Source organism: Lacihabitans soyangensis (assembly GCF_024343775.1).
In the GTDB taxonomy this organism is placed as follows: Bacteria; Bacteroidota; Bacteroidia; order Cytophagales; family Spirosomataceae; genus Leadbetterella; species Leadbetterella soyangensis.
Genome location: NZ_RJUF01000001.1, coordinates 173,015 through 230,685 on the forward strand (window position 1 = coordinate 173,015; position 57,671 = coordinate 230,685).

Genomic DNA, 57,671 nt, shown 5'->3' on the forward strand with positions numbered 1-57,671 from the left:
GAGATTCTATGTTTTCTTGGCTCAAATCTGTTTCAGAAATCACCACGGCATTGCTCAAATCACCACCTTTAATAAGACCTTGTTTGGCCAAGTATTCCAGTTCGTGTACAAAAACGAAAGTTCTACAAGGAGCTATGTGTTCTTTGTAGAGGCTTATTTCGTGAAGTTGAGCATGTTGACTGTGTAATATTTGAGAATTAAAATCTACCATTACGGTCAGTCTATAATCATCAAGAGGTAGGGCCACTAATTCAATGCTTTTATCTTCGTTTTTGAAATGAACTGCCTCAGGAACAGAAAAGTAGTTTCTAAGAGCATTTTGTTCTAGGGGAATGGCTTTTTCTATCAATTCAAGAAAGGGAAACGCAGAGCCATCCAGTATCGGAAGTTCTGGGCCATCTATTTCTACTAAAACATTGTCAATCTGTAATCCCGCCAGTGCCGACATCAAATGTTCAATGGTTCCAACACGTCCGCCGTCTTTTTCTATAACCGTACTGCGGCTGGTATCTACCACGTAATCCACCAAGGCAGGTACTAATGGTTTGTTTTCGAGATCTATTCGTTGGAACACTATTCCATGGTTTATGGCGGCAGGTTTAAGGGTAACATTTACAAACTCACCTGTATGTAATCCTTGGCCAGTGATACTCACTGATTCGGTTATGGTGTGTTGTTTTAAATTCATATCGATTTTTATTTTTTCAAATTCTCGTTAAGTCTTCTCAAATTCACCAAAAGTTTGAGGTGATCCTTTATCGGCAATAGTGGCCTTCCTGAATACGCACCTTTGGGTTCAGTTATATTTTTTCCTACACCACTTTGGGCTCCTATTTGTGTTCCGTCGGCTATTTTTAGATGCCCCGCAAAGCCTACTTGGCCACCGATTACGCAGGATTTTCCGATTTTAGTAGAACCAGCCACCCCAGTTTGTGCGGCAATAACCGTATTTTCTCCCACTTCTACATTGTGGCCAATCTGTACCATATTGTCTATTTTAACCCCATTACAAACTTTGGTGGAACCCATCGTAGCTCTGTCTATGGTGGCGTTGGCCCCTATGCTTACATTGTTTTCAATTATTACATTGCCAAGTTGTGGAACGTCTTGATAAATCCCGTCAGCATCCGGAACAAATCCGAAACCGTCTGCTCCGATAACTGCCCCTGCATGTATTACACAATTGTCGCCTATTTCACAGTCTTGGTAGATTTTAACACCTGGGTGAATAATTGTATTTCTCCCAACGCTTACTTTTTTTCCAATATAAACTTGAGGAGATATTTGGGTATTTTCACCGATTTTGGCATTTTCAGCAACATAGCTGAACGGGCCAATATAGACATTCTTGCCGATTTCTGCGTTGGAGGCTATCGATGTCATGGCATCAATACCAGAGTTGCTGTTTTGTGTAAGTTTCTGATATTCAGCCATAAGTGTGCTTATGGCAAGGTAAGGGTCGTCTACGAGTATTAGATTGGTGCTGATGGGTTCTTTTGGCTCAAATGTCTTCGCTACTAGCACGGCACTTGAGGCGGTGCCGTATATAAAACTTTCGTATTTTGCGTTGGCCAAAAAAGAAATACAACCTGGCTTTCCTTCTTCTATTTTGGCAAAATTATGGATTATTGTATCTCCGTCTCCTTTTACTTCACCCCCTAAAAGATGAGCTATTTGTTTTATCGAAAACTCCATTAAAAATAAATGAGATGATGTACATGGCCATTAAATCGACGGTAAATATACGTCATTGGTATAACAAATATAATTTTTTTTGACAATATTACTCATAGCCTTGATGGTCGGTAAGTCTGAAGCCTCAGATACATCAAGAATATTCCCATTTTTCATTAGAATCTTTATATTGGCTTGTTGTGAGGCGTATCCACTATTGCTAATCTGACTTGCTTTGAAGAAGTATTTATGAAGCTCCTTAGGGATATTTTTCTCGACTAAATTGCCTAAAATTTTTGACTGAATATCTTCTGTTTTCAAGCCAACTTCTATTTTTATTTTAAATAGATTTCGTTCAATAATATTCCTGCTCAAGTTGGCCAAAACCCAGTCTGAGTGATTTTGCCACGATTTAAGAGCGTACCAAATATCAACGTCGTCAAGACTAACAAAATCTTGTAAATAACTCGGGTCATTTTTAAAATCCTCCTTCGATATATTCTTTTCGATGAAAACCCTAAGATGAGCTGGTATTTTTACTTCAATATTTTCACTCAGTAAGTCTTTTACTCTCTCAAATATTTTCAAAACCATGGTCTCGGAACAGATGGAGGTCTTGTGGAGGTATACTTGCCAATACATTAGTCTTCTGGCTACCAAAAAGTTTTCGACACTGAGTAAGCCTTTTTCTTCTACTACCAATTGATTATCAACGACATGGAGCATTTTTATAATTCGTTCCGCTCCAATGTTTCCTTCTGCTACTCCGGTATAAAAGCTATCACGATTGAGATAGTCCATCCTGTCCATATCCAACTGACTAGAAATGAGTTGATGAAAGAAACTGCGGTCATAAGTACCTTTGAACATTTCTATAGCTAAGGTTAGTTTTCCTTCAAACTGCTTGTTGAGGTCTTCCATCAGCAGCTCAGAAATAGCTTCATGGTTCACATTTTTGAGAATGGCGTACTCCAACACATGTGAAAATGGTCCATGGCCGATATCATGAAGCAAAATAGCCACCAAAGCTGCTTCACGTTCGACCTCCATTATCATTAGGCCTTTGGATTGTAGCGTATTCAAGGCCTCGTTCATCAGGTGCATGGCACCCAATGCATGTTGAAAACGAGAGTGAAACGCTCCAGGGTACACCAATTCGGCCATACCCAATTGCTTTATTCTTCTGAGGCGTTGAAAATAAGGATGTTGTACGATTTCAAATATGAAGTCAGACGGAATGGTGATAAAACCGTAGATGGGATCGTTGAATATTTTACGTTTGTTTGTCAAATTGGTTTTTGGAAGATTATAGAAAAGAATACTCTCTTAAACATCGTTTATGAGTTACAAAGTTCTTTAAAAAAAAGTATAAATTGGAGCTATTTGGAGTATAATCGTTCAAGAAAACGGTATTTATGCTAATTTGTGAATACTGAGGACGAGAAAGTTTAACAGTAAAACGTGCCGAACTCAGTTTAAAATTTATAATTGAAAGTACCTCGCTTAATTTTTTGGGCTTAGTCAAATTTAAGATTTAAATCTTTTTTTGGTAGAAATGTTTTCCTAAAGCAAAACTTCGTTTAAGTCTCTAATAATGAGGTGCTAAGGTAAAGGTCAAAGTTTGGTGTCCAATAAAAATCTTGTATGTATTTATTGGATAAACTATCATCCTTTATTTAACATTTAAAGGTTTTTATTTTTTTCTGAACCTTTCAATTATGGAATTAGTCCCTGGTAGAATTAATTAGCTTTGGAAAATTATTGAAGGTTCCAAAATATTACATTGCTCTGAAACAGAGTCCTTTTTCTGATAATAATTTCCGCAGTTTCGGAATCGTACTTTTACCTATTCCATGAAAACGCATTATTTCTATTTCGCTGTAACCTGCAACTTGTTCTAAAGTGCTTATGCCATTGTTTTCTAATGCTCGTCTGGCCGGAGCTACTAGAAAGGATAGGAAATTGTCCATCGGTTTTCGTACTTCCTCACATATGGGGCAAACAGGGCAATCTGAACTTTTATAAAATTTATGTCCAATATTACAAGTTCTCAAAATTCTCCTTGATCCCATTTTTGGTAGGTTTTACCTAGATTTTTTGCTTACAATTCAAGTCCAATACCAAATATACAAATCAAAAATTTCGGGATAATAATTACCTGTAAAAATTAACCTTGCTGATAATTTTGGTTAACAGCTATCTTTATAGTAATTGCCGAGTGTTGATGCCAGAAAATGAAAGGAAAGGAACTTTTCTACAATTGGTATGTGGAAAGAAGGTATTGTGAAACAAAAAAAGGAGCTACATTTATGTAACTCCTTGATTTTCAAGTGGGCCCACCTGGGATCGAACCAGGCACCTACTGATTATGAGTCATTGTCTTTTCTTGCACTTGCCTTCTTTTGTATGCTTTTTGTGCCCAAAATGACCATTTTGCTAATATTTATTGCTTATTTTTTCCTATTTTTGCTTATAATTCACTGATTTGTATGTATATTGTATGTATAATTTTTAACATACATACACATAATAACTAATTATTTATCAGCATGATAGGCGTAACAACATCCATAGTAATAGACAAAAGAGTTCAAAAAAAAGACGGCACATTTGCTGTAAAACTAAGAATTACCTTCAATAGAGAGCAAAAATACTTTCCCCTTAGTCATCATTTAACTGAAGAAGACTGGGACAAAACTCAGTCTCATAAGCCAAGAGCAGAATATAAAGAGCTGCAATTGTTTTTCAACAAAGTCGAGCAGAAAGCCCAGGATATAATTAAAGACCTAGATCCTTTTTCTTTTGCGGCTTTTGATAAAGCATTTAATAACAAGACAGACAAAGCCAAAGATGTATTCTCCTATATGGAATCTTACATGGAGCAGCTGGACAAAGAAGGTCGAAGCGGAACTGCAAGTAGCTATAAATGTGCTTACAATAGTTTCAAATCTTTTATCAATTCTAAGAAGAGAAAGTACTTGCCATTTGGCGAAATAACAACAGATTGGCTACAGTCTTATGAAAACTGGATGGTAGGTTCAGGCAAAAGTCTTACCTCTACTGGCATTTATTTAAGAAGCCTAAGAACAATAATTAACATGGCTATTGAAGATGGAATATTTTCACAAGAATTTTATCCTTTTGGCAAAAGAAAATACACAATTCCTGCAGGACGAAATGTCAAAAAGGCTTTAACAATCCAAGAAATAAAGGCAATTGTAAATTTCGAAACCAAAACTAGTGCAGAGCAAAAAGCCAAGGATATTTGGATGCTCAGTTACCTATGTAATGGTGCTAATATGAAAGATTTAGCATTATTGAGATGGAATGATTTAGATTCTAAGAGAATTGTTTTTGTTAGAGCTAAAACAGCTAGAACTACAAAAAGCGATACAAAACCTATTGTAGTCATGAGAATGCCAGAGATTGATGCAATTATTTCTAAATGGGGTTTTCCTTCAAATGACAAAAATGATTATATATTTGGTGTTATTTCTAGAAGCGATAATCCGAATACTCAACTAATGAAGATTAGACAATTTATAAAAAACACCAATACATATATGAAGCGTATAGGTGAAAAATTAAACTTAGAACTCAAACTTACTACTTACTCTGCAAGACATAGTTTTGCTACAGTTTTAAAACGTTCTGGTGCTCCTATAGAATTTATTTCCGAGAGCTTAGGTCACAAAGACCTCAAAACTACTGAAAGCTACCTCGACAGTTTTGAGGAAGATGTAAAAACCAATTTCCAAAAACAGCTTTTAAATTTTGATTAAAACATGCATCCATTTGAAAATCTGAAAGAACTCCTTTTTGGTAGCCAGCGACCTTGGCTACCAGAAAATACGAATGACGCTAAGTACCGGTCATTACTTTTAGAGTTGAAAGAATACGAACCAATTCAAAATCTAAATTTTGAATTAAAATTCTTACGTCACATTAACGACAAAACCCAATTCTATGTAAGATTGATTCAAAATCAAAAACTCCAAGTTCTTGACCAATTGATTCCTGAAATCATTAATGAACAAAATCCGCAAGTCTCTAAATTTCTTTTTAATTCCCTTTTAACAAAGCAGCTTCAAACTTTCATAAAAGATATTGGCAAGGTATTAAAGGAAAAGAATTTTGACATAGGTTACATAAATCCAAAGAAGAACACTTTCGACATTGATTCTCATCACAAGTCCAACGCCTTCATAATTCAGTATTTAAAATTCACAACCATACAAATTTATTTGGAGCTTCAAAGGCTTTTCCAGATTACTCCGAATGAGGAGCTAATAGAAGATGATTTCTATACAACGCTTTTATTTGAACCTATTCCCGATTCTTCCTTTTTATCCAAAATTATTAGACTCCAGGTAGAGCAGGATCATGAAGTCGATGCCATTGTAGTAAAACCTCCCGAGTTACCAATTAAACAAGAGCCTTCTTTGTTCAATCCGATCAAAAGAGATTTAGCAAATATCAGACTATCAAAGGTAAACTTCGGAATTATCAAAAATGAAGAACAATTCGCATTAATAGAAACTAACCTTTATGAGTATAGAATAATTGATATTGACTATAATTTCATAAAAAATAAGGCCTCATCAAATAGTGTTCTTTTGGCAGCAACTATTAAAGTTCTAATAGAGAAAAACTATTTTAGAAAAGGCTATGCTGGATTTAAAGGAACAGTTCGAGATAATGACATTCGCGAATTTCTAGAAAACAGGTACAACACAGATATTAAACAACAGTTCAGAAGATTCACCGAAGAGAATAAAGAACTTGCTTTGAGAAAACTCCCATGGCTCGACAGTTTGCCGTCACTTAGGTAATATGGTATTAAGTTCTGTTAATACCATTTTGCACTCCAAGATAATACCACTCATTTTTGTAAGTATCATATTATTAATCCTTTAATTTGGTATTATCTTTTTCATCACTTAATACATTTTTGTTTCCCCCAATTTTGAATCGTCTTTCAAGCGAAGGATGACATTTGGCCAAATGTCCATTTTGAAATTTTCTAACAAGAAAAATCATGGACGAATTATTATTACGTCTCGATCAAATCGAGCAACTCATTTTAGAACAAAGTATTAATTCTAAAGAAATCTTAAACTTCACTGAAGCCACTAAATATTTGGAGGTATCAGCATCGCATTTGTATAAACTAACAAGTGCCAATATTCTGCCATACTACAAACCAAACGGTAAGAAGCTCTATTTCAAAAGAGAAGAATTGAACGAATGGCTTTTGAGCAATCGAAGTGCATCTAAAGAAGAAATTGCCCAGAAAGCAAGGAACTTCAAATTCAAAAAAGGAGGTGTGTTGTCATGAATGAGGTAACGCTTTTATTTGAAAGTTTGATGCAGGAAATCCAAATTATCAAAACGTATGTGGCCAATGTCTCAGCTACTTCGGTTTTCCCAGAACGATTCGACAAAGTTTGGATAGATGGCCAAGATGTTATGTTATCATTGCATATAAGCAAGAGGACTTTACAGTATTTAAGGGATTCGGGTGTATTGCCTTACTCTCGTATTAATGGCAAATTCTACTACAAAATTGCTGACATTGAAAATTTGCTGGTTAAAAATTACACGGCTTCACCATTAAATTCAGACAAGCTATGCAAATAACGGAAAAGCAAATCCTCTCAAAAACAAACTATGGGCTAGATATTTACGCACATATTTTGAGAGATTTTTACTCAGATGAAACTGTAATTCACCTCAAAGGTAGAATTACAGAACCATCTAAAAACCCTTTTAGGGGTAATGCTCCAACATTAATATTCGAGGAAATTGACCAGCAATTTCTTTTTAGAGACAATGAAGAAATAGCCTTTACAGGTACACCATTCGATTTTGCAAAACTGCATTTTAAAAAAGATGGTCCCGAATTATTGAAAGTTTTATTGGAAGTATTACACTTAAAATTTGAGAGAAGGACAAATAAATTTCCAGTTTTTCTTGAGAAGAAAAAGGAAATAACACCACAGCCCTTGCCCATTTATATACCCAAGGTAAGCTTTTTTGATGCACCGGTATCAAATACTATTCCTTCAAAAGAACTCACCTTAAAAGGCGTCTATGAGCTTATTTTGGCCAATTCAGTGATCCAAACTGAACATTTAAGACAAATCTCTGATAAAAAATTAGCTAGGAAGTATAAGGCAGCGAACTTCAACTATGTGACCTTTTCGGGTACTTTTTCAAGTCGTAAAGACGATGCACTTTTAAAACATTCTGGTTATTTGGCTATTGATTTTGACCATATTCCAGACTTGGAATCACTAAAGACTCAATTATTAAATGATGCCTTCTTTGAGACCCAGATGCTTTTTAAGTCTCCCTCTGGTGATGGCTTGAAATGGATAATCTCAATTGATATTACCCAAAATACACATCAAGATTGGTTTATGGCTATCAAAAATTACCTTGAGCAAACCTACCAGCTAAAGGTTGACTCGGCAGGTATTGATGTTTCAAGAGCATGTTTTTTGCCAAACGACCCCCAAATTTTCATTAATTCAAAACATCTAATGCCATGAGCAAAAATATATTTAAAGTAGAAGATTGGCTTCAAAAGAAAGAGGTCGTAAAAACTGATAATTCTGTAGAAACCAAATCATTTGTAAAATCCGATAAGTATACCGATACAGACTTATTGATTCAAAAAATTGAGGACAGTCGCATTGATTTAACAGCCAATTACCAAGACTGGCGAAATATAGGTTTTGCTATTGCGGATGAATTTGGCGAGAATGGTCGTAATTTCTTCCACAGAATCAGTAGATTTTATGCTGATTATTCGACAGCCGATACAGACAAACAATTTGACGCTTGTCTAAAAGCCAACGGTTCAGGGATTAACCTAAGTACCCTTTTCTATTTGGCAAAAAATGCTGGAATCACAGTTTCGAAAAACCAAACAGAAGAAATTCCTGAAATTGAAGAATCATTTGAGAATAAAAAACTTCCGACTTTGCCAGATGCCATTTTCAATACCCTGCCAACTTTCTTACAAAGAATTACTAATGTCGCAGAAACCAACGAGGAGAGAGATTTACTTTTGCTAGGTTCTGTGGTTACGTTGAGTGCCACCATGCCTACAGTTTTCGGTATTTACCATAACAAGAAGGTTTTCGCCAATCTTTTTTTGTTTATTTCCGCCCAGGCTTCTGCAGGTAAAGGACGGCTAAACCATTGTCGTAAATTGGTAAAACCTATTCATGATGCCCTCAAAGAAGCCAATAAAAAAGCCAAACAACAATATCTAGCAGATTTGGCTTATTACAACGCTCAAAAGAAAAGTAATTCAGAAGTGGAAAAGCCTGATGAGCCACCACTTCAGCTTTTATTTATACCTGCCAATAGCAGTGCCTCGGGAGCATTTCAATTATTAAATGACAATGACGGCCGTGGCTTACTATTCGAAACAGAAGGCGATACACTGGCCAATACTTTTAAAAGTGATTTCGGTAATTACTCCGATGGTTTTCGCAAAGCATTTCACCATGAAACCATTTCGTACTATAGAAAAACAGATCGCGAACTGGTTGACCTCGAAACTCCATGCATTTCTACTGTACTTTCTGGTACTCCCAAGCAAGTGCTTAATCTGATTCCAAGTGCAGAAGACGGCTTGTTTAGTCGATTTATGTTTTACCACATGAACACCAACCCCGCTTGGGCAGATGTCTTTTCGGGTAATACTGAAACGGGCTTAGATGACATTTTCTATGAAATGGGCAAAGAATATTTACAATTTTACGATACCTTAAAGGCTTCACCAAATATTCAGTTTCATTTAACTAAAGAACAGAAAGTTCATTTTAATGATTTCTTTCAGAAATTCTTTAATCAGTATTTTAGCCTCAAAGGCGAAGAATACATTGGTACCATTAGGCGTCTGGGTTTAATTACCTTCAGATTGGCCATGATTTTTTCGGTATTGCGTATGATGGACCTAGGCGAGTTTAACACCAAACTAATTTGTGAAGACCAGGATTACAAATCTGCCATAGCTATAGCTGAGACACTTGTGGTTCACGCTTCGCATATTTTTAGTCAATTACCCGAAAATGATAAGCCAGCCCGAAAACCCAATAAAAAAGAAAGGTTCTTTGATGCACTACCTGTACAATTTAATAGAAAGACCTATATGGAAACTGCTTACAAGCTAGGGATTTTGGACAAAACAGCCCAATCATATATTACTAGTTTCAAAAAAGATGGTCTATTGCACCACGATGTCAAAGATATGTACCTCAAAAATACTTAGGAAGTATAGGATTTGTAGGAATGTGCCAATTTTGTTCTCCAGAATTTAATAGCAATCCTGCATTTCCTAAATCTCCTGTTAAGTACTTCAATCAGAACAAAATCACAGTAAAGCATATGAAACTTATTTTAAACCATTTTTGACAAGTTTAAACTAAATGAAATTTTCATTAATTTTTAAACATTTTCGCCATTTTTTGCACAAATTCTTAGAAATCAGTCGTTTCCTGCTTTCTTTTCTTTTCTTATGTTTCGCTTTTTATTATTTTTGTAATGCACACTTTGCCTTAATATATTAAAGCATCATGTGCTTTTCTATACTATTTACATAAAACAATATTGAGATGACAACTTTAGAATTTAACGTGCTTACGTTTAACCATCTGGCAGGTGAACTCACTATCCATTTTTCAAATCAAGAGTACCCAGGCACCCAACGCATTTTTAACAAATTAGTTCCAGCAGAAGTATTGACCCATTTTGGGGAACAGGAGCATTATTACATGGACTTTGAGAATCCATTTCCTAACAGCATAGAAGTGTCTAAATTTCTTTGCCCACAGTTCGAAACTGTCAACAATGGGGCTGAGGAAGAGGAAAAAGTTTACATTCCAGATGCTTGTTTTAGTGGCTCCATTGTTAGGAGATATTACAACTTTCAAATCTATAAATACTTTCAATCAAAAAACATGTTGGTTAAGCCATCATTTATTAGTGATATTGAGGTTTGGGTTTTTCATAAAAACGAAAGTGATAAATTACATTGGCAATTCAAAAAATTCTCTCTAAAAGTTCAACTTGCCAAACTCTCCAAATCGCCCGAGTTGATTATTACTTATGAGGGTATTTCCAAAGTATTAAAGGAAACTTATTATAATCTTATACCAAAAGTCTCCCCAGATAGCTTCAACTGGTTTATTTTTGAAAGAAACTTCTTTAAATATGAGGATTTGCCAGAAATGGCAAAGAGAGAATCAGAAAAAGTACAAGTGGTTTTAAGACGTGAAATAGCAGTTGATTTAAATTATCCAGCCATTGCACCCGATAGAAGTAACAGATATGCTAAATCTCGTCAAGAGATTTTGGAGTTTCGTGCTAAATATCTACATAATGGTGAGTTTATTACTATTATACCTTCACTTTCTAAAGATTTCTTAAAAGTTAAACCAGCAAGAGTAGATAAAGTTTCTAGTAGTTCTAATCAACTGGTATTCGGCAACAAGAATCAAGGCATTGTCCCGAAGTCTGCCATGAGCGTATTTGGCCCTTTGGAAATTCCCAATGACAAACACATCAGTTTTTTTTATATTTATCATAAAGAAGACGAATCAGTTTTTCAAAAATTTGCAAGTTTTATGGCAGGTTTAGAGCCAGGTTTCAAGGGCTTTCAGAAGTATTGCCATTTAGGGTATCATTCCGATCATGCATTAAATATTGTTTTTGAAAATAGCACTAATCCACTTCGAGAAATCGAGATGGCGTTGTCGGATCAAAATAGATTTTCCTCAAATGTTCGTTACATCGCCTTTTATATAAGTCCCATTTCTAAACATACCACAGATTTATCACAACGAGAGGTATATTACAAGGTTAAGCAGTCCCTTCTCAATCGAGGAATAACCTCCCAAGCACTTGATAGCAAAAAGGTTTTCTCCGATACTTATCATTACAGTATGCCTAATATTTCCATTGCAGTTTTAGCAAAGTTAAATGGCATTCCTTGGAGATTAGCTACAACTATAAAAAATGAATTAATCGTCGGCGTTGGTGCTTTTAGAAACTCAGCTACAGATACACAATTCATTGGCAGTGCCTTCAGTTTTACAAACACTGGTGAATTTAACCAAATGGAGTGCTTCATGAAAAGCCAAACGGATGAGTTGGCAGGTTCAATAATACTCGCAGTAAGAAAATTTGTAAGTTTAAATACTGAAATCAAGAGGCTTATTATTCATTTTTACAAGAATATGAGTCAAGAGGAATTGAAACCCATAGAGGATGGACTTCGTGAGTTGGATGTTCATGTACCTGTCTATATAGTTTCAATAAACAAAACTGAATCTCGTGACTTAGTGGCTTTCGATACCTCTTGGCCAGAATTAATGCCACAGAGCGGTACGTACATTAATCTTGGACGTAACAAATACCTACTTTTTAATAATACTCGTTATTTTGATACTCACAATCCTTCTGAAGGATTTCCGTTTCCCATAAAATTGGCCTTTTTCTGCACAGACCAAGAAAAACTAAAAGGTTCTGGTATTATACAAGAACTTTTAGACCAGGTTTACCAATTTAGCCGAATGTACTGGAAATCTATCAGCCAGCAGAATTTACCTGTAACCATCAAGTATCCTTCCATGGTGGCCGAGATGGTACCTCACTTTGATGGCTATGAAATACCGATGTATGGAAAAAGCAATTTGTGGTTTCTCTAAAATAAAAAAAGGTCTGGCTCAATACGACCAGACCTTTCCCGCTACTAAATCCACACAACTTTGATGTAGATATAGACAATATTATTTAATTATTTATTTTCTCTACTTTGTTTTTTATAACATAACACAATTGAATTTTCAAAATGTCGAAAAATGTCCTTCAGAAATTAACATATTGTTTATATTATTTTTTTTTGTAAATATTGATATTTTGGAAGAAATTTTCTTGAAATTGTATGCAATAAATAACTAATTCTAAACATTTAACAATCCCCCCTTTCTAAATGATAACATTATCAAAAATTAAACAAGCTTATTATAAGCTTAAAGCACACATTTATCATGACTCCTCCGAATTATTCCAAAGAAACAAACTTGCTTTATTTGAATGTGGTGTTAAAGAATTTGAAAAATTTACTACTCCTGAAGTATATTCTAAAGATATATTGAATAACCTAGATGATAAATTAAACCTTCTAGCAGAGTTAATCAACAATAACCATGTTCATCATGGTTTTGAAAAATATCTCGATGAAATAAAATTATTGTATTTACCCAAACGGTTTGACAAAGGCCGCTCCCCAGATACTTTCCTCTCAAATCAAAGAGTTTCTAGTAAATATAATCTAGAAAAGGTTACGGTTTTTGCGGATTTTCCTATTGAATTGCATTTAGTAGGTATTCTTTGGTTAATGGAGTTTGGATACAAACTTGACAAAAAACTTGATGAAGCTTGTGTTGGTAACCGCTTAATTTTGAACAAAGACAAAGAAGGGAAAATTGTTGAAGGGAGTGCCTTATTCAAACCTTACTTCGTTCAATACCAAAAATGGAGAGACAATGCTGTAAATTCTGCAAAAAAATTATTAGAAGAGGGTTCTGATATTGCATTTATTAACCTAGATGTAAAGGACTATTTTTATTCGGTTAGACTTGACTTTGAAGAAATCGAAAAGGTAATTTTTGAAAAAAACAGGGACCAAAAAACCAGTAATAACCTTCATGATATTTTCAAAAAAATCCACTCTATATACACCTCCAAAATTAAGGATTTGGATTACCCCCATAAGCCAGATATTGATCTAGATAAATCAATATTAAATATTAAAGAGGGACAAAATGTACTACCAATAGGATTTGCACCATCCTATGTATTGGCAAATTTTTATTTACATGATTTCGATAAACGTCTAAAAAGAACTATTCCAAATTCTTATTTTGGCAGATACGTTGACGACATTATTATTGTCTTGAAAGATCCTTGCATTAATCCAGATAACATTTGCAATGAAGTCGATTTTAGTTTTTCTAAATACTTGAAAATTGAAAAAAAGAATGAGGAATCAATTTCTTTCGCTATTTCAGAGGAACAATTTCAAAATGATTATCGTGTTTCAAAATCTTCTCGTTTTATTTTAAAACACCTATACCCAATAGTAAAACTAGTTGATTTGCCCAAAGAATTTAAAAAACAAAAAGATGATAAAGAAATAGAATGTTGCACTTCTTCAATCCCTAAATCAATTTTTAAAATAACATGTTTTGAAACTTTATTTATTCAACCTGAAAAGACGTTAGTCTATTATTTTGATAAAAATGAATCAATTGCGGTTATTGATAAATTAAAAAAAGAATTAAATGATAGAGCAAGTGAATTTAGAGACATTCCAGAGGATAAAGAAGTTGACTTAAATTTTGATGACCAAGCTTACCATTTAGTATTCGATGGTACAGAAGGTAAGATGAGAACACTAAAGGACTATCAAGAAAATAGATATGGACTAAGTATTTTTCTAGCTCAAAGAATCTTTTCAGCATTAAAAAAAGCATCCTCCATTGACGATGGCGAAAGAGAAAAGATTTTAAATTTATTTAAAGGACTGAACAATTTGGAATATTTTCATCTTTGGGAAAAAATATTTACCTACTTTTTGGTTTACAATGATCACAATGGTTTTTTAAAATTCTTTAAACATACTTTTGAGCAAATACTTATTCTAAAAAACTCAGATGGAAAATTAGGTTCATCTCAAATTGAGGTTAGTCGAGTGGCTATGTCTCTTTACGATTATTTCAAAGTATCTTACCAACTGGCTATTTCGTTGAATCCTAATTTTATACTCAACTCTAAAATTAAAACCGAATTAGAGTTATTCAACAACTATATGGAATTAAACCATTTGTGGGTTTTTCTAGATAGTCCAGAAAGCATTAAAAATAACTCGTTTAGATTTCGATGGAGCAATCTTCTAAGACATCAGTATGTAGCCCATCCTATCTTAAATTTTTCAGAATTGTTGGAGTCTTGGAGTGATTTCAATCTTATTGCCCGTGATTTCCCAAAAATAGAGGATTCAGAGAAATGCTCCTTAGTCGCTGAAAAGATGAACCTTTCACCAAGAAGGGTAAAATTTTGGGAATGTTGCATCGGGGCTGCAAATAATTTAATTCATATGGATCTAGATAAGTGGGAAATAGGTAGTAATGGTAGGCACGTAACAAATAGCACTTTCCAATTATATAGTCAGAATCAACTAAATCATGCCAAAGAATATTATAAGAAAATTAATAAAAATCACATACCATCATCATCTTCCATATACGAAAAGCTATTCGAAATTAAGTCTACATTAGAAAATGACGGAGATAAGAACTTCCCAATTGAGACAGAATTACATATATCACAAAAGGATAAATTTCAAAGGAAAGTTTCAATTGCATTGGCAAATACCAACGTTTCTGAGGCTAATATTGAATCTAGTATAAAAGGTGATCCAAATCTTTCGAATGTTAGATACCAATCTCTTGCTAAATTATTGAATCAAGCAAGACGTGAGAAAGTAGATATGTTTCTACTACCAGAATCCTATTTACCATATGCTTTAGTTTCTATTTTGGCAAAGTATTCTGAAAAGAATCAATTCGCCATAGTTTCAGGATTAGAGCATTGGAATATTAATGACATTTGTTTTAATTTTATAGTTTCTGTTATCCCAATAGAAATTGATGGTGTTAAAGATTCAATCGTTTTATACCGTTTGAAAAATCATTATGCTCATATTGAGGAGTTAATTATTAGAGGGTTTGGATATAAGGTGCCAAAACCACGTCATTCATATGATTTAATAAACTGGAAAAATCTTTATTTTACCTCTTATTACTGCTTTGAATTTGCAGATACCCATCACAGAAGTTTATTTAAATCCAAAGTTGATATGCTAATTGCTTCAGAGTGGAACAAAGACACTCCATATTTTTCAAATATTGTAGAATCATTATCTCGTGATATGCATTGTTATATTGCACAAGTAAATACTTCTCAATTCGGTGATTCAAGAGTCACAAAGCCGTCAGAGACGGCTACCAAAGATATTTTAAAATTAAAGGGAGGTAAAAATGATACAATAATTGTAGGAGAAATTGATATTACAAAACTTAGGGAGTTTCAACTTAAACATTTTGAAAGAACCCAATTTGACAATGATAAATCTTTTAAACCCCTACCTCCTGACTGGAACTTCGACGATGTTAAAACAAGAATTGAGAACGGATGGTTTGTGGAAGACTTATCTGTGCCTATATTCTAATCAAAGAAAACGTTTTTTTGAAAATCAAAAAGATAATGGGGCATGTAAAGTTTTCACAAAAACTTTGAAAAAAATTAAAGTAGTTGTTTACTTATTATTTATTAGTAGTTTCTCTAAAATAAAAAAAGGTCTGGCTCAAAACGACCAGACCTTTCCCGCTACTAAATCCACACAACTTTGATGTAAATTTATTGAAGATTTTGCTAAAACCAAATTTCGTTACGAACTTTTTCCTATTTTCGGGCAATTCAAAATTGGGTAAATATCTTTTTCACCAAGATCTAATTTAATTCAGATTCAATTTGCTTTTTACTATAATTACAAAAAAAACTTCTTAATACGCACATGTTAAATTAACTTAGCACCTAACCATTTAACTTACGATCCGTGATTTACCTCATTTTTGATACAAATATTTGGCTATACTTAGCTAATGGGTATGACTCAGAGAAGAAAGATTTCCCAAAAGGTATCTTTTCAAATCATCATTTTGAGTTACTTGAAACCCTAAAGGAGAATGTATTAAACAACAATTTTAAAATCCTTGTAAATGATATTATTTTAAAGGAGTGGCATCGAAATCAAAAATCGTCAGAATCCCTTCTGAAATTAGTTTGGAATCGTAAATCTGAAATTCAAAAATCAAAAAAACGCTCAACGCATTTATACCCAAAGAAGACAAAAAAGAATTCGAGGAACTAATTAAGAAAGCTACCAATAATGTTGAAACCTTAATCACAAGAAACAAAGACCATATAAAGCAAGTTGAAGATTTTCTAAAAAATGAATGTATCGTTATTCCAATTTCAGATGAAATCAAGGTTAAAGTGACTGATTTACGTTTGGCGAAATCTACAGCTCCGTTTACTACTAATAAAGATAATTTTTTAGATGCTCTAATATTATATAGTTCAGCTGAGTATTTAAAAGATAAATTGTCATTGGATTTTGCAAGAGCAATTTTTGTATCAAATAATTATCTGGAATTTGCTACAAAAGACAACGATAAAGAATTTCATCCTGATATACTAAACATAATCGGTGAAACTGATTTAACCTATAACCGACACTTAAAGAATGTTGTTAGTTTATCTGAGGACCTAATTGCCGAAATGGATTATTTTCTTAACTACAAAATAGAAAACTATGACTTTTACTGTCAATCCTGTGAAGAAAACCAATATTACAGCCCTGGTGGTAATTTTGACTCTCAAATTAGAGTCTCTGATGATAGAGATGAATTTGATGACCCCAATCAGCTTAAACTATTTGAGTTTGATGAGATAAATGTTAAAAATTTCCCACATCTTAAATTTGTAAACAAGGGGAAATGCTTTTTTTGTGGAGAAACACACATTTGTTGTCCTGAATGCTCAAACGTAATGATTGACCCTGACGATTCGAGGGAAGACATGAAAACCGTTGCCAATGAAAAAGGTTTTAATTTTGAATATTTGCACGATGCCGACCAAAAAATATCGTTTGCTTACGGTGCAATTGTCAATACGCATACGGTGATTTTGGTAAAAGAAAAAGGTGTTTACAAAATCGCCTACATCGGTGCAATTGATGATAATAGAGACGAAACCAAGATAACAACCAAATATGTTGAAACTGCCATCGCTTCGATTTTGGCAAAAGAAGAAATAAAAACCAAGACCAGTATTGCCAAAGGCTGTACGATTACTTATCGTAAATAAATAAAAATCTCATTATATACACTATAATGAGATTTTTTTAAATAGTTATTTAAGGATTTGCTTAAATAATTAATATATTTGTTACGTAATTCAAAACCATTAAATGGATAATCAAGAAATAAGTTGCATTAGAGCTTTTGCCGACCAAGTTCAGATTTACAACTGTAAGCAACAACTCAAAGTTGCCGAAAACTCATTTGCTAATCTTGCCCAAGTGCTAAATTTAGCAGGAAATGAAGTGCGTTTGAAAATTCTGTTTCTACTTAACCAAGAAAATGAACTTTGTCCTTGTGATATTTCTGATATTTTAGAAATGAGTGTACCTGCTGTTTCCCAGCATCTTCGTAAACTCAAAGATGCAAACCTTATTCAGTTTCGTAAAGTTGGGCAAACGATTTTTTATTCTCTAAAACCCAATCATTTAAAGGTAATAGAACCACTATTTCAGCATATTCAGCAAGCCGAATTAGCATTATGAAAACTACCACTTCGCTTCCAAATTTAAGTATTATTACAGCTTTGGCATCCTCATTGTGCTGTATTATGCCTGTTTTGGCTATTTTGGCTGGCACAACTGGCATTGCTTCCACTTTTTCGTGGCTCGACCCTGCAAGACCTTATTTTATTGGCTCAACAGCATTGATTTTAGGGTTGGCTTGGTATAAAAAACTAAAAACACAAAAACAAACAAGCGGCGAATCGCTCAATTGCAATTGTGAAACAGATAGTAAAGTATCATTTTTACAAACTAAAACATTTTTAACCATGATAACTATTTTGTCAATTTTACTCTTATCCTTTCCAAGTTACTCTCATTTATTTTTTCAAAAAACTGATAATAAAGTTACGATAAACCAAGCGGTGAAAAGCCAAAAAATTGAGTTTATAATTAGTGGTATGACCTGTACAGGATGCGAAGTTCATGTGAAATCTGAAGTCAGTAAATTAAAAGGGATTATAATAGTACAAGTCTCGTATGAAAAAGGGAATGCAATTGTGGAATTTGATAACAAAAAAACAAATATTAAAGAAATCACAAAAGCAATTAATTCAACAGGTTACAAAGTTGTGAATCATAAAAATATATTTTAATGGTAAATATTAGTTTAGAATCAGAAATAACTTGTCCTAATTGTGGACACAAAAAATTAGAAATAATGCCAACTGATGCTTGCCAATATTTTTATGATTGTGAAAAATGTAAGCAAGTTTTAAAGCCACTTAATGGAGATTGTTGTGTTTTTTGTAGCTATGGAACTGTACCATGTCCGCCAATTCAACAAGACGCTAAATCGTGCTGTGGGGTGTAAAAAATAGAATTTGATTCTCAAAAGTTAAATAGAATCCAATTCTATATATCAAAATATATTTCCTTTTTGACTCCCTGTTGCACTTGTTTTTTGCATACTTTTGCTGTATGAAAATCCTTTCATTCATATTATCCATGTACGTACTTATACTTTCGTGTCTGCCTTGCGGAGATGTGGAAGACTGTAAAGTAGTGGATAATGACAAAATAGCTTTTTCAGAAACCAATCATACTAACCACCAAGAAGATACTGAAACTTGTTCACCTTTCTGTATTTGTGCTTGTTGTGGTACAAATATTGTCTTAAATTTTTCATTTTCCCCTCTCATTTCAGAGATAGCACAATGTTTTTTATCTGAAAAAGGGAAAATCAATTTCTACAATACTTCTTTTATTTCTGATTTCTACGGAAACATCTGGCAACCGCCCAAAATCTAATTCTTGAAAATTATTGCCATTTCTACTTGCTGATATTTTACTCAGCAGGATTCTTTGCTTATGGCTATCTATGAATTTTTTCAAAATTAGATTTAAAATATGTTAGATAAAATCATCCATTTTTCTATCCATAATAAATTTATTGTGGGTCTATTTACTTTGGCTTTGGTATTAGTTGGTATTTATAATTTAAGCCGACTGCCCATTGATGCCCTGCCCGACATTACCAATAATCAGGTACAAGTTATTACTACCGCTCCTACTTTGGCAACTCAAGAAGTGGAACAGTTTATTACTTACCCCATCGAACAAACGATGAAAACGATTCCTAAAATCGTAGAAATGCGTTCTTTAAGTCGTTTCGGATTAAGTGTAATTACCCTTGTTTTTGAGGAAAACGTAGATATTTATTGGGCAAGACAACAAATGAGCGAAAAGCTAAAAGATGCTGAAAGGCTTATTCCCAAAGGAGCAGGAATCCCCGAATTAGCCCCCATCACTACTGGACTGGGAGAAATATATCAATATGTAATTTATGCAAAAAAAGGTTATGAAAGTCAATACGATGCTTCAAAACTACGAAGCATTCAAGATTGGATAGTCAAACCACAATTGCTTGGTACGGCAGGAATTGCCGAAGTTACAACCTTGGGAGGTAGCCTAAAACAATACGAAATTGCAGTGCAGCCCGACCGACTGAAAAGTATGAATACCACCATCACTGATATTTTTGAGGCTCTCGAAAAAAACAACGAAAATACAGGGGGTGCATACATCGACAAACAACCTTATGTTTACTTTATCAGAGCTTTGGGCATGGTAAAAACTATTGCTGACATTGAAAAAATAGTAGTTAAAACCAATAATGGAATACCCATTCTGATTCGTGATGTGGCAAAAGTGCAAGAAGGGTCAGCTTTGAGATATGGAGCTGTAACCAAAGACGGTAAGGGCGAAGTAGTTGGAGGAATGGTACTGATGCTCAAAGGCGAAAACTCATCAGCGGTAGTTAATCGAACAAAGGCGAAGGTTGAACAAATCAGAAAATCATTGCCCGAAGGTGTTTCTCTTGAACCATTCATAGACCGTACAAAATTGGTAAATAATGCCATTGGAACGGTAGAAACCAACCTTTTAGAAGGTGCTTTAATTGTCATTTTTGTATTGGTTTTGCTTTTGGGAAATTGGCGAGCTGGCTTGGTGGTGGCTTCTGTTATTCCATTGGCATTGCTTTTTGCCGTAATAATGATGAACTTATTTGGTGTAAGTGGCAATTTGATGAGTTTAGGTGCAATAGATTTCGGTTTGATTGTAGATGGTGCTGTAATCATTGTAGAAGCCGTCATTCACCGATTGCATCTAAACAAAGAAGGAAGGCTCACGGCTAAACAAATGGATGAAGAAGTTTTACAGGCATCAACAAAAATCAGAAGTAGTGCTGCTTTCGGTGAGATTATTATTTTGATTGTTTATCTACCCATTTTGGCATTGGTTGGCACAGAAGGCAAGATGTTTAAACCAATGGCTCAAACCGTTTCGTTTGCTATTTTGGGGGCATTCATTTTGTCTCTCACGTATGTTCCGATGGCTTCTGCTTTGTTTTTAAGCAAAAATATTAGTCATAAAAAGAATGTTTCAGATAAAATAATTGATTTTATATATCGCTTCTACCAACCTATTTTGGACAAAGCCTTGCAATTAAAAACCATCATATTAAGTGCTTCTATTGTTTTATTTATTATAGCCTTGTTTGTTTTCAGCAGAATGGGTGGCGAATTTATTCCCACTTTGGAAGAAGGAGATTACGCTATCAATTTCAGAAACGCAAATGGAAGTTCTTTAAGTAAAACCATCGAAACTTCTACAAAATTAGAGAAAATACTCAAAGCTAAGTTTCCCGAAGTAGTGGAAGTGGTTTCAAAAATTGGTTCTGCAGAGATTCCAACTGACCCCATGCCCATTGAAACGGCGGATATGATTGTAATTCTAAAACCGAAGAAAGAGTGGAAAAGCAGCAAAGATTTCTATGAATTGGCGAATATGATGAAAGAAGAAATGGAACAAATACCAGGGGTAGGTTTTGAGGTTTCTCAGCCGATTCAGATGCGTTTTAATGAATTAATGACGGGCGTTAGAAGCGATATTGCCATTAAGATTTTTGGAGAAGATTTAGAAAAATTGGCAGCAACAGCCAATAGCACGATTGGATTGATTGGAAATATCGAAGGAGTTGCCGACATCAAAGCCGAACAAGTAACAGGCATGCCACAAATTACAGTACGTTATAACCCCGACAAATTGGCATTATATGGCTTGAATGTAGGTGATTTGAATAAAGTTGTACGTACTGGTTTTGCAGGGCAAGCCACAGGCACAGTTTATGAAGGTGAAAAACGTTATGATTTGGTAGTGAGGCTCGACAAAGATTTTCGTCAGGATATTTCTAATGTGAAAAATATATTTGTAAGCCTACCCAATGGCAACCAAATTCCTTTGGAGCAAGTAGCCGACGTAAATTTTGAACAAGGGCCTGCACAAATAAGTCGTGAAGATGGCAGGCGTAGAATTGTGATAGGTCTGAATGTGCGTGGACGTGATGTGAAAAGCGTAGTAAACGACATACAAGCAAAATTGGATGCCAAACTCAAACTCCCCGAAGGCTACTATGTAACCTACGGTGGTCAATTTGAAAACTTGGTAGAAGCCAACAAACGCCTTGCAGTAGCTGTACCCGTAGCTTTGCTCTTGATTTTTGTATTGCTCTATTTCACTTTTAATTCCATAAAACAGTCTATATTGATTTTTACTGCCATTCCACTTTCTGCCATTGGAGGTGTTTTTGCCCTTTGGTTACGTGGAATGCCATTCAGTATTTCGGCAGGCATTGGTTTTATTGCTTTGTTTGGCGTGGCAGTTTTGAACGGAATTGTATTGATTGGATATTTCAATCAACTTAAAACCGAAGGTTATGATAATGTTTTAGAGAGAATCAAGGAAGGAACAAAAGTACGTTTACGACCTGTGGTAATGACTGCTGCCGTAGCCTCATTAGGTTTTTTACCTATGGCTTTGAGTAGCGGTGCTGGTGCAGAAGTACAAAAACCTTTGGCTACTGTTGTGATTGGTGGTTTAATTACGGCAACATTGCTCACCTTAATTGTATTACCAATTTTGTATTTGCTATTTGAAAAAGGGATAAAAAAGCCCAAAGTTCCCAAAATTGCGTCTATCATAATTTTGGGGTTCTTGTTTTCGGGTGGCTTTGCTCATGCTCAAACACCACTTAGTTTACAGCAAGCCATAGATTTAGGAACAAAAAATAATAGTTTAGTACAAGCCAATGAATTGGCAGTCAAGGTGCAAAATCAGCTAAAACCAACGGCAAAGGAGCTTCCCAAAACCAATGTAAGTGCCATGTTGGGGCAGTACAATACCCGAAGTTTTGACCAAAATTATAGCATTTCGCAAGGATTTAGCCCTTTTCAGTTTCAAGCAAAAAAAATACTTATCAATGAAAACATCAAAAGTAGTGAGCTGAAATTGATAATAACTAAACACGACATTGCTTTTCAGATTCGCCATTCTTGGAATACCATTTTGTATTTGATGGCAATTAATCAATTATTGGCTAAGCAAGATGATTATTTGCAACAATTTGTAAAAGCAGCAAATCTAAGACTCAAAACTGGTGAAAGTACATTGTTAGAAAAAACAACTGCCGAAACCAAGCAACAAGGGTTAGTTCAAGTCAGAAAGCAGAATGAAAGTTTGATTTTAAGTGAAAAAATTAGACTAAAAAACATTTTGAATATTAAAGACGACTTTACAATTGTCGAAACCGACTTTTTTCCGTCAAAGGCGATTATATCAGATACTAATTTTATCAATCAAAACCCTGTTTTAGCATTGGCAATACAACAAATTACGATAGCTTCGGCAAACAAAAATGTTGAAAAAGCTCTCGCAAAACCTGAGTTTTCGGCTGGATATTTTTTACAATCGCTCACAGGCATTCAAGAGATTGCTGATAAAACTGTTTTCTTCAACGGTGTTCCTCGTTTTCAAGGTGTGAGTTTGGGTATGAGTATTCCAATTTTCACTAAAGCCACTAAAGCTCGCATTCAAGCATCAGAAACCGAAATTCAAGTCCAACGAAAAAGTTCAGAATATCTCAAAAATCAACTGAATAGCCAACTTTTGCAGCAAATTCAAGAGCAAAAAAACAATCAATCTTTGATGGATTATTATGTACAATCTGCTTTGCCTAATGCTGAAATAATCACAAAAAATGCTACAAAAGCCTATCAAAGTGGAGAAGTAGGTTATGTAGAATATCTACAAAGTTTAGAAACTGTGTTAAACATTCAGCAAAACTATTTGCACGCAATCAATGCTTTCAACCAAAATACAATCAATATTCAATATTTGTTAAACAATTAATTTTAAGCAAATGAAAATCAATCATCAATATAAATTTTTATTAGTTATATTCAGTTTGTTTCTTTTCGTTTCTTGCAATAAAAAAGCCGCAGAAACAGTAACAGAAGAAGAACACCACGACGAAACTGGTGTAGTCGAATTGACACCCATGCAAGTAAAATCAGCTCAAATAGTTTTCGGAATTTTTGAAAAGAAAAACCTAAGTGAAGTTATCACAGCCAATGGATACACCAAACTTCCCCCTCAAAATCAAGCTGATGTTTCGGTTTTTTTGGGTGGAATTATCAAAACAATTGCTGTTATTGAGGGGCAATTTGTAAAAAAAGGGCAGACATTGGCAACATTTCAGAGCATGGAATTCAACAATATTCGTTTAGCAAAAGCCAAATTGACCGAAGAATTGCAGCAAGCCAAAGTAAGCAAAGATTTTTTAGAGTTGGAATTTGCTCGTCAGAAAGAATTGAGCGATGAAAATGTAACGGCAAAAAAAACCTTTCAAAAAATCAATACTGAGCTTGAAACAATCAAGAATAAAATCAAAAATACTGAAAATCAAATAATTATTTTAGACCAAAACCTTTCGCTGGGTGGTAATGACAATGCTTCAATACTTTCTATTGTAGCTCCTATTTCGGGCTATATAACAGAAGTGAAAGTGAAAATTGGGAGTAGTATTTCAGCTAATAATACATTATTCTCCATTGTAGATAATTCTAAAATGCACGTTGATTTGTTGGTTTATGAAAAAGACCTATTCCGTATAAAAGTAGGGCAAAGTGTTCGGTTTGTTTTGACTAATCAAGGAAACCAAGAAATTATCGGACGGATTTTTAGTGTTGGAAAGGCTTTTCAAAATGAATCAAAATCAGTGGCAGTTCATGCCGACATCAATAATTCTACGATTGGACTGATTCCAGGAATGTATGTCAATGCCTTAATTGATATTGGTAAAAATGATGTAGAAACTTTGCCAATAGATGCTATTGCCAAAGCTGAAGGTAAGGAGTTTATTTTTATTCAAGAAGAACATGATGAAGAGCCAAAGAGCAAAGGACAAGAGGTTGATACGGGTGTTCATTTCAAGCGAATTGAAGTGAAAACAGGAACAACTCAATTGGGGTTTGTGCAAGTAACGCCTTTGCAAGAAATACCTGCTGGAGCAAAAATAGTGGCAAAAGGTGCTTACTATTTGCAATCTACTATGTCGAATTCGGAAGGCGGTGATGAGCATAATCACTAATTTGTTTTTTTAATTTTAAAATTCAGAACAATGGAACATAAACACATTTATGACAAGGACGGCAAACAACTTTGTTGTACGCAAGAAGAAAAAATCAATATGGTAGCCAATAAACAATTAAAGAAAGAACACAAAGAGGTAGGTTGTTGTGCAATTGATGAACCAAAACACGATGAGCATACCGATGATGATGGACACGGCCATTCGGGAGGAAATGAAAGCACTTTCAAAATGTTTTTGCCAGCCATCATTAGCTTGGCTTTATTACTCATTGCCATTGCATTAGATAATTATTTCCCTCAATCGTGGTTTACAGGTTGGGTTCGGATTATTTGGTATGGTGTTGCTTACTTACCTGTTGGTTTTCCCGTGCTAAAAGAAGCAATAGAAAGCATTGGTAAAGGAGAAATCTTTTCTGAATTTTTGTTAATGAGCATTGCCACCATCGGAGCATTTGCCATTGGCGAATATCCCGAAGGTGTAGCAGTGATGTTATTTTATTCGGTAGGGGAGGTTTTTCAAGGATTGGCCGTAAAAAGAGCCAAGGCCAATATTAAAAGTTTGCTTGATCAAAGACCTGATGAGGTTACGATTTTGCAAAACAATGTAGCCACCACCATCAAAGCAGGCTTAGCAAAAATTGGAGATATCATTCAACTAAAGCCAGGTGAAAAATTAGGATTAGACGGTGAATTACTGTCAGAGACGGCATCCTTCAATACCGCAGCACTTACAGGCGAGAGCAAGCCTGACACCAAAGCCAAAGGCGAAACGGTGTTGGCTGGAATGATAAATCTCAATACTGTTTCTCAAGTAAAAGTTACGACTGACTATAAAGATAGCAAATTGAGCAAAATCTTGGAAATGGTGCAAAACGCCACAGCTCAAAAAGCACCAACAGAGCTTTTTATTAGGAAATTTGCAAAAATCTATACACCGATTGTGGTGTTGTTGGCTGTCTTAATTACAGTTTTGCCGTACTTTTTCGTAGAAAATTATCAGTTTAGCCAATGGCTTTACCGAGCTTTGGTTTTCTTAGTTATTTCATGCCCTTGTGCTTTGGTTATTTCAATTCCTTTGGGCTATTTTGGTGGAATTGGTGCAGCCAGCAAGAATGGTATTTTGTTCAAAGGAAGTAACTTTTTAGACATTATCGCCAATATTCAAAACGTGGTGATGGACAAAACAGGTACAATGACTGAAGGGGTGTTTAAAGTACAAGAAGTTATCATAAAGCAAGATTTTAATAAAGATGAAATCTTAAAAATGGTCAATGCCTTGGAAAGTCAAAGTACACATCCAGTGGCTACTGCCATTCATAATTTTGTTGGAGAGATTGACTTGACCATCGAACTGAAAAATGTAGAAGAAATTTCAGGACATGGACTTAAAGCAGAAGTCAATGGCAAAGAATTATTAGTAGGCAATTTCAAATTTATGGATAAATTTTCAATCGCTTATGATATTGACCCAACAACCATTGTTTATACCCTTATTGCCATTGCTTATGATAAAAAGTTTGTGGGCTACCTCACTATTGCCGATAGTATCAAAGAAGATGCCCAAGAAACAGTAAATAAGCTGAAAGCATTAGGAGTAAATACCACCATGCTCAGTGGCGACAAAAGTAATGTTGTGAAATTTGTTGCGGATAAATTGGGAATAATAAATTCGTTTGGAGATTTGTTGCCTGAAGACAAAGTGAACAAAGTAAAAGAACTCAAAGCCTTAAACCAAACGGTAGCTTTTGTGGGTGATGGTGTAAACGATGCTCCAGTGGTGGCTCTCAGTGATGTGGGCATTGCTATGGGTGGCTTAGGCAGCGATGCCACCATTGAAACGGCAGACGTAGTAATACAAGACGATATGCCTTCAAAAATACCTATGGCTATAAATATAGGAAAACAGACCAAGAAAATTGTTTGGCAAAACATAGTATTGGCTTTTGGTGTCAAAGCTATCGTATTGGCACTTGGGGCAGGCGGTTTAGCCACGATGTGGGAGGCCGTTTTTGCAGATGTGGGAGTTGCACTTTTAGCAATTTTGAATGCTATTAGGATTCAGAATATGAAGTTTTAGCAATTGAATTTGCCGATTTTTCAAATCGACCTAGTTCACGCTTTGGCATTAATCTAGGTCGATTTTTCTTTAGTTTTAGACAATTTTTCCATTAAATAAATATTTTCATAGAAAACTTTTTTATTTTTGCTCGTTGTTTTTATTCAAATGACTAATTTTTTCAAAATACTGTTCGCACTTGTAATCCTATGGACTTCGTTTAGTTCATTAGACGCTGTGGCTTGCGGTAAAATGAAAGATACTTCTGAAAAAAAGTCTTGTTGTAAATCTGGAAAGAAGGACTGTTGTAAAACAAAAAAAGTAGCTGAAAATCAAAAAAAACATGATGATTGTGGTGGAAAGTGTACCCATCCATCTTGCAAATGTGGGGTTTTGTTAACCCTTACAATAATACCATCGACTTTAGATATCCAATACGATTTCCAATTTTTGTACAAAGAAATTTCGATTTCTTTCCTTCACGTTTCAGATACAACCGCTGGTTTTTACAGCAATTGGCAACCTCCAAAAATAAGCTGATTCATTCTTCTCATGGGATAATTACGTCTTTTTGAGACTGTTAACCCTTTTTTTTTACATTATTTTAATTTTTTCAAATGAAATCAATACCAAAAATATTGATAACAATCTTTATATTGTTGTCAGTTGTAGCATGTAAAGCTCAAATAAAAAATGCATTATCAGAAACTGTTAAAATTTATGGAAATTGCGAAATGTGTGAGGCAACCATTGAAAAAGCTGGCAACGTAAAAAAAATCGCAGAAGTAGATTGGAACGAAGAAACCAAAATGGCTACGCTTACTTTTGATTCAAAAAAGACCAATCGAGATGAAATTTTAAAAAGGATTGCTTTAGCTGGCTATGACAGCGACAGCTATCTCGCTCCGCTTGATACTTATTCCCAGCTCCCTTCTTGTTGTCAATATGAAAGGAAAGTAAAGTTGACGGAAAACAAAGAATCTGTTGGAGCCACAGTTTCTAAAACTGACATGCATGACCACTCGGACATGCCGGCACAGAAGCAGGAAATACAAACTTTGAAAGCAGTTTTTGATAATTATTTTGCTTTAAAAGATGCTTTGATAAAAACAGATGGAGGGTTAGCATCAAACAAAGCTGGTGAACTTTTATCCGCAATCTCAGCTGTTAAAATGGAAAAACTTACCGCTGAAGAACATACTGTTTGGATGAAAGTGGTGAAGGATTTGGGTCTTGATGCAGAGCATATTGCCGATACAAAAGACCCAAGTCATCAGAGAGAGCATTTTATACCGCTTTCAAAAAACATGTATCAGCTCATAAAAGTATCAAAGCAAGCATCGCCTGTTTATTATCAATTCTGCCCCATGGCCAACGACGGAAAAGGAGCCAATTGGCTTAGCAAAGAAAATTCCGTGAAGAACCCATATTATGGTTCTATGATGTTAACCTGCGGTAGCACAATAGAAACCATAAAATGAAACATTCATGACTAGGACTTTAGACACACTGGGAAATGATTATTTCTTAGCGTCAAAGCGTCTTAGCAGTAAATTATAAACATATGAAACGAAAAGATTTTTTAAAAACCTTAGGATTTGGTTCAGCGAGTTTGCTCACATCTGCTGGCGTTTTGTCCTCGTGCATGAGCGGCATGAACCATGGCGATGCCGTTGTTCCTCAAGTAAATACCGGATTGTTTATTAATCCTTTAAAAATCCCCAAAACAGTTTCTGGAAATACATCTTTAGTAACTCAAAATACTTCAGAGGCTCTTTTGTCGGCATCAAAAGTAAATGTGCTAGGTTATGGAGAGGGCATTTTAGGACCCACCATTAGGGTAAAAAAAGGAGATAATGTAAATATCAATTTGCTCAATAAGTTATCAGATCATTCGAATATCCATTGGCATGGCCTTAAAATCCCTGCCGACATGGACGGGCATCCCGACCAAATGGTGATGTCAAATGAGTCCTTCAATTATAAATTTTCTGTCAACCAGCAGGCTGGACTCAATTGGTATCATCCACATGTGCACAAATCTACTGCGGTGCAAGTTACGCAAGGATTGGCGGGGCTTTTTATAGTGGAGTCGGACGAAGAAAAGTCATTAGCTTTGCCAAGTGGAGAATTTGAAGTACCACTGATAATTCAAGACAAAAGAATAGCAAGCGATGGTACAATAAAATATAGCCCGACCATGATGGAAATTATGTCGGGTTATTTGGGAGAAAATATACTGGTCAATGGCACACATAAACCATTTTTAGATGTTTCCACCCGTTTTTACAGATTCAGGATTTTAAATGGTTCCTCTGCAAGAATTTATAATTTAAGTCTAAGTAATTCGGCTGAATTTTATGTGATTGGTTCGGATGGCGGAATTTTGCCTCAGCCAGAAAAAGTAAAAAATGTCATTTTGGGTTCGGGCGAAAGGTTAGATATTCTGGTAGACTTTTCGACAATGAAAGTCGGAGAGGTGGTTTCCCTAAAAAGCGAGACATTTTTTACAATGGGAAACGCCCAAGGCAATCAACCTTTTGACATCTTGGCTTTTAATATTAAACGTCAAGAAAACAATACCTTCAAGCTGCCGAGTACTTTAATTCCAGTTCCGAAACTTCCTTCGACTAGCATTAAAAGGGTTTTTACGCTGAAAATGGATATGATGAGCAGTGATGGAATGCATAAAATTAACGGGAAGGTTTTCAAATCTGGAAGGATAGACGAGACAGTTACACTTGGGTCAACAGAGATATGGGAATTTGATAATTCTACTGGAGATGAGGCTCATCCCATGCATATTCATGGTGTAATGTTCCAAGTTGTTGCTCGAATGGGTGGAAGGAATGTCATTCTACCGCATGAAAAAGGATGGAAAGACACAGTTCTTGTAGCTCCCGGTGAGAAAGTCCAAGTCGCAATGACATTTGAAATTAGTGGAAAATTTGTTTTTCATTGCCATAATCTTGAACATGAAGATGATGGCATGATGTTAAATTTTGAAGTAAAATGAAAATTTTTATTAAAAATATGGTTTGCCCACGCTGCATTTTAGTAGTAAAAATGGAATTGGATAGACTATCTATCAATTACACTAATGTAGACTTTGGTGAAATAGATTTGGCTAATGAACTTAATGAGAAACAAATGAATGAATTAGAAAGTGTTTTGAATGAATTAGGTTTCGAAATATTGAATGATAAAAAAAACAAGATGGTGGAGAATGTGAAGATTTTAATTGTTAAACTCATTCATGAACAAGATAATAACCTTAGAATAAACCTGTCTGATTATTTGTCATCCAATTTAGGGGTGGAATACCATTCACTAACTTCATTATTTTCTGAAATAGAGGGTTATACAATTGAACAATTTTTTATTTCACAAAAAATAGAAAAAGTAAAGGAATTGTTGGTTTATAATGAATTGACATTAAGTGAAATTGCCTTTCGTTTAAATTATAGTAGTGTAGCACATCTTAGCAATCAATTTAAAAAAACAACAAAGCTGACCCCATCTGAATTTAAAAGATTGGGAAATCATAAAAGGAAATCTATTGGTATTATTTAGAAAATACTAGGGCGAAAAAGTTGTAACTATTATGTAAAATTGTGTAACACAATAGCCGATTAAGAATAATACTTTTACATCATAAATCAAAAAAAACAAATGAAAAAATTCAAAAAATTAATATTGATGGTTATAGTAACCGTTTCTATTATTCCTTTTTTTGCAAAAGCACAGGAAGGTAATTATAAGCACCCCATCATGAGTATTGACTCAAAAGGTAAAATTGAACGGGGTGGGGTAGTGATCGGTCAAATCACTAAAGACAATGTAATCAATGATGCTAAAGGAAACAAAATTGCTTATGTGGATGGCCAAGGAAATTTGGTTGATGCCAAAGGAAAATTGATGGGTCGAAGGGGGAAAGATGGGAAAACGTACCATAATGTTAATGGTGATTTGACAATCAGTGTTAAAGACAATGGAAAAACTTGTAATGTATTTGATGGAAATGGAGATAAGATTGGTAACATTCATTCCAGCTATAAGGGCATGGCCTGTGTTTTATATTGTTTTCAAAACGATATGGTCATGAAAGATCACTCAAAAATGAAAGATGCAAAATATGCCTGCCCAATGCACCCTGAAGTTACTGGAATGGAAGGCGATAAATGCCACAAGTGTGGTATGAAGTTAACTAAAGCAAGCAAAAAATAATAGCATGACCCATAACTATCAAATAACAGGGATGTCATGCAATGGTTGTCGTACAAAAGTAGAAAACACCCTTAACGCAATTGAGGGTGTTTCTGCCGTTGTAACATTATCACCCCCGCTGGCAGTCATTACAATGGAAAATCACATTTCTACCAAAAAGTTTCAGGATTCACTTTCGGCTGTTGGAAATTATACAATAGAAGATGCTCATGCCCTGATTACCAATTGGCAAAATGAAATTACGAAAGTAACGAATTTAGCCAATGAAGATATAATAAAACCTTCTAACCACGGCAATGGCAAATTTTACTGCCCAATGCATTGTGAGGGTGAAAAATTATACGATAAGGCTGGAGATTGCCCTGTATGTGGTATGGATTTGGTACAACAAGCTAGTATTTCCCAAAAAACGGAATATACTTGTCCTATGCACCCTGAAATCATACGGGACGAAGCTGGTGCATGCCCAATTTGTGGAATGGATTTAGTGCCGAAATCCGCAAGCGAAACAGAAGATAACAAGACTTACAAGGACTTGTTAAGAAAAATGAAAATTGCAGTTGCTTTTACAGTTCCAGTATTTGCAATAGCTATGTCAGCCATGTTACCCAATGACCCATTAATGAAAATAATGAAACATGCAGCGTGGAATTGGGTGCAATTTATTTTAACACTTCCAGTAGTTTTTTATGCATGTTGGATGTTTTTTGTGCGTGCTTGGAAATCTATTATTACTTGGAATCTGAATATGTTTACCCTTGTGGGTATCGGAACTGGGGTGGCTTTCTTATTTAGTGTTGTCGGAATGCTGTTTCCAAATCTTTTCCCCAACGAATTCAAAAGCGAAACGGGCACAGTCCATCTGTATTTTGAAGCCACAACTGTAATTTTGACTTTGGTTTTACTAGGTCAATTGTTAGAAGCACGAGCCCATAGCCAAACAAGCGGAGCAATCAAAGAATTACTAAAATTAGCCCCAACCGAAGCTACTTTAGTAATAGATGGAAAAGATAAAATAATTTCAATTCACGACATTAAAAAGGGGGATTTGCTACGCCTAAAACCTGGCGATAAAATTCCTGTGGATGGAAAAATAACAATTGGTGAAGGTTCTATTGACGAATCAATGATTACAGGTGAGCCAATTCCAGTAGATAAAAAAGTGGGCGATTCTGTAAGTTCGGGAACAATCAATGCCAACAAATCATTTGTAATGGTTGCTGAAAAAATAGGTTCTGAAACCTTACTTTCTCAGATAATTCAGATGGTCAATGAAGCCAGCCGCTCCAAAGCACCCATCCAAAAATTAGCGGATAGTATTTCTAAATATTTTGTACCAATCGTTGTAGTTATTTCCATCATTACATTTTTGGGTTGGGCAAAATTTGGGCCTGAGCCGGCCTTGGTTTATGGTTTCATAAATGCCATAGCTGTTTTAATTATTGCTTGCCCTTGTGCATTAGGCTTAGCTACGCCTATGTCAGTAATGGTGGGTGTTGGCAAGGGTGCATCTTCAGGCGTTTTAATAAAAAATGCCGAAGCTTTAGAAAATTTAAACAAAGTAAATGTTTTAATCATTGATAAAACAGGCACCATTACCGAAGGCAAACCTTCGGTCGAAAAAATATATGCAACGCAACAAAATAAAGATTTACTACAAGACATCGCTTCATTAAATCAATACAGTGAGCATCCATTAGCTGAAGCAGTTGTAAAATATGCCCAAGAAAAAAAGATTTCGTTGATTGAGGTAAAAGACTTCGAGGCAATTGCAGGAAAAGGAGTAATCGGGACAGTTAATAATAGAAAGGTAGCACTTGGCAACAAAGCCCTTATGGCACAAGTTGCAGCAAGTGTATCTGAGGAATTAGAAAACAATATTATTGTAGAGCAGAAATTAGGTAAAACTGTGTCTTATATTGCTGTTAATGGCATTGCAGAAGGATTTGTATCCATTACTGATGCCATCAAAATAACTAGTAAAGCAGCCATACAAGAACTAATGCAACAAGGTGTGGAAGTTATCATGCTGACTGGAGATAATGAAAATACTGCAAAATCGGTGGCGACTGAGCTGAGTTTAAGTGCATACAAAGCTGGTTGTTTGCCTGAAGATAAATTGAAAGAAATAAAACGCCTTCAAGGATTAGGAAAAGTAGTAGCGATGGCTGGCGATGGTATCAATGATGCTCCTGCATTGGCTCAGGCGGATATTGGAATCGCAATGGGAACAGGAACGGATGTTGCTATAGAAAGTGCCAAAATAACTTTGGTAAAAGGTGATTTACAAGGAATTGTAAAAGCCAAGAATTTAAGCCACGCAGTGATGAAAAACATCAAGCAAAACTTATTCTTTGCCTTTATTTACAATATACTTGGCGTGCCAATTGCCGCAGGGGTTTTATTTCCATTTTTTGGTATACTATTATCGCCTATGATTGCAGCTCTCGCCATGAGTTTTAGTTCGGTTTCTGTAATAGTAAACGCATTAAGGTTAAGGAGTATTAAACTTTAAAAAAAAAGAAATGCTCAAAATAGTTAAATAAAATATTTCTCAAAAAATTCTGTCAGAAATCTTTTGCTGAAACAACTATCGCTTGAAACCTATTATATGAAAACATTTATACCTGCTTTAAAATTTGAAAAACTAACTGGTTTTTATGATAAAATAATGCACCTTACAATGCCAGAAAAAGCATTTAAGAACGCCTTAATCGAACAAGCGAGAATCAAGTCAGGAGACCATATATTAGATTTCGGGTGCGGAACACTTACATTATCATTGATGATGAAGCAACAGTGCCTAGAGGCTTTCATTACTGGAATTGATGTAGATGAAAAAGTTTTGACAATAGCTGAAAATAAAAGAACTGATTCAGGTTTTGAAATCAGATTAGATAAATACGATGGGAAATTTTTACCTTATTCAGATGAAACATTTGATAAAGTGGTTTCAAGTTTGGTATTCCATCACCTCACAACTGTTCAAAAAAAACAGGCCATCAGAGAAATTTACAGGATTTTAAAGCCCGATGGCGAAATACACATAGCAGATTGGGGTAAACCTTCAAATTTATTAATGGAGGCTCTTTTTTTCTTTTTAAGGCTTTTCGATGGTTTTGAAAACACTTCTGTGAATTGGAAAGGGGAGCTTCTTAATTATTTGACAGGCAATGGCTTTAAATATACTATTGAATGCAAAAAATATGATACCCTATTTGGTACACTTAGACTATTAAAAGCAAGGAAATGAACAATATTTTAACCAATATTATTAATCAATACAAAAATGATAGTCAGAGTGTTTATAATACTTGGTTTATTGACAACGACCAACGCTTAAAGGCATTTCGCACCATTCGAAGGGGAGTTTTACAAGTAGTGGAAGACATTAAAAATAAAACTTTTCCGAATGATTTTAAGGGCAGTTCGTTAGAGCTTGTTTTGAATTGTATTGCCGAACAAAAACAAGTTTTTGTAGGTGTGTCGCATCCGTTTTATTGGAAACCTAAACTTAGGATTCCTGATATTTATGAAAATCAAAACAACAAAACTACTTTTGGTCAATTTCTCGAAAACTGTATCAACGCTAAAAGCGAGGAACAAATCATCAAAGAAATTGTACGATTAGATGCCCTTAAAATCAAAGGTTTAGGTCCAGCTGTCGGCAGTATTTTGTATTTTTTACACCCAACCTTTTTTCCCCCTTTCAATACAGCAATTGTCAATGGCTTCAATACCTTGTTTAATGATAAAAAGAAATTAGGCTCATGGTCTGAATATTTAAAAATTAGGGAAGTTTTGATTGAAACCAATCAAAAACATAAAACCGATTTATCAAATGATTTAGGAGCAATTGCTGGACTTTGTTTTGAAATTGGAACTCAAAAAATGCTTATTGGCAATGATGAATATTTGAGCGAGGAAGAGCGAAATAAATTTGAAAAAAGCATCGAAAAACGCCAAAAAGAAATTAGAGATGAAAAAATAGAAGAAAATCTTCATTCTGAAATGCAATTTCATTTATTGAAAATTGGCCAAAGTTTGGGCTATGATGCTTTTGTAGCCTCTAATGACCGTTCTAGGTCTTTTGATGGCAAAAATTTTTCGTTTATGAGTCCTGATAAATTTCCTGCGATTGATTGCGACAAAGACACAGCAAACACCATCAAATTGATTGATGTTTTGTGGTTTGAAAAAGGCACAAACAATGTCATTTGTGCCTTTGAAGTAGAAAAAAGTACAAGTATTTATTCAGGAATTTTAAGATTGACTGACCTTTCCTATTCAATTGCTGATGGTGATGAAATCTTTTATTTAGTTATTCCTGAAAGTCGTGAAAAGGATGTGATGATGCAACTTTCACGTCCTTCAATCAAACAAATTAAAACACCTATAAAATACATATTATTTACAGAGTTACGCCAAAATTGTGATGCCCTTTGCCGATTTGGTGATAGTCATAGAATCATGGAAAAAATCTCAAAAACTTTTTAAACTTAATAACAATTTCAAAATGAAAAAAACTATTATTTTCTCAATTATCACTAGCCTTTTTTTTGCTTGTAATTCAAAACCTGACTCTCACGACAGACACAATCATGAAGCAGACACTGCAAAAACGGAAGTAAAAATAGCAATGCCTCAAACGGATAGTTTACATGCAGAACATAATAAAACAACTGAATCTTCGGCAAAATCAAATTATGACTTGATTTTGATTGATTATCTTAATTTAAAAAATGCCTTGGTAAAAGACGATAGCAAAGCTGCGGCGGATGCGGGCAATGCTATTTTAGCAACTCTTAAAAAATTTGACAATAGTACTTCAAAAAGCAATAAGGAAATTATAGAAATATTTGAAAGTATAAAAGAAAATGCAGAGCATATAAAAGATAACAACGGTAAAATTGACCACCAAAGAGAACATTTTGCCATGATAAGCAAAGATATGATTGATTTGATAGCCATTTCGGGTACATCAAAAAAACTTTACCAAGATTTTTGCCCAATGTTCAATGACAGTAAAGGTGCTGCTTGGTTAAGCGAAACAAAAGGAATTAAAAATCCATATTATGGTGCTGAAATGCTTACCTGCGGTTCTGTAATAAAAGAATATTAAATAATTAAAAATGGTAGAAAAATTAATTTCAATATCACTAAAAAATAGGGCAATAGTGCTACTATTAGCAGCGGCACTATTTGCCTATGGTGTCTATTCTATTCAAAAGAATCCAATAGATGCCATTCCTGATTTAAGTGAAAATCAGGTAATAGTTTTTACGGAATGGATGGGAAGAAGTCCACAAGTGATTGAAGACCAGGTTACCTACCCATTGGTAAGCAATCTGCAAGGTATCCCCAAAATAAAAAATGTAAGGGGTACATCAATGTTCGGGATGAGTTTTGTTTATATCATTTTTGAAGACGATGTTGATATTTATTGGGCAAGAACAAGAGTATTAGAAAGGTTGAATTACGCCCAAAGACTTTTACCGCAAGGTGTTACTCCATCCTTAGGTCCCGACGGCACGGGTGTTGGTCATATCTTTTGGTATCATATTGATGCACCCAAAATGGATTTGGGAGAACAAAGGGCTTTACAAGATTGGTATGTAAAACTTGCCTTACAAACAGTGCCTGGGGTGGCTGAGGTAGCATCATTTGGCGGCTTTGAAAAACAGTATCAAATAATAGTAGACCCTGTCAAACTTCAATATTACAATATCACTTTGATGGATGTGATGAATAAAATAAAGGCAAACAATAATGATGTGGGTGGGAGAAAGTTTGAAATGAGCAATATGGCATATATTATTAGGGGGCTTGGGTATATTAAAAATTTAGAGGATATAGAAAATACGGCTATTAGTAATAATAATGGCATTCCTGTCAGAGTAAAAGATATTGGTTCGGTGCAAATGGGTGGTGATTTACGTTTGGGCATTTTTGATATGGATGGTAAGGGTGAGGTTGTAGGAGGAATTGTAGTTATGAGATATGGAGAAAATGCCGATAAAGTAATTACAGGGGTAAAAGAAAAAATGAAAGAAGTTCAAAAAGGCTTACCAGAAGGTGTTTTATTTAAAACGTCTTACGATAGAAGTACGCTCATAAAAGCGGCTATTGAATCAGTAAAAGGCACTTTGATTGAAGAAATGATAACGGTATCTATTGTAGTATTCATTTTTCTGTTTCATTGGCGTAGTGCATTAATAATTCTTATACAATTGCCAATATCGGTTGCCGCTGGCTTTATTTTCCTTGAAATGTTTGGTATCTCCTCAAATATAATGTCATTAACAGGGATTGCTTTGGCTATAGGCGTAGTAGTTGATGACGGAATCGTAATGGTTGAAAATGCGTACAGACATATAAGTCACGCTCAAGAATTAAAAAAATAAAGCAATGAACTTAAATATAAAAAAAATATTTGCCAAACAAATAGACCCATTGAGTGCGGATGAAAAAATGCAAATTATTGAATCCTCTTCTAAACAGGTGGGGCCAGGCGTTTTTTATTCAACTATTATTGTGGTTACCTCTTTTCTTCCTGTTTTTATGCTAACGGGTATGGAAGGAAAACTGTTTCATCCATTAGCTTGGACAAAAACTTTTATCTTACTCGTTGATGCTTTTTTGGCAATTACACTTACTCCAGTATTAATCTCTTTGCTTTTAAAAGGTAAACTAAAACCTGAAGAGGCGAACCCCATTACTCGTTTTTTAGAGAAAATATATACTCCAATATTAAGGGTTTGCCTAACATGGAGAAAAACTACAATTTTATTAAATGTAGTGGCTTTAGTAATTGGGGGGATAATGATGACTAAATTAGGTTCTGAATTTATGCCTCCTTTAGATGAAGGTTCGCTACTATTTATGCCAGTAACGTTACCTGATGTTTCAAATTCTGAAACTAAAAGAATATTGCAAGTGCAGGATAAAATTATAAGGTCTGTACCCGAAGTAGTTCACGTTTTAGGAAAAGCAGGAAGAGCAAACACCGCAACAGATAATTCACCTATCAGTATGATTGAAACAATTATTTTACTAAAACCACAAAATGAGTGGCGTAAAGGGATTACTAAAAATGATATTATAAATGAACTGAATGCAAAAATTCAAATACCTGGCACAACCAATGGCTGGACAATGCCAATCATTAATCGCATAAATATGCTTTCAACTGGTATTCGTACCGATGTAGGAGTAAAGGTATATGGTCAGAATTTAGATACTATTTATGCGTTTTCTCAAAAAATAAAAAAAGAATTACAAGGAATAGATGGTGTGAAAGATTTATATGTTGAGCCTATTACAGGGGGAAAGTATATTGATATTACCATAAAAAGAGATGAAATTGGAAGATATGGACTATCTATTGACGATGTAAATGCAGTAGTTGAAAGTGCATTAGGTGGTATGAAACTTACCACCACAATAGAAGGAAGGCAAAGGTTTTCTGTGAATGCCAGATACGGACAAGACTTTAGAAACAGCCTTGTCGCATTGAAAAGGTTGCAAGTACAAACAATGCAATATGGGACAATTCCATTAGAATCCATTGCAGATATTTCTTTAAGTGATGGGCCTCCTATGATAAATTCTGAAAATGCAATGTTGCGAGGTACAGTTTTATTTAATGTCCGAGAACGAGATTTAGGCAGTACTGTAACTGAAACACAGAAAAAACTTAATGCACTTCTTACCAAGTTACCAAAAGGGTATTTCATAGAATGGAGTGGTCAATGGGAAAATCAAATTCGGGCAAACCGTACTTTAAAATTGATAATGCCTATTGTGATATTAATCATTTTTATGGTTTTATATTTTACCTATCATTCTTTTAAAGAATCATTAATTACGATGATTACCGTGCCATTTGCGTTAGTTGGAGGTGTTTTTATGGTTTATTTTTATAATATTAATTTATCCGTTGCAGTGGCGGTTGGTTTTATTGCTCTTTTTGGAATGGCAATTGAGACAGCTATGTTAATGACAATCTATCTAAATGCTTCAATGATAGAAATGGTTAAAGAACATGGCAATTCAAAAGAGACACTTAATCCATCAATAATAAGAAAATTTGTAATGGATGGTTCTACTAAAAGACTTCGCCCCAAGCTAATGACAGTCAGTGTAGGATTATTTGGCCTGATTCCAATATTATGGGCCACGGGCGTAGGTAGTGATATGATGCGACCCATCTCAATCCCATTAATTGGTGGCACGATTACTTCTACTATCTATGTGTTACTTATCACACCAGTAGTATTTGAAATAATAAAGGAAAGAGAATTATTACGCAAAGGTAAAATTGAACTATTAGATGTTAAAGAATAGAAGTTTTATATTAAGCCTTTTTATATTCATTTCAGAATATGGCTATGGACAAACACTTTCATTAAAAGCCATTATTGATAGTGTTGAAAAAAATCATCCCTTAGTGGCTATGTACAAAAATGAGATACGATCGATGGATGAAGCAGCTTTAGGGGCTAAAAGTTGGATGCCACCAACCGCAGGTATCGGGCAATTTATGACTCCCTATAATGTAAACCTTTGGAAAAGAAATGGTGATATGTTAGGTATGGGTTCGGTTATGTTATCTGCAGAACAGATGTTTCCAAACAAAAAGAAACTGAACGCTGACGAAGCCTATATGAAAGCTATGTCGTCAGTTGAGAAGGAAAAGAAAAATGCGGACCTAAATGAGCTTATTCAACAAGCTAAAATATTTTACTATGATTGGTTAATTCTTCAAAAAAGGTTAAACGTGGCGAAAAACAATGAAGAGCTTTTAGATTTTATGATTAAAAATGCGGAACTAAGATATAAAAATGGTCTAAGTAAAATAAGTGCCTATTACAAAGCAAAAGCCGCATTGGGCTATACCAAAAATATGCAATTGATGTATGAAAGTGAAATAAGAGACCGAAGAATAAAATTGAATGCATTAATGAATATAAGCCCACTTTCAAATATTCAAATTGACACAATCATTAAATGGAATGATTACACCTCATTCAGTTTTGATAGCTCGCTATTCTATAATAATAGGAGTGATTTGAAAGTGATTGATAAACAAATCAACTTAAATGTTTTAAAGATAGAAACTGAAAAGGCAGACCTAAAGCCACAGTTTGGTGTTAGGTATGAAAATATGCTTGGCTTTGGTGGGCAGCCATTACAATATAATCTTATGGCTATGGTCAAATTACCTATTGTAAGTTGGGCATCAAAAATGAACAAGGCTAACATTCAAAGTATAATTTGGAAAAACAATGCTTTGCAATCTCAAAAACAAATGATGGCTGTTGAATATATGGGTATGGCAAACAGTATGCGAAACGAATTTCAACTAAAACAAAAACAGTTGAAACTGTATGATGAAAATATTATACCTGCATTAAAAAATAATTACAAAACAATGCAACTGGCATACGAACAAAATACCGAAGAACTTTTTATGCTATTTGATGCTTGGGAAAAACTTAATATGACACAACTTGAATACTTTGACATTTTAAATAAAGCACTCGAAATGCAAGTGTCGTTAGATAAATTAATTGAAAAGAAATGAAAAGTTTAAATTTAATATTCGTCATATTGACAGTTTTGCTTGGCTGCAATACAAAAAAAAGCAGTCATAAAACGCAGGAAGCAGCATATACCTGTCCAATGCCTTCCGATTCGGTTTTTAGCGATAAGCCGGGCAAGTGCCCTAAATGTGGAATGGAATTAGTAAAAATAACGGAACATTCAAATCATACCCCAACCGAAAACTTAGATGATTATGATTTCCTTCTAAAACCTACCGATGAATTTGCCATCAGTACAATACCTTTAAGCACGATGCAAGACTCTACTATCAATGTTTTAGTTAAGGCTCTTGGCGTTGTAAGCTACGATAAAAACTATGTAGGAAGTATTTCTTCAAAAGTTGCCGGAAGAATCGAAAAATTATTTGTAAAATATAAATATCAAAAGGTGTATAGAGGGCAAAAAATTATGGAAATATACAGCCCCGAATTATTAACAGAACAACAAAATTTAATTTTCTTATTTAAAAACGATAATACGAACACAACACTAATTGAAGCTTCAAAACAACGTTTACGCCTTTTAGGAGTGGCTGATAACGAGATTCAAAATGTAATTACAACCCTAAAACCGAATCCATATATAAGTGTTTATGCAAATTATACAGGGCATTTACACGATGCTGGGGAGGAGAGAGAAATGCAAAACAATAATACCACAATGAATGTTGCCAATGCCGGCATGAACAATGTTGAATTAAAAATAAAAGAAGGAATGTATGTTCAAAAAGGGCAATCGGTGTTTACAATTTTTAATCAAGATAAAGTATATGCTTTATTGAGCATTTTCAATGACGATTTACATCTTATTAAAAAAGGAATTGCTGTTGAATTAACACCCGAATCTGTTTCAGATAATAAAATTTATGGGGCAATTGATTTTATAGAACCTTTTTATAGAAATGAAAGTAAAAATACAATCGTTCGTGTGTATTTTAACAACAACAAATTACAGTTGCCTATTGGTTCTCAAGTCAAAGCTACGATTATGGCAAAACCACAACGTTCCAATTGGGTAGCCGCCACATCTGTACTCAATTTGGGTTTAGAAAAAGTAGTATTTAAGAAATATCAAAATGGTTTAGCTCCTGTTAAAGTTAAAACAGGTATTAAATACAATAATTTAATCGAAATTACAGAAGGATTAAACCCAACCGATAGCATAGCCATAAATGCTCAATTTTTAATGGACAGTGAAAGTTTTATTAAAACAAAAAATTAAGACAATGAAACCTACAATAATATTTTTAACAATTTTAATGCTCTTTTTGTCTTGCAAAGACAAAAAGATGGCACATACCGACCACAACACTTATTACACTTGCTCAATGCACCCACAGGTAGTTTCCGACAAAATGGGAACCTGCCCTATTTGCCATATGGATTTGGTAATGGTAAAAAAACAAAGCAACTTGAAGGCTGGTGAAATATATTTAAATGATGAACAATTACGTTTAGGCAATATCAAAACCGATACACTTTCAGTTGGAACACTTAATGAAAAAATAGTTTTAACAGGAGTTCTCAATTACAATCAAAATGAAAGGCAATCCGTTAGTTCAAGAATAATGGGGCGAATAGATAAACTTTACTATAAAACTGTGGGAGATTATGTTACGGCAGGTTCTCCACTATACGAAATTTATAGCGAAGAACTTAATAATGCCAAGCAAGAATATATTTTGGCAATCAATCAAAAAAAGAAATTTAATAAAGCCATAATTAGTATTGATGAAATAATTGCAGCAGCTACTAATAAATTGTTGTTGTGGGGAATGTCTAAAAATCAAATTAAAGAGTTAGAACAAACCCAAAAAACATCAAATACCACTACCTTTTATAGTCCATCTTCTGGCTATTTTACTTCTATAGCTGTTCAAGAAGGAAGCTATGTAATGGAAGGCGGAAATATTGTAGATATAGCAAATCTCTCGACATTATGGGTAGAAACACAAGCATATTCATCACAATTATCATTCTTACAAAAAAATAGTTCGTCCAAAATTCTTATTCCCGATTTAGATAACCTTGAGATGAATGCAAAAGTTGAGTTCATCAACCCCGAATTAAACAGCAATTCAAGAATAAATACCGTTCGGTTTGCGATAGCAAATAACACCCAAAAACTAAAACCTGGTATGCCCGTTTATGTAATAATCAAAAACCCAAGCGTTCACTCCATCACACTGCCCGCCGATGCTGTCATTCGAGATAGTAAAAGTGCTACAGTTTGGGTACAAACAGGTAAAAATACCTTTACAAGTAAAATGGTTGAAATTGGCATAGAAAACGAAAATAGAATAGAAATAAAAAGTGGTTTAGACATAAAGGATATTGTTGTAACCTCCGGTGCCTATCTGTTAAATAGTGAATTTGTATTTAAAAATGGAACCGACCCTATGGCCGGTATGAAGATGTAATTTTATGAGAAACTCTTTTAAACAAAAAAATATTTTGTTGATTAGTGCTGCTTTTATTATCATTCAATTTTACCAACCTGAAAGAAACATAACAGTTGAAAAAACTGAAAAAGGCTTTTTGAAAGTGTATGATATTCCCAAAAATGTGAAAAGTATGTTGAAAACTTCTTGTTTTGATTGCCACTCAAATAATACTGCTTACCCTTGGTATTCAAATATTCAACCTATTTGCTTTATGATGGGAAGGCATATAGAAACTGGTAAGGAGAATTTGAACTTCGATGATTGGGGTATTTATTCTGAAAGGAAAAGACAAAATAAAATAAGAGGAATAATTGAAAGCATAAAAAAGGGTGAAATGCCCTTGAGTTCCTACACTTTAATACATCGCAATGCTGTTTTATCCGAGGTTGATAAGAAAATGTTGATAGATTTTCTGAAAAGCATTAAAATTTAATTTTCTTAAAAAAATATTTCAATTACTGTAAATAAAAAAAATGAAAAAAGGCGAATTTCAAAGAAAAATCAGGAAAGCACACCGTTTTTTGGGAGTTGCTTTGGGTATTCAGTTTCTATTCTGGACGATAGGCGGTTTGTATTTCAGTTGGTCTGATATGCACGAAATCCATGGAGATCATCAAAAAGCCCATATCCGTCCCTTGGGAGCTGATTTGAATTTGGTAAATCCGCAACGATAATCCAGAAGATCAAAGAAAAAGACAGTGTTAATTTTGTTTTTGATTTAAAGTTGATTCAGATTTTAGGTGAGCCAGTTTATCAAATTGCCTACTCCAAAGTGCATGACAGAGATAGAAAAATGCAATTAGCTTATGCCAAAACTGGCACATTGCGTGCTGCACTCACTGAGACGGAGGCAGTAAATGTGGCCAAAGCCAATTTCTCAGAAGATGCCAATGTAAAACTAGTGGAATACATAACCACTACTAATGGCCATCACGAGTATCGAGAAAGTCCATTGCCCGCTTATGCAGTTACTTTTAGTCATCCATCCAATACCACTGTGTATGTGGCTGCTAAGTTAGGAACCGTCCAAAAATTTAGAAACAACAAATGGAGAGTTTTTGATTTTTTATGGATGATGCATACTATGGACTATCAAAGTAGAGTCAATATCTCTAATTGGTTATTGAGAGCGTTTTCTGTGTTCGGTCTATTTTCTATCCTTTCTGGATTCATTCTGTTTTTTGTAAGTCGTAAAAAAACAATAAAAATCAAAAAATAATTAATTATCATTTCTCAAATCAATAAATATTTTAAAAAAATGAAAAAAATAGTCGCTTTACTTATAGCCCTTTTTATTGTCAATTATACTTTTGCTCAGCACGAAAACCATCAGCCCAAAGCCGATACTGCCAAAACCGCCGCAAAACCCAAAAGCCCTAAAATGACAGCCATGGCAATGGTGGGTGGCAATCATGTACACATTGAATACGGCTCTCCAAGTGTAAGAGGGAGGGCAATATGGAACGGACTGGTGGCCTACAACCAAGTATGGGCAACGGGAGCCCACCATGCTACTTGGATTGATTTCTCGCAAGATGTAATGATTCAAGGCAAACATATTCCAAAAGGAAAATATGGATTCTTTACTATTCCCAACAATAAAACATGGACAATTATTCTTAGCAAAACTTGGGATATGCACCTTGCGGATGATTACAAACAAGAAAATGATATTTTAAGATTGAGCGTGAAGCCAAGCAAAAGTAAGAAAATAACCGAGGCATTAACTTATGAAGTATTGGCTACTAATGACAAAAAAGGAAAAATAAAAATGAGTTGGGAATATTTGAGCGTAGCCTTTGATTTTGAGAATATGTAATGAAAAAAATAGTGGATATGCTCAAATGGATTTTAAAAAAAATGTTTATTAAAAATTGTTGTAAATAATTGAAATGAAAAATTTAATAATTGTTGCCTTAATATTGGTGCTGGGGTCTTGTAATTCTGCCAAAAACGAATCTACAAAAGTGACCCAGTCTTATTCTTGCCCAATGCATCCCGAAATCATCGGCAAAGAAGGCGAAAAGTGCTCCGATTGTGGAATGGATTTAACCGAGCCTGTTACACAAAAGCCAGACTCGAAATCTTTAAAAAAATAAAATATGAAAGTCAAATACCTCTTAGTTTTTTTGTTAATTTCTTTTGCTAGTACTGCCCAAAAAGTGGTTCGGTATGATTTGTATGTCAGAGACACTATTGTCAATTTTAATGGTAAGGAAAAACGTGCAATTGCTGTAAATGGACAAATACCTATGCCCACACTCACTTTTACAGAAGGTGACACGGCAGAAATCCATGTCTATAATGAGTTAAAGGAAACCACCTCGCTTCACTGGCATGGTTTGTTATTGCCCAACAAAGAAGATGGTGTGCCGAATTTGACACAAATGCCCATAAAACCCAATACCACACATATTTATAGATTCCCAATTATTCAGCACGGCACGCACTGGTACCACAGCCACAGCGGGTTGCAGGAGCAAATAGGTATGTATGGAAACTTTGTGATGCTAAAAAAACCAAAAGACCCAACATTTAGAAAAGGTATAGATGATTTGCCAACCGTTCCGATAGTACTGAGCGAATGGACAGACTATAAACCCGAAAACGTGCATAGAATGTTGCATAATGCCACGGATTGGTTCGCTATAAGAAAAAATGCCACACAAAGTTACGCGGAGGCTATCAGAGCGGGGCATCTAAAAACCAAACTGCTCAATGAGGGTAAACGAATGTTGGCCATGGACGTAAGTGATGTCTATTATGACAAAATTTTCATGAATGGAAAACCATCAACTGACATAAAAATCATAGATGGAAAGCCTTTGAAAGCTGGAGATAAAGTACGCTTGAGAATTTCTAATGGAGGAGCCTCTTCCTATTTTTGGTTGAAATATGCCGGAGGTAAAATGATCGTAGTGGCCAACGATGGCAACGATGTAGAACCTGTAGAAGTAGATAGATTCCTTATTGCGGTTTCAGAAACTTACGATGTGGTGATTAGCATTCCAGCCGAAGGTACGGCTTTTGAATTTTTGGCTACCACCGAAGATCGAACAAATTCGGCATCAATATATTTTGGAGATGGGGTGAAACAACTCATTTCGCCCATGCCACGACTCAAATATTTTGAGGGAATGAAGATGATGAATTCTATGATGAAAATGAATGGCGATTTGGATGATATGGGTATGAAAATGAGCCTCAACCAAATGGATATGAACGTTGTAATGTACCCTGAAATTACTGGAAATTCTAAACCAAAACAGACAGAAGATGATCCAAACAGGTACAATGCCAATAGCCTTGCAGACATCGTTACCCTCAACTATGCAATGCTAAAATCTCCAACAAAAACCAGTTTGCCCGATAATGTGCCTGTCAAAGAACTAAAGTTTGAACTCACCGGCAACATGAATCGGTACGTCTGGAGCATGGATAACAAGGTTGTTTCTGAATCTGACAAGATATTGATTAAAAAAGGAGAAAATGTAAAAATCATAATTTACAACGGCTCTATGATGCGTCATCCCATGCATTTGCATGGGCATGATTTCAGGCTTTTGAATGGAAAGGCAAATCATGCACCGCTAAAAAACATCGTGGATATTATGCCGATGGAAACAGATACGCTTGAATTTAATGCCAATGCTGAGGGTGATTGGTTTTTTCATTGCCATATTTTATACCACATGATGAGCGGAATGGGAAGGGTTTTTAGCTATGAAAATCAAGCTCCAAATCCTTTAATTCCAAATCCTAAATTGGCCCAACGAAAATTATTTGCAGACGATAGAGGGTTTCATCTAATGGCCGAAAACGATTTTGCTACCAATGGCAACGACGGCATGTGGATGATTCAAAATACCCGATGGATGTTGGGAACAGAATGGAGACTCGGATATCATGATCAACACGGCTATGAGACCGAAACACATTTAGGTCGATATTTGGGCAAAATGCAATGGGTAATGCCATTTATAGGATTTGATTGGCGGTACCGAAAGTTTGACATGGATAAAATGGGTATGGTCAAGTATGAAAAGAATGTATTTGGGCAAACCAATACGAAAGACAATCGCCAACAATTTAGCTTGGGTTTAGCCTACACTTTGCCCATGTTGTTTATTTTGCAAACCGAGGTTTACCACGATGGAAACCTGAGAGTACAATTGATGCGTGAGGATATTCCGATTGCTAAACGTCTCAGAGCCAGTCTGATGGTAAATACAGACAAAGAATATATGGCTGGTCTGAAATATATTATAAACAAAAATTTAGGAACAAATTTACATTATGATAGCGATATGGGGCTTGGATTTGGTGTGGTTTTAAATTATTGACGGAAATAATTGATTGGATTATACTAAAATTGAAAATGGATGTTTTTTGCCACCTGTTCAAAAGTCAATGGGTTCTCAGGGGCTATGGTAATATTAAAATACATGTCAATCATAAAGATTATTTTCCAATTTCTGAGTTTAAAAAATTTGTGAATCAATTGAACTAACAAAAGATATTTGCCAGAATTAACCTAGACTTTTAAGTTAATATTGCTATTAATATTCATAAAATACTTAGTTTTGCCAACCTTTCGTATAATATAGACTAATATACTTATACTATAAGATTCACCTTGGTTAAAATGGTAATTTTGTTATGAAGAAGCTTCAGAAGGAATACTTTGAAAGGAGAATTTATAAAATGTTTTGCCCCCTACGTTTCTTATTTGGAGAATAAAGGGGATCTCTTTGATAGCATCATTATGCGAATTGGATAATGTTCAAATCTATATTTGAATTGAACTGCTATATTTTTTTCATTAAATCTATTTATTATGGTTATTTAATTACTCTACTTTAAAAATCCGCAGGGTTTCTCCCTACCGCACGCCAGCCCTTCGTTGTTTTTTCTGGCGGGGCCGCCAAGGCATATTTTTTGCCCCCATCCGCACATATAGCACATTGTTTTCTTCGTTCCTCAGAAAAACAAAGAGCTATTCCAGCCGCACAGCAAAAAGACATTCTGCTTAAATAGATAAATTCTGCCAAGTAGAAATGCCAGAAAAAACAACCCAAAGCTACTTAACATAATAGAGCATTATATAACCTGCCTACGGTTCCGCTATCGCTCCAGGGTCAAGCCCCTGTTTATATAATTCTATTATGTTAAGTAGCCGCACACCCACCGCACAAAACCCTGCTACGTAAAGAGTAAGCCACAATTCCCCACCACCCTTCCGTTGGAGCAGCCTATAAGTAAAGCATTGCATTTCTACCAACCCACTGTGTCTTAGGAAAGCTCATCCATTTCACTTCATTACCTTGTCGTCTTTCATTAATTACCTCCAAGTTTACCATTTCGTTCCATTTCTTTGCTTACCTAAGCCACCGCACAGCAAAAGTGGCTTTATCATTCTCGAATTATCATTTCCTTTGCATATTGCATTGCCTCATAAGCATTCTTATAAGCCACATTTGCTTTTTCCTTCCGCACTTTTTCAGTGGTATACTTTACTTATAGTCTGGTCATTAGTACCCCATAGAATTGTAGCAATAGAATCTTTGATTATTTATATGGATAAAAGTTTAGTACTTTTTAATACCTTCTATCATATGCTAATAAAAAATTAAACATGTCATATGATGGTCTTTTTAGGTAATTTTTTGCAATCCATTCGCAGACTTCAACATTACCAGCTGCAAATTTCACTAACATTGTATCAGAATTAAATATTATTGTGCTTTCAGCACTTAGTCCCTTATTAGTAGTTCCTGCAACTCTAATTTCACATAATGAAGAATTTCGGTTAGTAGCTTTTGAATGTATTTCAATAGTGATTTTTCTCTTTGCGAGTTTATTTTCAATTTCACTTTTTAACCTCAAAAGCTTTTCGTCGGTAACTTTCATAATCTCATTTTAAGTATTGCCAATCTTAATTTCTACAACCTTATTTAACTGTGTAAACAAATATTCAAGCAGGTTTGTAAGATGTTTTTCACATCCCTTACGTGCGTCTTCCTCGCATTTGTATTCATTCTCAAATGTTTGATTTAAAATTATTGAACTTTTAAAACTTGCAATGTATCTATGATTCGCATTGTTGGGCTCAAAATTATTTCTCCAGTGAGGTTGTACTGAGTATGTTACGATTGGCAAATTCAATATGACATAGTCATTTCCTATTATCCATACTTGGGTTAGGTCCTTGATTTTCATGTCTCAAAACTAAGCTAACTTTTATAGCAGTCCTTGCCAATATTTTAAGCATCGTGTTTTTTGCTAAAAAAATGAGTATTCTTCTAGTTCAATAAAAAAAGCTAACAATTTATTACTTAGCTATTTAGGATGAGAAGGTTTTCTCGAATAAAAAAAGAAATAGCAAAGGTAAAGTGCCAAAATGAGTCAGTAAAGGTCAAGCCCTACGGGTTTTGATAAAAAAATCTCCATCCGTCTAACGTCAGAATAGTATTTTTTTCTCAAAAACCTTGACAGCCTCATTTCGTCACTTTGATATGAGCATGTCTTTTTCATTTTCCTCTTTTTCGAAAAAAAATATTATGCGAAGCGTAGCGAGCAAATTTTTAATGCTCAAGCTATGTCTAAATTTAACATCAAAACCTTTATTCCAGGTTCGGTAAATTCCGATTTTCAATTATACTTCCTTTCGAAAGGTTTAAATGCAGGAAAACCTTTGGAGGTTCCTTGCCCAAATTGCTTTGTACTTAAATGTGAATCTATAGAACAAGTTAAATTGTACAAATCAATAGGTTTTATGTTATGGCGAAAACAAAGTTTTATACCTTATTTAACTGGGTCAGTAATACCATTTATCAGAATAGATGACTTTAGAAAGATTTTCTCACTAGGAATTGAACAAACAATAGACAACCGAAGGTTCACTCAAATTTTGACTCAATTGCAAGCTTTTGAAGAACTTGAAAAAACGTACATCAAAAATTTAAGTCTAATTCAAGAAGCAAAAAAAGCCCTTTATTCAAAAATGCGTGACATATAGTAAGTCAAATACTAGAAAAAAACTGGCCACTGTGAGTAAAAAATTTATAAGCAAAGGTTGTGTGGCGGCCAAACCAGTGAATAATTACTCTAACAGAACAAAAAAATAAAAAAGACTACGGCATAATGAAAGGCAGTTTGAGCAAATAATTTTCATCAGTGTTTGCCTTTCACCCTTCGGGACTTATTCCGTTTCCTTTTTTATTTTTTTAACCGCCACACAAAGAAAGGCATATAAATTTTTTACATATGTCACAGCGTCCATCAGTTTCAGTTTCTTGTAGTTTGGCTTCCTGCCCATGTTCCTCAGTTCCAGCTTCTGAGTTTGTCCAGCTTACACCTTATGCTTACCAGCGGTTTGTTCGTAGGGTTCACTTTGCTTCGGCTCCTCGGGCTGGGGTTCGTGTTTATCACGTGCCGTGTGGTTGCTACCTTTGGGTTCATGCTACAGGCCAGCGTTTTCTTTCAGCATTGCCCTTTTAGGGGCATTGCTTTTTTTCCTATTACTTAGGAAATCTAGGATTGGTAGGATTTTAGGAAATAAAAAACCCCACCAAAGGCGGGGCTTGAATTGTGTTTCTAAAATGTTTTTAGAGGTTTTGTGCAGCTTATACTCCATTAACATTTACCAAATTAAGACAGTTAAACATGCCATTTTTTAAAGAGTACATTTGACCATTTACTTCTTGAAAAAACTCTAAGCCTAGTACCAAAAACAATGGATGCGTACTATTTGCAGTGATTGTATTTGTTAAGGTAATAGCTGCAGTAGCAGTACCATCCAATGCAATGATTGAGGTTTCACTTGTTTCTGTAGAAAATGTCTCATTCTCAAAATCAATCTCCGAACCAGCCGATTCGATTTTAAAGTGTGTTGCACCACCTGGGGCAGCAATCATGTTGGCAGGAACAAACGAAGGAATCACAACCTCCAATGCTCCACTCACTCGGTCAATTGAATTTGTGTATGGTGCATAAAGCGTGTTTCTAAGCTTTCCTTTGATATTAAAATCAAAACCAGTCAAAAGCTCAGCTTCACCATCAATCACATTTCTTTGGCCTCTTGTGTTCGTCACATCGGCTTGAATTACCTTCACCATTTCAGCAGTTAATCTGCCAACCATACGGTTGTCAGCCGAACTTGCCAAAACATTTCTAAATGCTGTTCTCAACATTCTCCCTGCTTTTCCAGCAGCACCAAACTCTGCACCGTTTTCACGTGTTCTTTGAAAATTTGGATCGTTTGCGATTCTATCGCCATCCACACCACCTTTCTCTCTTGCGAGATACCCATCTTGAGATTTGTAGAAGGTAATACCACCGATAGTACCATCTAACTTAATTAAGCCTTTTTGACGTGCCATAATATTGTTTTTTATTTGTTATGACACGAAAATAAAGTACTATTTTTGATTAAATGGCTAATTAAAAGGCACTTGGAGAATGTTGCACCACTTTGCATTCATTCGCATTTCCCAATCCTAAATATCCTAGGTTTCCTAATCTCCTAAACATCTTAGAAGTATATCAAAGGCATAGATAGAGTATCACCAAACGTTGATACGGTTATCGGCCAATATTTGCGAGGGCTTTTCTGAGGGTTGGCTTTGTGTGGCTGCCAAAGCTCTCGTAAATATTTGTGTTATAAAGAGTTTTCTTTTTTTATCGCATCAATAAACATTCTCGGATTTTTCCCATTTAATAAATCATCAAACCAAAAAGTTTCTAATAAGCCTAAACCTAAATCTACTGCAGGTTCAACCAGTTTTCCTATCGCAGTACCAGCGATTGCCCCTAGTTGGCCTCCAATAATAGTTCCTATTCCTGTTGTAACTCCAAAAAGCCCCAAATTTTTTAAAAACTTGCCTTTTGTTGATTGAAAAAATTTCGTGTTCCCTTGAATCTGGTTGATATATTCTGAAGTAATTTCATATGAATTTGAATTTTCGCCAACTTCGTTTATCCATTTTCTAAAATATTTTGCACTTGATAAATGCCTAAGTTTAAAAACAGATTCAAAGTCTAAATTTTCATTCTGGTATAACAATTTTAAGTTAGGGACATTTTCAATTTTTAAAATTTCTGAAACATTATCGGTAATTTTAAGAGCATTCCCAATATTATTTATATTCTGCTTACAGATTTCGAAATGTTCATTTTGATAACCTTTATAGTTATATTTTGACAATATTGCTGTTTCTAAAACTTTGTGTCCCAACTCAAGTAATAGTTGCCTTTCATGAATATGAAGCTGATTTGGGTCTCTCTCAAAAGGTAATCCTAATTGTTTTAGGTTGTTATTTTCATAAGCGTTTATTATGAGTTTAGCAGAATCATTGGCGAATGCCATTCCATCAGGTACCACATAATTTTTAGTGGCTTTTTTTGTGAAGTTCCTTATTTTCTCTTTTGTCCATCCAAAATGTTGAATTGCATTATATATATTTTTTTCAGGGTCTAAATCTTCTTTTGTTAAAGTTCCAGCAGTTATAGGTGGTCTTCCATAAACAATTGATTCATCAATTAATCCATTTTCTAATCGCAAACCACCGCTTGTTACCAAAATTGGAGACCAAATCATAAATTTGATATATCCACTTTCAATCAGTCTTAAAACAATATTATTACCAAGTTTATCCAGCAAAAAAAGCAATGCGAAATTAAGATTACCAGTACTAATTGTAATTGAATCAAAAATGAGTAATTGTTCAAAAAGTGTGGCTAATATTTCTTTCTCCTCTTCTTTTGTTAAGGTAGGGTAATCAAAACTATAAGGAGAACCTATTCCATTATTGAAGACTTCACTTTTCATTTTTTAATTCTTTATAACATTCAATAATGCCCATACATATGAAGGTCTAACAATATTAATTGAGTTTGAACTAGGACCATTTACATGACCCTCGTTCCATGCACTAATAATATTAGTAAAACTGATAGAGTGAAGTTTGTCTCCTAATATTTGAATAGATTGTCCTTTTATTGAATATTTAAATGGTTTCCCTTTGATTTTTTGGAAAACTTGGCCTTCACAATCAATTATGTTTTGTATTATTCCCTCCATAAAATGAATTTTTTTATATCAGAAAGTTATGGAACATTATCAAAAAGAGCAATTTTTATTGCATTTCATTATCATTTGAAGATTGAAATTGTATGTATCTTGTATGTATCAAAAAAACAAGGAGTTACAATTTTCATCGTAACTCCTTGATTTTCAAGTGGGCCCACCTGGGATCGAACCAGGCACCTACTGATTATGAGTCAGTTGCTCTAACCGAATGAGCTATAGGCCCTTTGTTTTCTTCGAAATAGATTAACTGTTTCTCTGAAAAGCAGTGCAAAGGTAGGGCTTTTGTACAAAAAGTCAAATATTTTTTTGAAAAATCCCTTTTAATATGGCCGCTATTTTGTATCTGTCTAAATATGAAACCCTTACTCAAAATATTTTTTTTCTTTCGTTCGGTTCCTTACATTTGTAACGATGTTAAAGAAAACTTCCATATTTATTCTGTCACTCGTGATTTTTGCTGAAAGTCTCCTGCCTAATGGTTTGGGAATTTCACAGGTTTCTCGCGTAGGTGAGCTTTATCATCATTATTTGCAGCATCGCCAAGAGGGTGTAAGCCTCAATGAATTCCTTTGGATGCATTATTCGTCAGATTCGGGTCATAAAACCAATAAAGAGCATAAGAATCTTCCATCCTTTGAGTCTCAAATTTCATTCTTGGCTTTTGTATCGTCTGTTTCTTTGAGAATTGATTCAGGCTTTAAAGAGAATACTGTCTTTACCGAAGTTTTTAATTCCTTAGAATATTCAAATCTTTACAGGTTTCAGTATTTAAAATTCCTCCTCAACCCACCCCAGTTGGGCTAATTTCATTTCTGAAATTTAGCAGGTTTTTCCTTCAAATTCTGAAGGTCTTTCAACTTCTTGAGGTTTTCCTTATAGAATTCATCCTGCATTACTATTCAAATTATTACATCGTCAATTTTACCAATTGACCAATTAAAGCATAATATATCATGTTTGATAAACTCGTCAAATATAGTATTCACAACAAACTTGTGGTCGGCATTGCGGTGTCGCTTTGTATGCTGGCAGGCTTATTTTCGTTAAAAAGCTTGCCCATAGATGCTGTGCCAGATATTACTAATAACCAAGTAGTTGTGCTTACTTTGGCCCCTACGTTAGCTGCTCAGGAAGTTGAGCAATACATTACCGCTCCGCTCGAAATGCAGTTTGTAAATATTCAAAACGTGGAGGATATTCGCTCCGTTTCAAGACAAGGGCTTTCGGTTATTACATTAGTTTTTGGTGATGATGTCAGTATTCATCTTGCGAGACAATTGGCCTCGGATCAGATCAAAATGGCTTCTGAGTCTATTCCTAAGCAGTTTGGAACCCCAGAGCTAGCTCCCATCACCACGGGTTTGGGTGAAATTTACCAGTATACATTAGAGGTAAGTCCAGGTTATGAAAAAAAGTATGATTTAATGACCCAAAGAACGATTCAGGACTGGATCGTGAAGAAACAATTGGCTGGTATTGATGGCGTTACTGAAATAAGTAGTTTTGGTGGATTTGTAAAGCAATACGAAATCTCTATAATTCCTGAAAAGTTACTGCAGTTGGGCGTTAGTCTCAAGGAGGTTTATGATGCCGTGAGTGCCAATAATACCAATACTGGTGGTAGTTATATTGAAAAATTTGACCAGACATACTTTATTCGAGGAGAAGGAACCTCTAGTTCACTTGAAGATTTGGGCAAAATAGTGATTAAAACCACCAACGGAGTGCCTATTTTGGTGAACAGTGTGGCTGAGTTGCGATTTGGTCATGCCAAAAGGTTCGGAGCAATGACGAAAAATGGTAAAGGAGAAGCCGTAGGCGGAATTGTTCTGATGCTGAAAGGAGCCGATTCTGAAAAAACTATCAAGGAAGTAAAAGTAAGGATTGAAAAAATCAACAAAACTTTGCCCCCGGGCTTAAAAGCTGTGCCATTTATTGATAGGACCAAACTTATTGACAAATCCATTAAGACCGTGAGAAATAACCTTATTGAAGGCGGATTGATAGTGGTTTTTGTATTGGTTTTACTGATGGGGAGTATTAAAGCGGGTCTAATTGTGGCCTCAGTTATTCCAATCACCATGGTGATAACTTTTGGTCTTATGCAGCTTTTTGGCATTTCGGCCAATCTCATGAGCCTTGGAGCTATAGATTTTGGTCTATTGGTGGACTGTTCGGTGATAGTAGTAGAAAGTGTATTGTATAATATTCACTCCAACCAAAAGTACCATGTTGACAAAATTGAGAAATCGGTTTTCAACGATTTAGTGTATAAATCTTCTACCAAAGTTCTTTCGGCAGCTTTGTTTGGAGGGATTATCATTCTGATTGTTTACTTGCCAATTCTTTCTTTGGGTGGTATTGAAGGTAAAATGTTTAATCCGATGGCCATGACCGTGAGCTTGGCATTGGTAATAGCTATTTTGTTATCCCTTACTTATGTACCAGCCGTGACTTCGTTGCTATTGAGTAAAGAGGGAAAAAAAGAGTTTAAACTTTCGCAGAAGATCATCGATAAAATGTTTAACTCCTATTCTCCAGTTTTTCAATATGCCTTAAAACATCACACTAAGGTCTTGACAGGAGCCATTGTTATTTTTCTGATCAGTTTGGTTTTGTTTATGAGAATGGGCGGAGAATTCATCCCAACACTTGACGAAGGTGATTTGGCTGTTGATTTTCAAACTCCACAGGGATCTTCTCTCAATACGACCATTGAAGCTACCACGAAAGCCCAAAAAGCTTTGATGGCGGAATTTCCTGAAATTCAGCAGATTGTGGGTAGGATAGGGGCCTCAGAAGTTCCTACTGATCCTATGCCACCAGAGGCTTCGGACTTGATGATCAATATGAAAGACCACTCAGAATGGACGAGTGCCAGTTCTACTCAGGAAATGGTAGAAAAAATGGCAGCGGTTTTGGAAGAAAAAGTTCCTGGAAATTCGGCTGAATTTACACAACCCATCGAGATGCGTTTTAATGAAATGATAGCCGGTTCTAAGTCTGAATTTGCCATTAAAATTTTTGGAAATGACTTGGAAGTTTTGAATAAAAAAGCCAAATCCGTAGAGAAAATTCTCCAAAAAATAGAAGGTACTAGAACGGTCAGGGTCGAAAGAATTAGTGGAAGACCTCAGATAAATGTTAAATACAATAAGCAAAAATTGGCTGAGTTTGGTCTGAATATAGATGATTTGAACTTTATTCTAAAAACTTCATTTGCGGGGGAGGTTGCTGGAGTGTTTTTTGAAAACGAAAAAAGATTCGATGTAGTAGTCCGATTTGAAAAGCAAGCAGCGGACGATCTAGAACACATAAAAAATCTTCAAATCAAAACCGGAACTGGAGCATTGATAAAGTTTGAAAATGTGGCAGAGATTGGCTATCAGAATGCCCCTTCCCAGATTTCCAGAGAAAAATCAAATAGAAGAATAATTATTGGAGTAGATATCGCCGACCGCGACGTAGAGAGCTATGCAGAAGAAGTTGCCCAAAAGTTGGAGTCCAAAGTTACTTTACCATCAGGGTATTATTTCGAATACGGTGGCTCATTTGAGAATCTAAAAAGAGCCAAAGAGCGTTTGATTTTGGCGGTTCCGGCAGCTATGGTGCTCATTTTCTTTTTGCTTTATTTTTCTTTGGGTTCCTTCCTGCAAGCCGGTTTGGTATTTAGTGCTATTCCATTCTCAGCAATTGGGGGTGTGTTTGCTTTGTTAATAAGAGGTATGCCATTTAGTATTTCAGCCGGAGTCGGATTTATAGCATTGTTTGGTGTGGCAGTGTTAAATGGTTTAGTATTAATTAGTTACTTTAACCAATCTGAGGAAAAAGACCTGATGAAACGAATCATCGAAGGTGTCTCTGTGCGGTTCAGACCTGTGATAGTTACTGCTTTTGTGGCTTCTTTAGGATTTTTGCCGATGGCTATTTCTACTTCAGCCGGTGCCGAAGTTCAAAAACCTTTGGCCACTGTAGTTATCGGTGGTTTGATTACCTCAACCATTCTTACATTGGTGGTATTGCCCATTATTTATATGATTTTCATGAAAAAAGTAGAAAAGAAATGATAAAGAAAATAATTATATTTTGTCTCGTGGTGCAAACTGCTTTTTCTCAAAAGCTCGATTTAAGGCTG

Annotated in this window: 50 protein-coding genes, 1 tRNA gene and 1 pseudogene (2 of these 52 running past the window's edge); 40 read left to right on the forward strand and 12 right to left on the reverse strand. The window is 34.9% G+C overall.

The features are described from left to right. From EGI31_RS00780 to EGI31_RS00795, 4 genes are all read right to left on the reverse strand, one after another. A protein-coding gene (locus EGI31_RS00780) for a bifunctional UDP-3-O-[3-hydroxymyristoyl] N-acetylglucosamine deacetylase/3-hydroxyacyl-ACP dehydratase (RefSeq protein WP_255035210.1) crosses the window boundary here: on the reverse strand, positions 1 to 688 show its start. 704 nt of this gene lie to the left of the window's left edge; only the first 688 of its 1,392 coding nucleotides appear in the window; it begins with the start codon at positions 686 to 688; its stop codon lies beyond the left edge, outside the window. Between the two features lie 8 nt (positions 689 to 696). Then, a complete protein-coding gene (gene lpxD, locus EGI31_RS00785; RefSeq protein ID WP_255035211.1) occupies positions 697 to 1,695 on the reverse strand; it encodes a UDP-3-O-(3-hydroxymyristoyl)glucosamine N-acyltransferase in 999 nt (332 codons plus the stop codon). 30 nt (positions 1,696 to 1,725) lie between these two features. Then, a complete protein-coding gene (locus EGI31_RS00790; protein ID WP_255035212.1) occupies positions 1,726 to 2,964 on the reverse strand; it encodes an HD domain-containing protein in 1,239 nt (412 codons plus the stop codon). Positions 2,965 to 3,452: 488 nt separating this feature from the next. Continuing rightward, a complete protein-coding gene (locus EGI31_RS00795) occupies positions 3,453 to 3,746 on the reverse strand; it encodes an RNA polymerase alpha subunit C-terminal domain-containing protein (RefSeq protein ID WP_255035213.1) in 294 nt (97 codons plus the stop codon). Positions 3,747 to 4,223: 477 nt separating this feature from the next. Between EGI31_RS00795 and EGI31_RS00800 the strand changes: the two genes are divergently transcribed. The 13 genes and pseudogenes from EGI31_RS00800 to EGI31_RS25265 form a co-directional block, all read left to right on the forward strand. Further along, positions 4,224 to 5,456 carry a site-specific integrase gene (locus EGI31_RS00800; protein ID WP_255035214.1) on the forward strand — a complete coding sequence of 411 codons (1,233 nt, stop codon included), beginning with the start codon at positions 4,224 to 4,226 and terminating at the stop codon, positions 5,454 to 5,456. A 3-nt stretch (positions 5,457 to 5,459) separates the two neighbouring features. Next, positions 5,460 to 6,506: a DUF6617 family protein gene (locus EGI31_RS00805; protein WP_255035215.1), complete on the forward strand. Its 1,047-nt coding sequence runs from the start codon at positions 5,460 to 5,462 to the stop codon at positions 6,504 to 6,506. Between the two features lie 206 nt (positions 6,507 to 6,712). Next, complete coding sequence (locus EGI31_RS00810) at positions 6,713 to 7,012, forward strand: helix-turn-helix domain-containing protein (protein ID WP_255035216.1); 300 nt, start codon at positions 6,713 to 6,715, stop codon at positions 7,010 to 7,012. Then, positions 7,009 to 7,314, forward strand: coding sequence for a helix-turn-helix domain-containing protein (locus EGI31_RS00815; protein ID WP_255035217.1), 306 nt, complete (start codon positions 7,009 to 7,011; stop codon positions 7,312 to 7,314). Before EGI31_RS00810 ends, EGI31_RS00815 begins: the two co-directional genes overlap by 4 nt. Next, the gene (locus EGI31_RS00820) at positions 7,305 to 8,228 is read left to right on the forward strand and encodes a BT4734/BF3469 family protein (protein WP_255035218.1); all 924 of its coding nucleotides are present in this window, start codon (positions 7,305 to 7,307) and stop codon (positions 8,226 to 8,228) included. Before EGI31_RS00815 ends, EGI31_RS00820 begins: the two co-directional genes overlap by 10 nt. Further along, entirely contained in the window at positions 8,225 to 9,961 is a 1,737-nt protein-coding gene (locus tag EGI31_RS00825; protein ID WP_255035219.1) for a DUF3987 domain-containing protein, read from the forward strand. The genes EGI31_RS00820 and EGI31_RS00825 overlap by 4 nt, the downstream gene beginning before the upstream one ends. A 343-nt stretch (positions 9,962 to 10,304) precedes the next feature. Continuing rightward, positions 10,305 to 12,398 (forward strand): Piwi domain-containing protein, encoded by a 2,094-nt coding sequence (locus EGI31_RS00830; RefSeq protein WP_255035220.1) that lies wholly within the window; start codon positions 10,305 to 10,307, stop codon positions 12,396 to 12,398. Between the two features lie 284 nt (positions 12,399 to 12,682). Continuing rightward, on the forward strand, positions 12,683 to 15,985 hold the full coding sequence (locus tag EGI31_RS00835; protein WP_255035221.1) for an RNA-directed DNA polymerase: 3,303 nt from the start codon (positions 12,683 to 12,685) through the stop codon (positions 15,983 to 15,985). Positions 15,986 to 16,812: 827 nt separating this feature from the next. Next, the gene (locus EGI31_RS00840) at positions 16,813 to 17,685 is read left to right on the forward strand and encodes a thioredoxin domain-containing protein (protein ID WP_255035222.1); all 873 of its coding nucleotides are present in this window, start codon (positions 16,813 to 16,815) and stop codon (positions 17,683 to 17,685) included. 103 nt (positions 17,686 to 17,788) lie between these two features. Next, positions 17,789 to 18,163, forward strand: coding sequence for an ArsR/SmtB family transcription factor (locus EGI31_RS00845; RefSeq protein ID WP_188764938.1), 375 nt, complete (start codon positions 17,789 to 17,791; stop codon positions 18,161 to 18,163). Beyond that, entirely contained in the window at positions 18,160 to 18,777 is a 618-nt protein-coding gene (merTP, locus tag EGI31_RS00850; protein WP_255035223.1) for a mercuric transport protein MerTP, read from the forward strand. The genes EGI31_RS00845 and merTP overlap by 4 nt, the downstream gene beginning before the upstream one ends. Next, positions 18,777 to 18,995: a GDCCVxC domain-containing (seleno)protein gene (locus EGI31_RS00855; RefSeq protein WP_255035224.1), complete on the forward strand. Its 219-nt coding sequence runs from the start codon at positions 18,777 to 18,779 to the stop codon at positions 18,993 to 18,995. Before merTP ends, EGI31_RS00855 begins: the two co-directional genes overlap by 1 nt. A gap of 134 nt (positions 18,996 to 19,129) precedes the next feature. After that, a pseudogene (locus tag EGI31_RS25265) lies at positions 19,130 to 19,294 on the forward strand (hypothetical protein); the annotation flags it as partial. Between the two features lie 51 nt (positions 19,295 to 19,345). Here EGI31_RS25265 and EGI31_RS00860 read toward each other — a convergent pair. Then, positions 19,346 to 19,516 carry a hypothetical protein gene (locus EGI31_RS00860; protein WP_255035225.1) on the reverse strand — a complete coding sequence of 57 codons (171 nt, stop codon included), beginning with the start codon at positions 19,514 to 19,516 and terminating at the stop codon, positions 19,346 to 19,348. Between the two features lie 15 nt (positions 19,517 to 19,531). On the opposite strand from EGI31_RS00860, the gene EGI31_RS00865 reads away from it, so the two are divergent. From EGI31_RS00865 to EGI31_RS00970, 22 genes are all read left to right on the forward strand, one after another. Beyond that, on the forward strand, positions 19,532 to 23,872 hold the full coding sequence (locus tag EGI31_RS00865) for a CusA/CzcA family heavy metal efflux RND transporter (protein WP_255035227.1): 4,341 nt from the start codon (positions 19,532 to 19,534) through the stop codon (positions 23,870 to 23,872). Between the two features lie 10 nt (positions 23,873 to 23,882). After that, positions 23,883 to 25,112, forward strand: coding sequence for an efflux RND transporter periplasmic adaptor subunit (locus EGI31_RS00870; RefSeq protein WP_255035228.1), 1,230 nt, complete (start codon positions 23,883 to 23,885; stop codon positions 25,110 to 25,112). 30 nt (positions 25,113 to 25,142) lie between these two features. After that, positions 25,143 to 27,191 (forward strand): heavy metal translocating P-type ATPase, encoded by a 2,049-nt coding sequence (locus EGI31_RS00875; protein ID WP_255035229.1) that lies wholly within the window; start codon positions 25,143 to 25,145, stop codon positions 27,189 to 27,191. 596 nt (positions 27,192 to 27,787) lie between these two features. Beyond that, positions 27,788 to 28,651 carry a DUF3347 domain-containing protein gene (locus tag EGI31_RS00880; RefSeq protein WP_255035230.1) on the forward strand — a complete coding sequence of 288 codons (864 nt, stop codon included), beginning with the start codon at positions 27,788 to 27,790 and terminating at the stop codon, positions 28,649 to 28,651. An 83-nt stretch (positions 28,652 to 28,734) separates the two neighbouring features. Continuing rightward, on the forward strand, positions 28,735 to 30,186 hold the full coding sequence (locus tag EGI31_RS00885; RefSeq protein WP_255035231.1) for a multicopper oxidase family protein: 1,452 nt from the start codon (positions 28,735 to 28,737) through the stop codon (positions 30,184 to 30,186). Beyond that, entirely contained in the window at positions 30,183 to 30,743 is a 561-nt protein-coding gene (locus tag EGI31_RS00890) for a helix-turn-helix domain-containing protein (RefSeq protein ID WP_255035232.1), read from the forward strand. The genes EGI31_RS00885 and EGI31_RS00890 overlap by 4 nt, the downstream gene beginning before the upstream one ends. A 99-nt stretch (positions 30,744 to 30,842) precedes the next feature. Continuing rightward, positions 30,843 to 31,397, forward strand: coding sequence for a heavy metal-binding domain-containing protein (locus EGI31_RS00895; RefSeq protein WP_310586143.1), 555 nt, complete (start codon positions 30,843 to 30,845; stop codon positions 31,395 to 31,397). 4 nt (positions 31,398 to 31,401) lie between these two features. Then, positions 31,402 to 33,912 carry a heavy metal translocating P-type ATPase gene (locus EGI31_RS00905; protein WP_255035233.1) on the forward strand — a complete coding sequence of 837 codons (2,511 nt, stop codon included), beginning with the start codon at positions 31,402 to 31,404 and terminating at the stop codon, positions 33,910 to 33,912. A 96-nt stretch (positions 33,913 to 34,008) separates the two neighbouring features. Further along, a complete protein-coding gene (locus EGI31_RS00910) occupies positions 34,009 to 34,650 on the forward strand; it encodes a class I SAM-dependent methyltransferase (protein ID WP_255035234.1) in 642 nt (213 codons plus the stop codon). Then, positions 34,647 to 35,894, forward strand: coding sequence for a type II restriction enzyme NmeDI-related protein (locus EGI31_RS00915; protein ID WP_255035235.1), 1,248 nt, complete (start codon positions 34,647 to 34,649; stop codon positions 35,892 to 35,894). The genes EGI31_RS00910 and EGI31_RS00915 overlap by 4 nt, the downstream gene beginning before the upstream one ends. A gap of 19 nt (positions 35,895 to 35,913) precedes the next feature. Then, the gene (locus tag EGI31_RS00920) at positions 35,914 to 36,519 is read left to right on the forward strand and encodes a DUF3347 domain-containing protein (protein WP_255035236.1); all 606 of its coding nucleotides are present in this window, start codon (positions 35,914 to 35,916) and stop codon (positions 36,517 to 36,519) included. A 10-nt stretch (positions 36,520 to 36,529) separates the two neighbouring features. Continuing rightward, positions 36,530 to 37,801, forward strand: coding sequence for an efflux RND transporter permease subunit (locus tag EGI31_RS00925; RefSeq protein WP_255035237.1), 1,272 nt, complete (start codon positions 36,530 to 36,532; stop codon positions 37,799 to 37,801). A 4-nt stretch (positions 37,802 to 37,805) separates the two neighbouring features. Beyond that, positions 37,806 to 39,743: an efflux RND transporter permease subunit gene (locus EGI31_RS00930; RefSeq protein WP_255035238.1), complete on the forward strand. Its 1,938-nt coding sequence runs from the start codon at positions 37,806 to 37,808 to the stop codon at positions 39,741 to 39,743. Continuing rightward, the gene (locus EGI31_RS00935; protein ID WP_255035239.1) at positions 39,730 to 40,983 is read left to right on the forward strand and encodes a TolC family protein; all 1,254 of its coding nucleotides are present in this window, start codon (positions 39,730 to 39,732) and stop codon (positions 40,981 to 40,983) included. The genes EGI31_RS00930 and EGI31_RS00935 overlap by 14 nt, the downstream gene beginning before the upstream one ends. Next, positions 40,980 to 42,224, forward strand: a complete 1,245-nt coding sequence (locus tag EGI31_RS00940; RefSeq protein ID WP_255035240.1) for a heavy metal-binding domain-containing protein — start codon at positions 40,980 to 40,982, stop codon at positions 42,222 to 42,224. The genes EGI31_RS00935 and EGI31_RS00940 overlap by 4 nt, the downstream gene beginning before the upstream one ends. A gap of 4 nt (positions 42,225 to 42,228) precedes the next feature. Next, positions 42,229 to 43,422 (forward strand): efflux RND transporter periplasmic adaptor subunit, encoded by a 1,194-nt coding sequence (locus tag EGI31_RS00945; RefSeq protein WP_255035241.1) that lies wholly within the window; start codon positions 42,229 to 42,231, stop codon positions 43,420 to 43,422. A gap of 4 nt (positions 43,423 to 43,426) precedes the next feature. Then, positions 43,427 to 43,879 (forward strand): heme-binding domain-containing protein, encoded by a 453-nt coding sequence (locus tag EGI31_RS00950; RefSeq protein ID WP_255035242.1) that lies wholly within the window; start codon positions 43,427 to 43,429, stop codon positions 43,877 to 43,879. Between the two features lie 40 nt (positions 43,880 to 43,919). Continuing rightward, positions 43,920 to 44,120 (forward strand): hypothetical protein, encoded by a 201-nt coding sequence (locus tag EGI31_RS25270; RefSeq protein WP_310586144.1) that lies wholly within the window; start codon positions 43,920 to 43,922, stop codon positions 44,118 to 44,120. Between the two features lie 50 nt (positions 44,121 to 44,170). Beyond that, complete coding sequence (locus tag EGI31_RS00955) at positions 44,171 to 44,665, forward strand: hypothetical protein (RefSeq protein ID WP_310586146.1); 495 nt, start codon at positions 44,171 to 44,173, stop codon at positions 44,663 to 44,665. 39 nt (positions 44,666 to 44,704) lie between these two features. After that, positions 44,705 to 45,265, forward strand: coding sequence for a DUF2911 domain-containing protein (locus EGI31_RS00960; protein ID WP_255035243.1), 561 nt, complete (start codon positions 44,705 to 44,707; stop codon positions 45,263 to 45,265). Positions 45,266 to 45,338: 73 nt separating this feature from the next. Then, a complete protein-coding gene (locus EGI31_RS00965; RefSeq protein ID WP_255035244.1) occupies positions 45,339 to 45,545 on the forward strand; it encodes a heavy metal-binding domain-containing protein in 207 nt (68 codons plus the stop codon). A 3-nt stretch (positions 45,546 to 45,548) separates the two neighbouring features. After that, on the forward strand, positions 45,549 to 47,789 hold the full coding sequence (locus tag EGI31_RS00970) for a multicopper oxidase family protein (protein ID WP_255035245.1): 2,241 nt from the start codon (positions 45,549 to 45,551) through the stop codon (positions 47,787 to 47,789). 516 nt (positions 47,790 to 48,305) lie between these two features. Here EGI31_RS00970 and EGI31_RS00975 read toward each other — a convergent pair. The 3 genes from EGI31_RS00975 to EGI31_RS00985 form a co-directional block, all read right to left on the reverse strand. Further along, positions 48,306 to 48,470 carry a hypothetical protein gene (locus EGI31_RS00975; protein WP_255035246.1) on the reverse strand — a complete coding sequence of 55 codons (165 nt, stop codon included), beginning with the start codon at positions 48,468 to 48,470 and terminating at the stop codon, positions 48,306 to 48,308. A 574-nt stretch (positions 48,471 to 49,044) separates the two neighbouring features. Then, on the reverse strand, positions 49,045 to 49,356 hold the full coding sequence (locus EGI31_RS00980; protein ID WP_255035247.1) for a hypothetical protein: 312 nt from the start codon (positions 49,354 to 49,356) through the stop codon (positions 49,045 to 49,047). A 9-nt stretch (positions 49,357 to 49,365) separates the two neighbouring features. Then, entirely contained in the window at positions 49,366 to 49,665 is a 300-nt protein-coding gene (locus EGI31_RS00985) for a hypothetical protein (protein ID WP_255035248.1), read from the reverse strand. A 379-nt stretch (positions 49,666 to 50,044) separates the two neighbouring features. On the opposite strand from EGI31_RS00985, the gene EGI31_RS00990 reads away from it, so the two are divergent. Continuing rightward, the gene (locus EGI31_RS00990) at positions 50,045 to 50,464 is read left to right on the forward strand and encodes a DUF6943 family protein (protein WP_255035249.1); all 420 of its coding nucleotides are present in this window, start codon (positions 50,045 to 50,047) and stop codon (positions 50,462 to 50,464) included. A 248-nt stretch (positions 50,465 to 50,712) separates the two neighbouring features. Then, positions 50,713 to 50,946 (forward strand): hypothetical protein, encoded by a 234-nt coding sequence (locus EGI31_RS00995; protein ID WP_255035250.1) that lies wholly within the window; start codon positions 50,713 to 50,715, stop codon positions 50,944 to 50,946. Positions 50,947 to 51,071: 125 nt separating this feature from the next. Here the strand turns inward: EGI31_RS00995 and EGI31_RS01000 are convergent, their stop codons facing one another. The 4 genes from EGI31_RS01000 to EGI31_RS01015 form a co-directional block, all read right to left on the reverse strand. Next, a complete protein-coding gene (locus EGI31_RS01000; protein ID WP_255035251.1) occupies positions 51,072 to 51,827 on the reverse strand; it encodes a hypothetical protein in 756 nt (251 codons plus the stop codon). 278 nt (positions 51,828 to 52,105) lie between these two features. Next, positions 52,106 to 53,275, reverse strand: a complete 1,170-nt coding sequence (locus EGI31_RS01005) for a hypothetical protein (protein ID WP_255035252.1) — start codon at positions 53,273 to 53,275, stop codon at positions 52,106 to 52,108. 3 nt (positions 53,276 to 53,278) lie between these two features. Continuing rightward, a complete protein-coding gene (locus EGI31_RS01010; RefSeq protein ID WP_255035253.1) occupies positions 53,279 to 53,527 on the reverse strand; it encodes a hypothetical protein in 249 nt (82 codons plus the stop codon). Between the two features lie 158 nt (positions 53,528 to 53,685). Beyond that, positions 53,686 to 53,759: transfer RNA gene (locus EGI31_RS01015), tRNA-Ile, on the reverse strand. Between the two features lie 188 nt (positions 53,760 to 53,947). Between EGI31_RS01015 and EGI31_RS01020 the strand changes: the two genes are divergently transcribed. From EGI31_RS01020 to EGI31_RS01030, 3 genes are all read left to right on the forward strand, one after another. Further along, positions 53,948 to 54,340, forward strand: coding sequence for a hypothetical protein (locus EGI31_RS01020; RefSeq protein ID WP_255035254.1), 393 nt, complete (start codon positions 53,948 to 53,950; stop codon positions 54,338 to 54,340). A gap of 149 nt (positions 54,341 to 54,489) precedes the next feature. Continuing rightward, positions 54,490 to 57,603: an efflux RND transporter permease subunit gene (locus tag EGI31_RS01025; protein ID WP_255035255.1), complete on the forward strand. Its 3,114-nt coding sequence runs from the start codon at positions 54,490 to 54,492 to the stop codon at positions 57,601 to 57,603. After that, on the forward strand, positions 57,600 to 57,671 hold the 5' end (the start) of the coding sequence (locus EGI31_RS01030; RefSeq protein ID WP_255035256.1) for a TolC family protein. It continues 1,098 nt past the right edge of the window; the window shows 72 of its 1,170 coding nt (coding positions 1-72); its start codon is at positions 57,600 to 57,602; the stop codon falls past the right edge of the window. Before EGI31_RS01025 ends, EGI31_RS01030 begins: the two co-directional genes overlap by 4 nt.

Bases quoted from the DNA above. Each gene is read 5' to 3' on its own strand.
- EGI31_RS00885 (WP_255035231.1), top strand. From the start codon at position 28,735: ATGAAACGAAAAGATTTTTTAAAAACCTTAGGATTTGGTTCAGCGAGT.
- EGI31_RS00895 (WP_310586143.1), top strand. From the start codon at position 30,843: ATGAAAAAATTCAAAAAATTAATATTGATGGTTATAGTAACCGTTTCT.
- EGI31_RS00940 (WP_255035240.1), top strand. From the start codon at position 40,980: ATGAAAAGTTTAAATTTAATATTCGTCATATTGACAGTTTTGCTTGGC.
- EGI31_RS00970 (WP_255035245.1), top strand. From the start codon at position 45,549: ATGAAAGTCAAATACCTCTTAGTTTTTTTGTTAATTTCTTTTGCTAGT.
- merTP (WP_255035223.1), top strand. From the start codon at position 18,160: ATGAAAACTACCACTTCGCTTCCAAATTTAAGTATTATTACAGCTTTG.
- EGI31_RS00835 (WP_255035221.1), top strand. From the start codon at position 12,683: ATGATAACATTATCAAAAATTAAACAAGCTTATTATAAGCTTAAAGCA.
- EGI31_RS01025 (WP_255035255.1), top strand. From the start codon at position 54,490: ATGTTTGATAAACTCGTCAAATATAGTATTCACAACAAACTTGTGGTC.
- EGI31_RS00805 (WP_255035215.1), top strand. From the start codon at position 5,460: ATGCATCCATTTGAAAATCTGAAAGAACTCCTTTTTGGTAGCCAGCGA.
- EGI31_RS00905 (WP_255035233.1), top strand. From the start codon at position 31,402: ATGACCCATAACTATCAAATAACAGGGATGTCATGCAATGGTTGTCGT.
- EGI31_RS00890 (WP_255035232.1), top strand. From the start codon at position 30,183: ATGAAAATTTTTATTAAAAATATGGTTTGCCCACGCTGCATTTTAGTA.
- lpxD (WP_255035211.1), bottom strand. From the start codon at position 1,695: ATGGAGTTTTCGATAAAACAAATAGCTCATCTTTTAGGGGGTGAAGTA.
- EGI31_RS00980 (WP_255035247.1), bottom strand. From the start codon at position 49,356: ATGAAAGTTACCGACGAAAAGCTTTTGAGGTTAAAAAGTGAAATTGAA.
- EGI31_RS00965 (WP_255035244.1), top strand. From the start codon at position 45,339: ATGAAAAATTTAATAATTGTTGCCTTAATATTGGTGCTGGGGTCTTGT.
- EGI31_RS00915 (WP_255035235.1), top strand. From the start codon at position 34,647: ATGAACAATATTTTAACCAATATTATTAATCAATACAAAAATGATAGT.
- EGI31_RS01010 (WP_255035253.1), bottom strand. From the start codon at position 53,527: ATGGAGGGAATAATACAAAACATAATTGATTGTGAAGGCCAAGTTTTC.
- EGI31_RS00925 (WP_255035237.1), top strand. From the start codon at position 36,530: ATGGTAGAAAAATTAATTTCAATATCACTAAAAAATAGGGCAATAGTG.
- EGI31_RS00820 (WP_255035218.1), top strand. From the start codon at position 7,305: ATGCAAATAACGGAAAAGCAAATCCTCTCAAAAACAAACTATGGGCTA.
- EGI31_RS00865 (WP_255035227.1), top strand. From the start codon at position 19,532: ATGTTAGATAAAATCATCCATTTTTCTATCCATAATAAATTTATTGTG.
- EGI31_RS00800 (WP_255035214.1), top strand. From the start codon at position 4,224: ATGATAGGCGTAACAACATCCATAGTAATAGACAAAAGAGTTCAAAAA.
- EGI31_RS00975 (WP_255035246.1), bottom strand. From the start codon at position 48,470: ATGTCTTTTTGCTGTGCGGCTGGAATAGCTCTTTGTTTTTCTGAGGAA.
- EGI31_RS00950 (WP_255035242.1), top strand. From the start codon at position 43,427: ATGAGAAACTCTTTTAAACAAAAAAATATTTTGTTGATTAGTGCTGCT.
- EGI31_RS00875 (WP_255035229.1), top strand. From the start codon at position 25,143: ATGGAACATAAACACATTTATGACAAGGACGGCAAACAACTTTGTTGT.
- EGI31_RS01005 (WP_255035252.1), bottom strand. From the start codon at position 53,275: ATGAAAAGTGAAGTCTTCAATAATGGAATAGGTTCTCCTTATAGTTTT.
- EGI31_RS00855 (WP_255035224.1), top strand. From the start codon at position 18,777: ATGGTAAATATTAGTTTAGAATCAGAAATAACTTGTCCTAATTGTGGA.
- EGI31_RS00830 (WP_255035220.1), top strand. From the start codon at position 10,305: ATGACAACTTTAGAATTTAACGTGCTTACGTTTAACCATCTGGCAGGT.
- EGI31_RS00825 (WP_255035219.1), top strand. From the start codon at position 8,225: ATGAGCAAAAATATATTTAAAGTAGAAGATTGGCTTCAAAAGAAAGAG.
- EGI31_RS00845 (WP_188764938.1), top strand. From the start codon at position 17,789: ATGGATAATCAAGAAATAAGTTGCATTAGAGCTTTTGCCGACCAAGTT.
- EGI31_RS00815 (WP_255035217.1), top strand. From the start codon at position 7,009: ATGAATGAGGTAACGCTTTTATTTGAAAGTTTGATGCAGGAAATCCAA.
- EGI31_RS00795 (WP_255035213.1), bottom strand. From the start codon at position 3,746: ATGGGATCAAGGAGAATTTTGAGAACTTGTAATATTGGACATAAATTT.
- EGI31_RS00985 (WP_255035248.1), bottom strand. From the start codon at position 49,665: ATGAAAATCAAGGACCTAACCCAAGTATGGATAATAGGAAATGACTAT.
- EGI31_RS00910 (WP_255035234.1), top strand. From the start codon at position 34,009: ATGAAAACATTTATACCTGCTTTAAAATTTGAAAAACTAACTGGTTTT.
- EGI31_RS00995 (WP_255035250.1), top strand. From the start codon at position 50,713: ATGTCACAGCGTCCATCAGTTTCAGTTTCTTGTAGTTTGGCTTCCTGC.
- EGI31_RS00960 (WP_255035243.1), top strand. From the start codon at position 44,705: ATGAAAAAAATAGTCGCTTTACTTATAGCCCTTTTTATTGTCAATTAT.
- EGI31_RS00880 (WP_255035230.1), top strand. From the start codon at position 27,788: ATGAAATCAATACCAAAAATATTGATAACAATCTTTATATTGTTGTCA.
- EGI31_RS00920 (WP_255035236.1), top strand. From the start codon at position 35,914: ATGAAAAAAACTATTATTTTCTCAATTATCACTAGCCTTTTTTTTGCT.
- EGI31_RS00810 (WP_255035216.1), top strand. From the start codon at position 6,713: ATGGACGAATTATTATTACGTCTCGATCAAATCGAGCAACTCATTTTA.
- EGI31_RS00945 (WP_255035241.1), top strand. From the start codon at position 42,229: ATGAAACCTACAATAATATTTTTAACAATTTTAATGCTCTTTTTGTCT.
- EGI31_RS01000 (WP_255035251.1), bottom strand. From the start codon at position 51,827: ATGGCACGTCAAAAAGGCTTAATTAAGTTAGATGGTACTATCGGTGGT.
- EGI31_RS00935 (WP_255035239.1), top strand. From the start codon at position 39,730: ATGTTAAAGAATAGAAGTTTTATATTAAGCCTTTTTATATTCATTTCA.
- EGI31_RS00990 (WP_255035249.1), top strand. From the start codon at position 50,045: ATGTCTAAATTTAACATCAAAACCTTTATTCCAGGTTCGGTAAATTCC.
- EGI31_RS01020 (WP_255035254.1), top strand. From the start codon at position 53,948: ATGTTAAAGAAAACTTCCATATTTATTCTGTCACTCGTGATTTTTGCT.
- EGI31_RS00870 (WP_255035228.1), top strand. From the start codon at position 23,883: ATGAAAATCAATCATCAATATAAATTTTTATTAGTTATATTCAGTTTG.
- EGI31_RS25270 (WP_310586144.1), top strand. From the start codon at position 43,920: ATGAAAAAAGGCGAATTTCAAAGAAAAATCAGGAAAGCACACCGTTTT.
- EGI31_RS00930 (WP_255035238.1), top strand. From the start codon at position 37,806: ATGAACTTAAATATAAAAAAAATATTTGCCAAACAAATAGACCCATTG.